Here is a 57,545-nt window from a genome sequence, read left to right as displayed (position 1 = left end):
CGCCAAGCGGTCGGATCAGGAACGGCACGGAGAACGTACCCAGCGCGGCAATCATCTGCAAGCTGGGGTCGGCATCCGGGAAGAACACCTTACCTAACGCATAAGCGACAAAGCCATAGACACCGAAATCGAACCATTCCATCGCATTACCGAGCGAGGCGGCAGTGATCGCTTTACGCAGTTTCGCGTCATCAATAATGGTGACATCGCGAAGGGTGATGGGTTTTACTTTTTTCCTTTTAAGCATTGCTTTCCTCGTAGAGTTGGCCCTGTCCACACAACAGAAATTCCAGCAGTGTGTGGACCAGGTGAGCGCCTCTTGCGCATGTCCTCTTCAAGCGTAGCAGGTTTACTTACATTGACGTTTTACGCCTATACAACCGAACCTGTTGACGCCTGCCTGGGCAGTTAATGACCTCTTTACCCTACCAGCGTTTATATTTGTGATCAACTTCACACATATTTTCCCTGTTCGTCAGTTGCCTTCAGGATTTGTCAATTATCCCTCCCCTGTACCCTTTCAGATGACTCCAGAAAAATATCCTTGCGGGGGTTATTATTTTTCCCCTAACAAAAAACAATCCACATTTCTTCACACCAAATTTACAGATTCTTTAATTATCAACCAGCAATACTAATGTTTACACGAAATATGTGATTTGGATAACTAAAACATTGTTTTATTTTCATTGAATCATCATTCCGATGATCGCATCATAAATCCGAACACCACACTTTGAGTGCTTCCGTCGAACGTTAAGCGGAAGCAACTTATTTAAATTTATTGCATGGATAACGAATTAACGGCTGTCATAAACCATCAATTCGTTGAATTAATTGAATTATTTTTTCGCCTTTTTCGCCAACCACGCGGGGTGAGATGTGAGGGTTAAACATGAAAATTAAAGCCACGATTGAACGCATTCCTGGCGGTATGATGCTGGTCCCGCTGGTGCTTGGTGCGATCCTAAATACTCTGGCGCCGAATACCGGGGCTTATTTTGGTGGTTTCACGAAAGGAATGATCACCGGTACAGTTCCGATTCTGGCGGTATGGTTCTTTTGTATTGGCGCCTCTATTAATTTACGTGCAACAGGGACGGTTTTGCGTAAATCCGGGACGCTGGTTCTCACTAAAATCGCGGTAGCCTGGGTGGTCGCAATGGTCTGCGCCCTGTTTATTCCTGAGAATGGCGTACAGACCGGTTTCTTTGCCGGATTATCCGTTCTGGCTATTGTCTCGGCGATGGACATGACCAACGGCGGGTTATATGCCAGCCTGATGAACCAGTACGGCACAAAAGAAGAATCCGGCGCTTTCGTCCTGATGTCTCTGGAATCCGGCCCGCTCATGACTATGCTGATCCTCGGTTCCGCTGGCCTGGCGACGTTTGAACCGCATCACTTTGTCGGCGCTATCCTGCCATTCCTGATCGGTTTTGCGCTGGGCAATCTGGACCACGATCTGCGTGATTTCTTCAGCAAAGCGACGCCAGTGCTGATCCCGTTCTTTGGTTTTGCGCTCGGCAATACCATCAACCTGAACGTTATCCTTGATACTGGCCTGCTGGGCATTGTGCTGGGTGTGGCTGTCATCGTCATCACCGGGATCCCGCTGATTATTGCCGACCGGGTGATTGGGGGAGGAAACGGAACCGCAGGTGTTGCCGCCTCGTCAGCCGCGGGGGCAGCCGTTGCAAACCCGGTCATTATTGCCCAGATTAACCCCGCCTTTGAACCTGTTGCCGCCTCAGCGACTGCGCTGGTTGCAGCCAGCGTGATTGTGACGGCTATTCTGGTGCCGATCATTACCGCGCTGTACGCTAAACGCTTCGGGAGTGTAGAGGCTCAGAAAGTGGAACAAAAAGCGGTAGAGTTGCATCACTAATACGCCGTAGCGAACGATACCCTCTCCTTGTGTGGAGAGGGTACGTAACAAGACCGTCAGCCAAAAATCTCTTCTACCATGGCATCCACCAGCCGTTTCGCTGAACAGAGTCTCGGCATCCCTAAGGCGACAGTTTGCCAGTTCTGCGTCACCGACCAGCTCACCGGGTGTTTATCTGCCTGACACCAGTCACCTAGCCATCCCAGCATATCTTTGTGATCAACCAGCCCCGGAGAAGCAGGCGTCGTCAGCCATTGATGATAAAAATGCCGGGTCGCGGGGGAAGCATTAATGCCCTGTGCAAGATAGTTTGCCGCCATGCTGCGCAGGTTATCTTTGAGCATCTCCGCAACATCTTCATTTGCCAGGCGACATGCATCGCCAAACGGCCCCCAGCGCAATTCCTCCAGCACGATGTAGCACCGCCCGGCGAGTGACCAGCCGTCATAATTCCCGGCTCGCCAGCGGGTAAAAATCTGTTCGCTGTGCTCGCCCGCCTGCACCGTCAGGCCGCGTTGCGTTAACGCTTTTTCTTTATAGTTTGCGCGCTGCTGAAAATGAGATGAGAGTTCGTCGTATTGCTGCATCAGCGCCGGCGACTGCGGCGCACGTGGGTTAGTCTGCTGGCGCAGCGCGGTCAGTTTATCCGTCATTCGCGTCAACGCCAGGTGCCCCGGGTCGAGCATCCCCGCCAGCTTCTCGGCCAGGCCCAGACGCAATGCCGCATTTTCGTTGAGCATTCCCGCCATCGCCCATGGCCGCAGCCGGGTGTGCGTCATGATCTCCTGAGTCAAACGCTCACGAAATTGCAGCTGTTGCGGCCCCAAAGGGGCATGACGCACCGCGTCCACCCCCTGAACCAGATCGACCATAAATTTAGGATGAATACACTCCAGCGTCCGCCCGGGACCGTCCAGTAGTTGTGTTGTCATGGTTGCTCTGCCGCGAATAGAGTTTGAATATCATCGCGTAACAGTCGGGTATCTTCCTGAATCCACGTCGCAGTAGTGATGCTTTGCTTCAGCAGCTGACTGAGCGCTCGAGTCGAATGCTCATTTTGCTGACGCACTGCGAGGCTATCACGCAAGCTTTCCTGTAACCCGGTCAGGCATAACGAAAATTCTGCAAAGAACGTTGCCATACCCGCCGTAACAGAGACATCGACCTGCGCGGCCAAAGCTTTACGGATTTGTTCACAAAACTGATCAATATGTTGCTTAAATTTGTCATGAAGCTGCCCAACATCGATAACATATCGGGTGCGCGTCTCGACGTAATCTTCCCAGCCCCAACCCGGATTGTTCAGCCAGCGGGAAACCGTTTCACGCACGCTCCCCGCGGCTGATGGCTGTCCCGCAGGGCGATTATCCATCGCGATCGCATCATTAAACAGCGCGCGGGTATTGAAATTCAGCTGGTTTGCCTGAAACGCCGGGAAGCTGATCCGTGCGCGGAACCCGGCGTGGCTCAGCTGTTCTTTAATACGCGTTTCGATAGGACGCATCGCCTCATTGAGCGAGCGTGCCAGCGTGGACTCCAGCTGATCAAAGCGCAGCGCCAGCTCCCGGCTGATTTTACTCTGCGCATCCAGCATAATCAGTTCGCAGGAAGAGCGGATTTTACTCAGGACAATCTGGGCCTGGCCTTCATCTTCCAGCACCAGCTGTTGCAGCCCTTCCTCGGCTTTGTGGCGTAAATCGCGCGAATCAATCCCCGCCAAATCAAGAATATTGCCGTTGCTGAAGACATGCTCAATCGACGTTTGCAGCCAGAGTTTTTGCTGAGCAATAGAGTAGTCGGTAGCGCACAGCGCCTGGCCGACCTCATGTTGTACTTCATCGCTGACCACATTCTGCCGGGTCTGTAGCAGTGCCATATCCTCTTCGAGGCGCGCAATGTTCAGCTCCAGCGCCTCAAAAGCCACCGTCAACCCCTGATAACGAAACTCGAGGTACTCCCTGGCGTTTTGCGCATAGTTCAACAGCTTATGGGAGGCCGAACGCAGGGCAAAGAGTGACGCGTTAGCATAGGCGGCATAAATCAGCTTACGAATAGGCTGCTCAAACAGCGAGTCTTCCCACAGCAGATCCGCCGCATGGCGAATATGTTCGGCATTGTCCAAATCAGCCGTACGCCAGCGCCGCCCCAGCGCCGCTTCGGCAAAATCCTGCACCCAACGCTGCTCCTGATGATTCGGCAGGCAGCCGTTTGCTGTCATCTCAAAACGCGCGCGGTTTGCAAGGTAGGCCCACATTGAAGAAACCGGGTAAATCTGCCCCGGTGAGATATTCCCTTTCATCAACGTGCCGGAAATCATCGCCCTGACTTGTTCTTCGTCGTCGCTGTTGCGGTCTTTCTGATCAAACTTATTGACCAGGGCGTACAACGGCACCGATTTTCCAACCGCGGAAATCGCCTGGCGAACCTCGTGATCGGAAATCGATTTAAGCTGGGTGTAATCCATCACCGCCAGCACCGCCGACGCGCGCGCCAGTTGCTCACTGAGCATTTTTTGCAGATGGGGCTGCCCGGCCTCATTCGGCCCCGGGGTATCCAGCAGGGTCAATTGCCCCAGATGGGGATCCATACCGGCAAGATGCACAAACTCCACTTCAATCACCGGAATATGTTCAATGGAGGCATATTCGGTAAACGGGAAATCAACGCCCAGCGCCTGCGATAACCTCACCAGGTCGTTCAGGTTTTTCAGGCAATGAAATATAGGTTGTGCACCCAGATGGTGTTTTTCAAACGCTTCGCCTTTTTCGATACGCTCCAGGAGCGCATTCATATCTTTATCAATTTCAAGACGACGCGTCAGTTTGCCGCGATCGGAGTTACACAGCTTTTGCTGAAGCTGCTGGATCAAGGCATCAATAGGCGCAACATGGCTGAAATGCAGCACAGGCTCTTTCTGGCCAGGGGTATGGCGAATCAGCGTGGGCAGTGCCGTCATCGGGCGATTGCGGTTCGGTAAGACCTCCGTGCCCACAATCGCATTAATGGTTGTCGACTTACCCGCTTTCATGGTTCCAACAATTGCCAATACCATTTCAAGACGGGTTATTTTCCGTAATTCATTATTCAGCATCGCCTGCTGAGCGTCGACGCCACGCGCGCTGAAATGCAAAGGCAAAACGTTGTTATTTCCACCAGATATAGCGGCAGTCGCACTATCCAGCATTGCTACTGGCATTGATTTCAACGTATCAAGATTCTGCAAAGCAAGCTGGAGCAAGCGCTCCGCTTCCTGGCTTAATTCAAAAATGGTCTGTGTGTGCATGATAAAAGCCTTTCCTTAACGCAAATTTATTACTTTTATTAAGCCACTTCGTTTTAATTATGCTGTTTCGGCTTATATGATCACGTGTGGAAAACATGGTCATTTAAATATAACTGATTGATGATAATCAGAATTATATTCTTATCATTGTATTGCGTGTAAAACTCCCCTCTTGGTCAGATAACCAAAAGATAAAAAGCGTAGTGCATTTTTAGGAAATTTCAGGATATATCCTCATTATTTACCCACCTAAAAAGAGAGGTAATTCACCGCCGCCATTTGCTGCATGGCGGTAGAGACTGTGGATAAATAACAAGTTACTGCTTAACCTTATCCGAAATGAAGGTGCGTAGCAATTTGATGTAATCAAATAATCGATATATTTAACATCAACGTTTTCCACGGTCTTAATGCAGTAAGAATCGCTTATCTGACTGACAGGAAGTGTCATTCCCGACAGAAATTTTGCATTTTTTTTATTATGGAATATCACCGACAAGATTGTGGATTTGCGCTATACTTGCCGCCTTTTTCGGCATCATGCCGTCATTTAGCTGGCACTTTCCAGCCCGTTAAGCACTTTTTTGAGGATCCCGACATGCAACTCCCACACTGCCCGAAATGCAATTCTGAATACACTTACGAAGATAATGGCATGTTCATCTGCCCGGAATGCGCCCATGAATGGAACAATGCAGAACCTTCACAGGATAGCGATACGCTGATCGTTAAAGATGCTAACGGTAATCTGCTGGCCGATGGCGACAGTGTTACCGTCGTTAAAGATCTGAAAGTGAAAGGCAGCTCTTCAATGCTGAAGATTGGCACCAAAGTGAAGAATATCCGCCTGGTTGAAGGCGACCATAATATTGACTGCAAAATTGATGGTTTTGGCCCAATGAAGCTGAAATCTGAATTCGTGAAAAAGAACTGATTTACCTGCCCGGTGGCGCTTCGCTTACCGGGCCTACTGAAACTACACTTATTGGGCTTCTCTTACCTGAGGTAAAGAATATGCCATTAAGTCCCTACATCTCTTTCGCCGGCAACTGTGCAGAGGCAAGCGCCTTCTACCAGCAGGCCGTCGGCGCAGACGTTCTCTACAAAATCACCTTCGGCGAAATGCCAAAAGACGAAAACAGTGAAGAAGGCTGTCCGTCAGGGATGAAATTCCCGGATTCCGCAATCGCTCACTCGAATGTCCGCATCGCGGGCAGCGATATCATGATGAGCGACGGGCTACCGCCTGGCAGTAAGGCGCAGTACGCCGGCTTTACCCTTGTCCTCGACACCCAGGACGTGGCGGAAGGCAAACGCTGGTTCGATAATCTGGCCGCCGGCGGCAACGTTGAAATGGCCTGGCAGGAAACCTTCTGGGCGCACGGTTTCGGTAAAGTCACCGACAAATACGGTGTGCCATGGATGATTAACGTCATCAAACAACAGTAAACCTGTGGCGGTGGGCAGTCTGCCTCCGCCTGTCATCAAATTCCGCTCAACTCTTCAACTTCCCGCAACCTGCACTTAACCCAAATGTCACATTGATACGCCAGCATGAGGCCACATTTATTCTGAGGCCTGTGCACATGCAAACTGTCATCCGCGTCGAGAAACTGAGCAAGACCTTTCATCACAATAAGGCTCTTCATGCCGTTGATCTGACCGTCCAGCAGGGCGAAATGGTGGCACTGCTGGGCCCATCCGGTTCAGGTAAATCCACCCTTCTGCGTCACCTGAGCGGCCTTATTACCTGCGATAAAACCCCTGAAAGCCACGTCGAACTGCTGGGTAACACCGTGCAGCGCGCGGGCCGTCTGGCGCGTGATATTCGCAAAAGCCGGGCGCAAACAGGCTACATCTTCCAGCAGTTCAACCTGGTGAATCGCCTGACGGTGCTGGAGAACGTCCTGATTGGCGCACTCGGCAGCACCCCGTTCTGGCGTACCTGTCTGCGCTGGTTTTCCCCTTCACAGAAACAGCAGGCGTTGCAGGCGCTGACCCGCGTCGGTATGGCCCATTTCGCCCACCAGCGCGTGTCCACCCTGTCCGGTGGCCAGCAGCAGCGCGTGGCGATTGCCCGTGCGCTGATGCAAAAAGCCAAAGTGATCCTGGCCGATGAGCCAATTGCCTCGCTCGACCCGGAATCCGCTCGCATCGTGATGGAAACCCTGCGTGACATTAACCAGAACGACGGCATCACCGTGGTGGTGACGCTGCATCAGGTGGATTACGCCCTGCGCTACTGCGAACGCATCGTCGCGCTGCGTCAGGGGCATGTGTTCTTTGATGGCGCAAGTCATCAGTTTGATAACGACCGTTTCGACCATCTCTACCGCAGCATTAATCGCGTCGATGAGAACGCGCAGGCTGCATAACCCAATCCGATCCGAGGAAAGTACATGAGCTACAAAGCCGTTGCCGCGCTGGCCTTCACCAGCATGTTCAGCATCAGCACCCTGTTAAGCCCTGCGTACGCGGAAGAACAGGAAAAAGCACTGAACTTCGGCATTATTTCGACGGAATCACAGCAGAATCTCAAACCTCAGTGGGAACCGTTCCTGAAAGATATGGAAACCAAACTGGGGATCAAAGTGAACGCCTTCTTCGCCCCGGATTACGCGGGCATCATCCAGGGGATGCGCTTTAACAAAGTGGACATCGCCTGGTACGGCAACCTCTCTGCGATGGAAGCGGTCGATCGCGCGAACGGCCAGGTGTTTGCCCAGACCGTTGCGGCAGATGGCTCCCCGGGTTACTGGAGCGTGCTGATCGTCAATAAAGACAGCCCAATCAATAACCTCAACGACATGCTCGCCAAACGCAAAGATCTGACGTTTGGTAACGGCGACCCGAACTCTACCTCTGGCTTCCTGGTTCCTGGCTATTACGTCTTCGCCAAGAACAATGCGTCTGCCAGCGACTTTAAGCGCACCGTCAATGCCAGCCACGAAACCAACGCGCTGGCTGTGGCGAACAAGCAGGTGGATGTTGCCACCAACAACACCGAAAACCTCGACAAGCTGAAGACCTCCGCGCCGGACAAGCTGAAAGAGCTGAAGGTTATCTGGAAGTCCCCGCTGATCCCGGGCGACCCCATCGTGTGGCGTAAAAACCTCTCCGAAAGCACCAAGGACAAGGTGTACGACTTCTTCATGAACTACGGCAAAACGCCGGAAGAGAAAACCGTGCTGGAACGTCTGGGCTGGGCGCCGTTCCGCGCCTCAAGCGACCTGCAACTGGTACCGATTCGCCAGCTGGCACTGTTTAAAGAGATGCAGGGCGTGAAGGACAACAAAGGTCTGAAGGACGAAGAGAAGACCAGCAAAGTGTCTGAAATTCAGGCCAAGCTGGAAGACCTGGACCGCCTGACTGCGGCGCTGAGCGCGATGACCAGCGTGAATAAAGTGGTTCAGTAACGCTTTTCTACCCCTCACCCTAACCCTCTCCCCATAGGGGAGAGGGGACTGCCCAGTGCGGTCTTTTCCCCCTCGCCCCTTTGGGGAGAGGGTCGGGGTGAGGGGACATAAACCAACGGAGTTATCATGCAAACCATCACCGTCCCGCCACCAAAGCGCAGCTGGTTCTCGCTCTTTAGCTGGGCCATTCTGCTGGCGGTGCTCGTTATCTCCTGGAAGGGCGCGGAAATGGATCCGCTGCTGCTCTTCAAAGATTCCGGCAACATGGCAACCTTCGCCGCCGACTTCTTCCCGCCGGACTTCAGCCAGTGGCAGGACTACCTCGGCGAGATGGCCATCACCCTGCAAATCGCCGTCTGGGGTACCGCCCTTGCCGTCATTCTCTCCATTCCATTTGGCCTGATGAGCGCCGAGAACATCGTGCCGTGGTGGGTGTACCAGCCGATGCGTCGCCTGATGGACGCCTGCCGCGCCATCAACGAAATGGTCTTCGCGATGCTGTTCGTGGTCGCCGTGGGACTTGGCCCGTTTGCCGGGGTAATGGCGCTGTTCATTCACACCACCGGCGTGCTCTCCAAGCTGCTTTCGGAAGCAGTTGAAGCCATCGAGCCCGGCCCGGTTGAAGGTATCCGCGCGACCGGCGCCAACAAAATCGAAGAAATTCTTTACGGCGTGCTGCCGCAGGTAATGCCGCTGCTGATCTCCTATTCCCTGTACCGCTTCGAATCCAACGTCCGCTCCGCCACCGTGGTGGGTATGGTTGGCGCAGGCGGCATTGGCGTGACGCTATGGGAAGCGATTCGCGGTTTCCAGTTCCAGCAAACCTGCGCCCTGATGGTGCTCATTATCATCACCGTCAGCCTGCTGGATTTCCTCTCTCAACGTTTGCGTAAGCACTTCATCTGAGAAGCGAGGCTTTGATTTATATGCACTTATCCAGACATCCGACCAGTTACCCTACCCGCTGGCAAGAGATTGCGGCAAAGCTCGAAGTGGAACTGCGCACCCACTACCGCTGCGGGGATTATCTGCCTGCCGAACAACAGCTTGCCGACCGTTATGAAGTGAATCGTCATACCTTACGCCGTGCCATCGATCAGCTGGTCGAGCGCGGATGGGTTCAGCGCCGTCAAGGCGTGGGCGTGCTGGTGCTGATGCGCCCGTTCGACTACCCGCTCAACGCGCAGGCCCGCTTTAGCCAGAATCTGCTCGATCAGGGCAGTCATCCCACCAGCGAAAAACTGCTGTCGGTACTGCGCCCGGCCTCCAGCCACGTGGCGGACGCGCTGGGTATTCAGGAAGGCGACAACGTGGTGCACCTGCGCACGCTGCGCCGGGTCAACGGCGTGGCGGTCTGCCAGATAGACCACTACTTCGCCGACCTGAGTCTCTGGCCAGTGCTGCAAAACTTTTCCAGCGGCTCGCTGCACGACTTCCTGCGCGATGCCACCGGTATTGCGCTTAAGCGCACCCAGACGCGCATCAGCGCCCGCCGCGCACAGGCCAAAGAGAGCAAAGTGCTGGAGATCCCCAACATGGCCCCGCTGCTTTGCGTGCGCACCCTTAACCACCGTGACGGTGAGATCAACGCAACGGAATACTCCGTCAGCCTGACCCGCGCCGACATGATTGAATTCACAATGGAGCATTGAATGCATTTTGATACCTCCACCCGCCAGCGCTGGATGCGCGTGCTCGCTCATAGTCAGCCTGTCGCGCTGTGTAGCCGCATAAATGCGCTCAGCCTGACGCCAGATTACGAAGCCATCCGCGCGCCGGAGATAGGCCTGGTGCAGATCCAGGCGCGCATGGGCGGAACCGGCGATCGCTTTTTTGCCGGAGACGCCACGCTCACCCGCGCGGTCATTCGCCTGAGTAGCGGCACGCTCGGCTACAGCTACGTGCTCGGGCGCGATAAAGCGCACGCCGAACGCTGTGCGGTCATCGACGCCCTGTTGCAGGAACAACCTCATTTCCAGTCATTAATGGAAACCCTCATTGCCCCGCTGGAAGCTGACCGTGCCGCACGCCTTGCCGCGCGTCAGGCCGAAGTGAATACCAGCCGGGTCGACTTCTTTACGCTCGTTCGCGGAGATAACGCATGACGCTTCAACCCGCTTTTACCCTGGCCGTCCAGGATGCCCAACACAGTTTTCGTCGCCTGCTGAAAGCCATGAGCGAGCCGGGCGTTATCGTGTCGCTGCATCAGCTTTCACAAGGCTGGCTGCCGCTAAACCTGGCCACCACCAGCGTGCTGCTGACCCTTGCCGATAACGACACCCCGGTGTGGCTTTCTGGGCGGATGTCGAACGACATCGCCTGCCAGAACCTGCGTTTTCACACCAATGCCACGCTGGTAGAGCAGCCGCATCAGGCGGTATTTGCCGTGGCGGATGAGCAGATAAGCCACGAGCAACTCAACGCCCTGAGCGAAGGCAGCGCCGTAGCACCGGAAACCAGCGCCACGCTGATTTTGCAGGTATCCAGCCTGAGCGGTGGTCGCATGTTACGCCTGACCGGGGCGGGGATCGCCGACGAGCGCATGGTCGCGCCACAGTTGCCGGAGTGCATCATCCATGAGCTGACCGAGCGCCCGCACCCGTTCCCGCTGGGTATCGACCTGATCCTGACCTGTGGTGAACGCCTGCTGGCAATACCGAGAACCACCCATGTGGAGGTCTGCTGATGTACGTTGCCGTTAAAGGGGGCGAAAAGGCGATAGCCGCCGCCCATGCGTTGCAGGAGCACAGACGACGGGGTGATGAGCAGCTTCCCGAGCTGAGCGTTGCCCAGATAGAACACCAGCTGAATCTGGCCGTCGACCGGGTAATGACCGAAGGCGGTATTGCAGACCGCGAACTGGCCGCGCTGGCGCTCAAGCAGGCCAGCGGTGATAACATCGAAGCCATCTTCCTGCTGCGCGCCTACCGCACCACCCTTGCAAGACTGGCGGTAAGCGAGCCCATTAATTCAGCCGACATGCGCTTAGAGCGCCGTATCTCTGCGGTGTACAAAGATATCCCCGGCGGCCAGCTGCTTGGCCCGACCTACGATTACACCCACCGTCTGCTGGATTTCACGCTGCTGGCAAACGGCGAAACGCCCTCCCTGAACACAGCCGAGCCGCAGCAGGATGCCTCTCCGCACGTGTTTAGCCTGCTCGCACGTCAGGGGCTGGCAAAAGCCGAAGAAGACTCCGGCAGCACGCCAGACGACATCACCCGCACGCCCCCGGTTTACCCCTGCTCACGCTCATCGCGCCTGCAACAGCTGATGCGCGGCGACGAAGGTTATCTGCTGGCGCTCGCCTACTCTACCCAGCGCGGTTACGGGCGTAACCACCCGTTTGCCGCGGAGATCCGCAGCGGCTATATCGATGTGGAAATTGTGCCGGAAGAGCTGGGTTTTGCGGTGAACGTCGGCGAATTGCTGATGACCGAATGCGAAATGGTCAACGGTTTTGTGGCGCCAGAAGACGACGAGCCGCACTTCACGCGCGGCTACGGCCTGGTGTATGGCATGAGCGAACGCAAGGCGATGGCCATGGCGCTGGTCGACCGCGCGTTGCAGGCCCCCGACTACGGTGAACATATTTCCGGCCCGGCACAGGACGAGGAATTCGTGCTGGCTCATGCCGATAACGTGGAGGCCGCAGGCTTTGTCTCGCACCTCAAACTGCCGCACTACGTTGATTTCCAGGCCGAACTGGAACTGCTGAAACGCCTGCAACGGGAGCGATCACATGGCTAAATTAAATGGCTACAACTTCGCGTATCTGGATGAGCAAACCAAACGCATGATCCGCCGCGCCATTTTAAAAGCCGTGGCGATCCCGGGGTATCAGGTGCCGTTTGGCGGCCGCGAAATGCCGATGCCCTATGGCTGGGGTACCGGTGGTATTCAGATCACGGCCAGCGTGATTGGTGAAGCCGACGTGCTGAAAGTCATCGACCAGGGCGCGGACGACACCACTAACGCCGTGTCGATTCGTCACTTCTTTAAGCGCGTAACAGGCGTAAACACCACCGAGCGCACGGAAGACGCAACGCTTATTCAGACCCGTCACCGCATTCCCGAAACACCGCTCACCGAAGATCAGATCCTGATTTTCCAGGTTCCTATCCCGGAGCCGCTGCGTTTTATCGAGCCGCGCGAAACGGAAACCCGCACCATGCACGCCCTGGAAGAGTACGGCATCATGCAGGTGAAGCTGTATGAAGATATCGCCCGCTTCGGCCATATCGCCACCACCTACGCCTACCCGGTCAAGGTCAATGGTCGCTACGTGATGGACCCGTCGCCAATCCCGAAATTCGATAACCCAAAAATGGACATGATGCCTGCGCTCCAGCTGTTCGGCGCGGGGCGCGAGAAGCGCATCTACGCCGTGCCGCCTTACACCCGGGTGGAAAGCCTCGATTTCGACGATCACCCGTTTACGGTGCAGGAGTGGGATGAGCCGTGCGCCATCTGCGGGTCAAAACACAGCTATCTGGATGAAGTGGTGCTGGATGACACCGGCAAACGGATGTTTGTCTGTTCAGACACCGATTTCTGCCGCCAACAGAGCGAGGCGAAAGGCCAATGAAACCGCTGCTTTCGGTCAACAATCTGACCCACCTTTATGCGCCTGGCAAAGGCTTCAGCGATGTCTCTTTTGAGCTATGGCCGGGGGAAGTGCTCGGGATTGTCGGCGAGTCCGGCTCGGGCAAAACCACCCTGCTGAAGTCTATCTCTGCGCGCCTGACGCCACAGAATGGCGACATTATCTATGAAGGCCAATCGCTTTACGGGATGAGCGAAGCTGAACGCCGCCGCCTGCTGCGCACCGAATGGGGCGTGGTGCATCAACACCCAATGGATGGCCTGCGCCGCCAGGTATCAGCGGGCGGAAACATCGGTGAGCGGCTGATGGCAACCGGCGCGCGCCACTACGGCAATATCCGCGCCACTGCGCAGCACTGGCTGGAAGAAGTTGAAATCCCGGCTTCGCGTATCGACGACCTGCCGACAACATTTTCCGGCGGGATGCAGCAACGTCTGCAAATCGCCCGCAACCTGGTCACACACCCGAAGCTGGTATTTATGGATGAGCCAACCGGGGGGCTGGACGTTTCTGTGCAGGCTCGCCTGCTCGACCTGCTGCGCGGCCTGGTGGTAGAGCTGAACCTTGCCGTGGTGATTGTTACCCACGATCTGGGTGTTGCACGCCTGCTGGCCGACCGCCTGCTGGTGATGAAACAGGGTCAGGTGGTGGAAAGTGGATTAACCGACCGCGTGCTGGACGATCCGCACCATCCGTACACCCAGCTGCTGGTGTCGTCTGTTTTGCAGAACTGATGTTGCTGTTGCCGGGTGGCGCTGCGCTTACCCGGCCTACAAACACCGCACCTGTAGGCCGGGTAAGGCGAAGCCGCCACCCGGCAAGAAAACGCCACGAGGCCAAAATGATTCACGTTGAAAATGTCAGTAAAACCTTTGTGCTCCACCAGCAAAACGGCGTGCACCTGCCTGTCCTGCAAAATGCCTCTCTGGAGGTCAGCAATGGCGAATGTGTGGTGCTGCACGGCCACTCCGGCAGCGGTAAATCCACCCTGCTGCGCTCGCTTTATGCCAACTATCTGCCGGATGAAGGCCACATTCACATCCGCCACAATGACGAGTGGGTGGATCTGGTGCAAGCCCCGGCACGCAAGGTGCTGGAAGTCCGCCGTTCAACGATCGGCTGGGTAAGTCAGTTTCTGCGGGTGATCCCCAGGATCTCCGCGCTGGACGTGGTGATGCAGCCGCTGCTGGATCTGGGCGTGCCGCGTGAAACCTGCGCCGCCAAAGCCGCGAGCCTGCTGACGCGCCTCAACGTGCCGGAACGCCTGTGGCATCTCGCCCCTTCGACTTTTTCCGGTGGTGAACAGCAGCGCGTGAACATTGCGCGCGGGTTTATCGTCGATTACCCGATTTTACTGCTTGATGAACCTACCGCCTCGCTGGACACCAAGAACAGCGCAGCCGTGGTTGAACTGATCGAACAGGCCAAAGCACGCGGCGCGGCGATCGTGGGGATCTTCCACGACGAAACCGTGCGTTCGCGCGTGGCAGACAGACTGCACCCGATGGGGACCAACGCATGATCGTTAATAACGTAAAGCTGGTGCTGGAAAATGAAGTGGTTGGCGGCTCAATTGAAATCCAGGACGGGGTGATCCGCGCGTTTGCTGAAACCCAGAGCCGCGCGCCTGAAGCGATGGACGGTGAAGGTGGCTGGCTGCTGCCGGGGCTTATCGAACTGCATACCGATAATCTGGATAAATTCTTTACCCCACGGCCAAAGGTTGACTGGCCCGCCCATTCGGCAATGAGCAGCCACGATGCGCTGATGGTCGCCAGCGGGATCACGACCGTGCTGGACGCGGTAGCAATTGGTGACGTGCGCGACGGCGGCGATCGCCTGGAGAATCTGGAAAAGATGATCAACGCCGTGGAAGAGACGCAAAAACGCGGCCTGAACCGTGCCGAGCATCGTCTACATCTGCGTTGCGAACTGCCGCATCACACCACCTTACCGCTGTTTGAGAAGCTGGTCGGGCGCGAGCCCGTCACCCTGGTGTCGCTGATGGATCACTCGCCGGGGCAGCGCCAGTTTGCCAATATCGAAAAATATCGCGAGTACTACCAGGGAAAATACTCCCTCACTAATGACGAGATGGCGCGTTACGAGGAAGAACAGCTCGCGCTGGCTGCCCGCTGGTCGCAACCTAACCGCCTTTCCATTGCAGCCATGTGCCGTGACCGTAATATTGCGCTGGCCAGCCACGATGATGCCACGCATGAGCATGTGGCGGAGTCTCATCAGCTTGGCAGCGTAATCGCCGAATTCCCGACCACATTCGATGCCGCAGAGGCCTCGCGCAGGCATGGTATGAACGTGCTGATGGGCGCGCCAAACATCGTGCGTGGGGGTTCCCACTCCGGCAACGTGGCCGCCAGCAAACTGGCCTCGCTCGGCCTGCTGGATATCCTCTCTTCTGATTACTACCCCGCCAGCCTGCTGGATGCGGCGTTCCGGGTGGCGGATGACGAAAGCAACACCTTCACCCTGTCGCAGGCGATCCGTCTGGTGACGAAGAACCCGGCCGACGCGCTGCATCTTCAGGATCGCGGTGTGATTGGTGAAGGTAAACGTGCGGATCTGGTGCTGGCGCATCGTAAGGGCGAGCACATCCATATCGACCATGTATGGCGTCAGGGAAAACGGGTGTTCTGATGGGAAGATTAATCTGGTTAATGGGGCCTTCGGGCTCCGGTAAAGACAGCCTGCTGTCGGCGTTACGCCAGCGGGAACATTCGCAGCTGCTGGTCGCGCATCGTTACATTACCCGCGCGGCGAACGCCGGAAGTGAGAACCATATCTCGCTGAGCGAGCAGGAGTTTTTTACCCGTGCCGGGCAGAATTTACTGGCGCTGAGCTGGCACGCTAACGGCTTTTACTATGGCGTTGGCGTGGAGATAGATTTGTGGCTCCACGCCGGGTTTGACGTGCTGGTGAACGGTTCGCGTGCACACCTGACTCAGGCCCGCGCCAGATACGAATCCGCGCTGCTTCCGGTGTGCTTACAGGTATCGCCAGATATTCTGCGAAGCCGGCTGCAAAACCGTGGGCGCGAAAACGCACGGGAGATAGACCTGCGGCTGGAGCGGGCGGCGCGCTATACCCCATCGCAATGTCATATCCTCAACAACGACGGAAGTTTGTTACAGTCAGTGGATAATTTCCTCTCACTTATCCGTCAAAAGGAAAAACAACATGCCTGAGTGCCAGCTTCGCCCTGCCACGCCTGATGATGCCTCTGCCGTCTACGGCCTGATTTGCGAGTTGAAACAAGGCGAGTTCGACCATCAGGCGTTTCACGCGGGGTTTCTCGCCAATCTTCAGGACCGCAACATGCACTATCAGCTGGCAGTGCTCGACGGAACGATTATCGGTATGATTGGGCTGCATATGCAGTTTCATCTGCACCACGCCAGATGGATTGGTGAGATCCAGGAGCTGGTGGTGATGCCCCAGGCGCGAAGCCTGGGAATTGGCAGCCAGCTGCTGGCGTGGGCGGAAGACTACGCTCGCCAGGCGGGTGCTGAGTTGACCGAGTTATCCACCAGTGTGAAGCGCACAAATGCGCACCGCTTTTACGTTCGTGAAGGGTATACCCAGAGCCATTTCCGGTTCACTAAACCGCTGTAGAGGTGCGTTATGAGTCTGACAATCACGCTGACGGGTACAGGTGGGGCACAGCTGGTGCCGGTGTTTGGTTGTGACTGCGCGGCCTGTCGCCGGGCGCGTTTGCAGGATGAACACCGCCGCCGCCCCTGTAGCGCGGTGGTCAAATTCAATGACGCGGTAACGCTGCTGGATGCGGGGATCCCGCACCTGATGGACGACTGGCCAGCTGGCAGCTTCCAGCAGTTTTTACTCACTCACTATCATATGGATCACGTCCAGGGCTTGTTCCCGCTGCGCTGGGGGGTGGGAGCCACCATTCCGGTGTATGGCCCGCCGGATGAAGAAGGCTGCGACGATCTTTTCAAACACCCTGGGCTGCTCGATTTTAGCCGCACCGTTGCGCCGTTCGTAGTATTTGAACTTCAGGGGTTGCGGGTCACCCCGCTGCCGCTCAATCACTCAAAACTGACCTTCGGCTATCTGCTGGAAAGCGCGCACAGCCGCGTGGCGTGGCTGTCGGATACCGCCGGGTTACCGGATAAAACGGTGAAGTTTCTGCTCAACAACCAGCCGCAGGTCATCATCATCGACTGTAGCCACGCGCCGCGTGAAGAAACGCCACGTAATCACAGTGATTTAAATACAGTGATCGCCCTGAATGAGGTGATTGGTTGTCCACAGGTGATACTGACGCACATCAGCCACCAGTTCGACGTATGGATGATGGATAACCCCCTGCCGGACGGGGTTGAGGCAGGGTATGACGGAATGGTATTGGTGCTGGATTAAGGCTTTCTCCCTCTCCCTGTGGGAGAGGGCCGGGGTGAGGGCACCAGACCGCACCCAATCAACGATCGTAATCTTCTTCTAATCGCCGCTCATCATCTTCCAGGCGACGTCTGTCGTCATCAAGCTGGCGCTGACGTTCATCCAGACGGCGACGCTGATCCTCAAGCTGCCTGCGACGGTCGTCATACTGTCGGCTATCCGTGGAACGACGGCTGTCATAACGCTCGTCGTCATCACTGCTGCGATCGCTGCTACTGCTGCTGGGGTTATAGGCGTCATTAATCGCCTTTTGAATGTTGCCAATGGCATCATCAACGATATCGGCGTGAGCCAGTTGGCTGGTCAGGGACAGCAGACCCAATAACAGAGCAGTAGAGTAACGTTTCATAAAGCCAGTCTCGCAGGGGGGCTGGCTTTACTGTATTGAACGGCAGGAGCAGGAGGTAGCGGAGGAATCTCAATTCTTCCCGCGTTCAATAGCCGTAATCGCCTCTACCCGTGTCTGATGTCGCCCGCCTTCAAACGCCGCATCAAGCCAGGCATCGACAATCATTTTTGCCAACTCCAGTCCAACCACGCGCGAGCCAAATGCCAGCACGTTGGTGTTGTTATGCTGGCGGGAAAGCTGCGCGGAATAAGGCTCGCTACAGACCACTGCACGAATGCCGGGAAATTTATTGGCAGTGATAGAGATCCCAACGCCAGTCCCGCAGATCAAAATACCGCTTTCAACCTCCCCGTTGATAATGGCCTGGGCAACAGCGCTGGCATAATGCGGGTAATCCGTTCGCTCTTGTGACCACGTCCCCTTATCCACCACCTCTACACCACGGGCGTTCAGGTGGGCCATGATCTCTTCTTTCAGGATAAAACCAACGTGATCGCAGCCAAATGCAATCCTTCTCATGATATGCCTCGCTATGGGTTAACTTTACGAACTCGATGAGTTTTGTGATTTAGACCGGTTTGTTGTGCAATAAAACCCCAAAACCATCGAGTTCTGTCCGTGTTCTACACCCCTGATTTTCACATTTCAATAGCGAATCTGAAGCCTCTCGCCTTCTCCTGTGTAAAGCGATTCAAAGCAAAACAATACAACAATATGATTTTAAACGAATTAATAAAACAGCGTTACGCAGAAACTTCACAAACAATAAAACTTTATGAATTTATAATTATTGTGAAGTAACCAGCATATTTCCCCGCGCGGATGTGGTGATATAGTGTCGTCTTCATTTTTAAGGACAAAAGAGAGCGATGAGCCAGTCAGAATTTGAAAAAGAGTTACCCAATGGCATCGGCCTTGCGCCTTACCTGCGTATGAAGCAGGAAGGAATGACGGATAACGAAAGCCGTATCGTCGACTGGCTGCTTCAGCCAGGCAATATGAGCGGTGCATCGGCTATCAAAGATGTGGCCGAAACGCTGTTGGTATCTGAAGCCATGATTGTGAAAGTGGCAAAGCTGCTGGGCTTTAGCGGTTTTCGCAACCTGCGCGCGGCGCTGATCGACTACTTTTCGCAATCCGAACAGGTGCTGCCTGCCGAGCTCGCTTTCGATGAAGCGCCACAGGATGTGGTCAATAAAGTGTTTAACATTACGCTGCGCACCATTATGGAAGGCCAGTCGATTGTTAATGTGGATGAAATTCACCGCGCGGCGCGTTTCTTTGCTCAGGCAAACCAGCGCGATCTGTACGGCGTCGGCGGCTCCAACGCCATTTGTGCCGACATCCAGCACAAGTTTTTACGCATCGGCGTGCGCTGTCAGTCCTACCAGGACGCGCACATCATGATGATGTCCGCATCGCTGCTGAAAGAAGGTGACGTGGTACTGGTTGTCTCCCACTCCGGGCGTACCAGCGATGTGAAAGCCGCAGTCGAGTTAGCGAAAAAAAATGGGGCAAAAATTATTTGTATTACCCATAGCTACCATTCACCGATTGCGAAACTTGCCGATTATATTATTTGTTCGCCAGCACCAGAGACGCCTTTATTAGGGCGAAACGCCTCCGCGCGTATATTACAACTCACATTATTAGATGCGTTATTTGTTTCCGTAGCACAACAGAATATTGAACAGGCCACACTAAACATGCAAAAAACGGGCGCAATTGTGGATTTCTTTTCCCCGGGTGCGCTGAAGTAAATAAAAATGTTGATCCCATTTAAAAACGGGATCAACAAAAATATACCCTACATTGAGAACACTGCTATGAATAAATATCTGAAATATTTCAGCGGCGCCGCTATGGGCTTAATGTTATCCACCAGCGCGTTTGCTGCCGCCGATTACGCGGTGGTGTTAAAAACACTCTCCAATCCATTCTGGGTGGATATGAAGAAAGGGATTGAAGATGAAGCCAAAACCCTTGGCGTCAGTGTCGATATTTTTGCCTCCCCTTCTGAAGGTGATTTCCAGTCTCAGTTGCAGCTTTTTGAAGACCTGAGTAATAAAAATTATAAAGGCATTGCCTTTGCCCCTCTCTCGTCCGTGAATCTGGTGATGCCCGTGGCCCGCGCCTGGCAAAAGGGTATTTATCTGGTGAACCTCGATGAAAAAATAGATATGGATAACCTGAAAAAAGCCGGTGGTAACGTCGAAGGTTTCGTCACCACAGATAACGTGGCCGTAGGCGCAAAAGGCGCCGGCTTTATTATCGATAAGCTCGGTGCGCAGGGGGGAGAAGTCGCTATTATTGAAGGGAAAGCCGGTAACGCATCAGGCGAAGCACGCCGCAACGGCGCGACGGAAGCCTTCAAAAAAGCAAGTCAAATCAAGCTGGTTGCCAGCCAGCCTGCCGACTGGGATCGCATTAAAGCCCTGGATGTAGCGACAAACGTTCTGCAACGAAACCCGAATCTGAAAGCGTTCTACTGCGCAAACGATACCATGGCCATGGGCGTGGCACAGGCCGTGGCGAATGCCGGTAAAACAGGTCAGGTGCTGGTCGTTGGCACAGACGGTATCCCGGAAGCCCGCAAAATGGTGGATGCCGGACAGATGACCGCCACCGTGGCGCAAAACCCGGCGGATATTGGGGCAACCGGCCTGAAGCTGATGGTCGATGCCGCAAAGACCGGGAAGGTGATCCCGCTGGAAAAAGCGCCTGAATTCAAGCTGGTGGATTCAATTCTGGTGACGAAATAATAAAGCCCTCACCCCAGCCCTCTCCCACGGGGAGAGGGTGAACAGAGAAGGAAGTAAACATGGTCACGCCATATATATCCATGGCGGGGATCGGCAAATCCTTTGGTCCGGTTCACGCATTAAAATCGGTTGATTTAACTATATATCCCCACGAGATCCACGCGTTATTAGGGGAGAATGGTGCCGGTAAATCAACCTTAATGAAAGTATTGTCGGGAATACATGAACCGACCAAAGGCACGATTACTATTAATGAAACCCATTACGACAAACTCGATCATAAACTGGCTGCACAGCTGGGCATCGGCATTATTTATCAGGAACTCAGCGTCATTGATGAATTAACCGTGCTGGAGAATTTATATATCGGCCGTCATCTGACGAAAAAAGTCTGTGGCATCAATCTTATCGACTGGAAAGAAATGCGTATTCGTGGCGCGATGATGTTATTACGCATCGGGCTAAAAGTGGATTTAGATGAGAAAGTGGCGAATTTATCCATCAGCCACAAACAAATGCTGGAAATTGCCAAAACCTTAATGCTCGATGCCAAAGTGATCATTATGGATGAACCGACCTCTTCGTTAACCAATAAAGAAGTCGATTATCTGTTCCTGATCATGAATCAACTGCGCAAAGAAGGCACGGCCATTGTCTATATCTCGCATAAGCTGGCGGAAATTCGCCGCATTTGCGACCGCTACACGGTCATGAAAGACGGCAGCAGCGTGTGCAGTGGCATGGTAAGCGACGTCTCCAACGACGATATCGTGCGCCTGATGGTGGGCCGCGAGCTGCAAAACCGCTTTAACGCCATGAAAGAGAGCACCGGCAACGTCGAGCGCGACACGGTCTTTGAGGTGAAAAACGTCACCAGTCGCGACAAGAAAAAAGTGCGCGATATTTCGTTCAGCGTGAATCGCGGTGAAATCCTCGGCTTTGCCGGGCTGGTCGGCTCTGGGCGTACCGAGTTGATGAACTGCCTGTTCGGTGTGGATAAACGTGCAAGCGGTGAAATCCGCCTTAATGGCAAAACCATCTCCCCACGCTCGCCGCTGGACGCACTGAAAAAAGGGATGGCTTACATCACCGAAAGCCGCCGGGATAACGGCTTTTTCCCCAACTTCTCTATCGCCCAGAACATGGCCATCAGCCACAGCCTGAAGAGCGGTGGCTACAAAGGGGCAATGGGTCTGTTTCGCGAAAGCGAGGAGCGTAAAACCGCCGAAGCACAGCGGCAGCTGCTGGCGCTGAAATGCCATAACGTTGAGCAAAACATTACCGAGCTCTCCGGCGGTAACCAGCAGAAGGTGCTGATTTCCAAATGGCTGTGCTGCAACCCGGACGTCATTATTTTTGACGAACCCACCCGCGGAATCGACGTCGGCGCAAAAGCCGAAATCTACAAGGTGATGCGCGGGCTGGCCGACGAAGGAAAGGTCATCCTGATGGTGTCATCTGAATTACCTGAAATTATCGCCGTCTGCGACCGCATCGCCGTGTTCTGCGAAGGGCGACTCACGCAAATCCTGACCAATCGCGACAACATCAGCGAAGAGGAGATCATGGCATGGGCATTACCACAAGAGTGAAAAGCGATATGGCCGAGAAAAAGCCGTTTAACTTCGCGTTGTTCTGGGACAAATACGGCACCTTTTTCATCCTCGCGATTATCGTGGCCATCTTTGGCACGCTGTCGACGGAATATTTCCTGACCACCAACAACATCACCCAGATTTTTGTCCAGAGTTCGGTGACGGTGCTGATTGGGATGGGTGAGTTTTTTGCCATCCTGGTCGCGGGCATCGACCTGTCCGTGGGTGCCATTCTGGCGCTGTCCGGCATGGTGACCGCCAAGCTGATGCTGGCTGGCGTCGACCCGTTCCTCGCGGCGCTGATTGGCGGCGTGCTGGTCGGCGGTGCGCTGGGGGCGATTAACGGCTGTCTGGTGAACTGGACCGGACTGCATCCGTTCATTATCACCCTCGGCACTAACGCCATTTTCCGTGGCATTACGCTGGTGATTTCCGATGCTAACTCGGTGTACGGCTTCTCGTTCGACTTCGTGAACTTCTTTGCCGCCAGCGTGTTAGGTATCCCGGTGCCGGTTATCTTCTCGCTGATTGTGGCGGTGATCCTGTGGTTCCTCACCACCCGAATGCGGCTCGGACGCAACATCTACGCCCTGGGCGGTAATAAGAATTCAGCGTTTTACTCCGGTATCGATGTGAAGTTTCACATCCTGGTGGTGTTCATTATCTCCGGCGTGTGTGCCGGACTTGCGGGCGTTGTCTCAACCGCGCGCCTGGGCGCTGCTGAACCGCTGGCCGGGATGGGGTTTGAAACCTATGCCATCGCCAGTGCCATTATCGGCGGCACCAGCTTCTTCGGCGGCAAGGGTCGCATTTTCTCGGTCGTGATTGGCGGTCTTATCATCGGCACCATCAATAACGGACTCAACATCTTACAAGTACAAACCTATTACCAGCTGGTGGTGATGGGCGGGTTGATTATCGCCGCTGTCGCCCTCGATAGACTGATCAGTAAGTAAGGAATTCACTATGAAAATTTCACCCTCCCTGATGTGTATGGATCTGCTGAAATTCAAAGAACAGATCGAATTCATTGACCAGCACGCGGACTACTTCCATATCGACATCATGGATGGCCATTTTGTGCCTAACCTGACGCTGTCACCGTTTTTTGTCAGCCAGGTGAAGAAGCTCGCCACCAAACCGCTGGATTGTCACCTGATGGTGACCCGCCCGCAGGATTACATCAGCCAGCTGGCACAAGCCGGGGCCGATTTCATCACCCTGCACCCGGAAACCATCAACGGCCAGGCGTTTCGTCTGATTGACGAAATCCGCCGTCACGGCATGAAAGTGGGCCTGATCCTCAACCCGGAAACCCCGGTTGAGGCAATGAAATACTATATTCATAAGGCGGACAAAATTACCGTGATGACCGTAGATCCAGGCTTTGCCGGACAGCCATTTATCCCGGAAATGCTGGACAAAATCGCCGAACTGAAGGCCTGGCGCGAGCGCGAAGGGCTGAGCTACGAAATTGAGATCGACGGCTCCTGTAACCAGGGCACCTATCACAAACTGATGGCCGCAGGCGCAGATGTGTTTATCGTCGGCACCTCGGGTCTGTTTAACCACGCTGAGAATATCGGCGATGCATGGCAGCTGATGGCCGGGCAGATCCTGTCGGCACGAAACGAGGTCGTTCCTCATGCAAAAACAGCCTGATGTCGTAGCCGGAGTGGATATGGGAGCAACCCATATCCGATTTTGCCTGCTGGCAGGCGATGGCACCGTGCTGCACTGCGAAAAACAGCGCACGGCGGATGTCATTCGCCCCGGTGTGGTGGATGGCGTGGCAGAGTTGATTAGTACGCAGCTTCGGCACTATCAGGTTTGCTGCCGGGGCCTGGTGATGGGGTTCCCGGCTCTGGTTGGCAAAGACAAACGCACCATTATCTCAACGCCAAACTTACCACTTCAGGCAAATGCGTTGCTCGACCTGGCCGGGAAACTGGAAGCGGCCCTGGGCTGTCCGGTGGAGTTTTCCCGCGACGTTAACCTGCAACTCTCGTATGACGTGGTGCAACACAACTTACAGCAGCAACAAGTTCTGGCGGCTTATCTCGGGACGGGAATGGGGTTTGCCGTGTGGCTTAATGGCGCCCCCTGGACGGGTGCGCACGGCGTGGCGGGTGAACTCGGCCATATTCCGCAGGGTGATATGTCGCGCCAGTGCGGCTGCGGTAACGCCGGGTGTCTGGAAACTGTCTGTTCAGGTATTGCCCTGAAACAGTGGTATGAGCAAGAGCCGCGCGGGTACGCCATTGGCGATATCTTTACCGCCGCTCGCGATGAACCCTTTGTTCAGCAGCTGCTCGACCATGCAGCACGCGCCATTGCCACCAGCGTGAATCTGTTCGACCCGGACGCGGTGATCCTCGGCGGTGGAGTGATGGATATGGCCGATTTTCCGCGCGAGGTGTTGATAAGCGGTATTAAACGTCATCTGCGCCGTCCTCTGCCTTATGAAGCCGTGCGGTTTATTACCGCCTCATCATCGGCATTTAACGGGGCGCAGGGGGCAGCCGCTCTCGCACGCAGCCAGTTTATGCCGTCACCTTACGTAGCGCCTGCGCCAGCTGTACACGGGTAAAAGGTTTGCGTAATAACGCCACGTCCGGCAGCTGCGGGTTATGCGCCGGACGGAGATCCTGGCCGCTCATCAGCAGCACCGGTAGCTGCGGGAACTGGGTTCGCACCTGGTTAATCACCTCTGCACCGCTTAAGCCGCCTGGCAACATTAAATCACTGATAAACATGCCAATATCTGGCGAAGCATTCAGCATGTCCAGCGCCTGCTCGCCGCTTTCCGCTTCAAGCGTCAGGTAACCTAGCTGGTGAAGCTGCTCGCACAGGGTCTGGCGAACATCACTCTCATCTTCCAGCACCAGCACCAGCCGATCGCTGTCTGCCGCGGTGGCCGCTGCCAGCGTCTCATCCCGGGGAACGGGCGCAAGCGTTGAACGCGGCAACTGTAGCCGCACCGTGGTCCCCTGTCCCGGCGCGCTTTCTATCTCCACGCGCCCCCCGGACTGGCGCACAAATCCGTAAACCATCGACAGCCCCAACCCACTACCGCTGCCGGTCTGCTTGGTGGTGAAAAACGGCTCGAAGACCTGGGATTTCACCTCCTGCGACATCCCGCAGCCATGATCGATAACCTCCAGCGCCACCATGTCCTGCCTGCGTCCGTCGCTGCGGGTGACGCGCTGGTTCCAGGTGCGAACCTTAATCACCCCAGATTGCCCTTCCATAGCATCACGGGCGTTCATCACCAGGTTGATAATGGCGTTTTCCAGCTGGCTGACGTCAATCCACGCCGGCCAGGCCGGGGACTGCGCTTCGATATCCAGCGTGATGGTGGCGGGCAGCGAGTGACACATCAGTTCGCCGAGGTTTTCCAGCAGCGGTTTCATCTCAACCGCGTGGGGATTCAGGGACTGTTTGCGGGAAAATGCCAGCAAACGCTGGGTCAGCAATGCCCCGCGTTCGGCCGCCTTGAGCGCCCGGTTGATACGCAACGCATCCGGCGAGGCGGGATCGGTTAATTCCAGGCTGCCGATAATCACCGCCAGCAGGTTGTTAAAGTCATGCGCCAGCCCGCCCGTCAGCTGCCCGACGGCCTTCATCTTCTGGCTGTGCAGCAGCGCCTCCTCCAGCCCCTGACGCTCTATGCGGTCTATCTCCATCTGCGAGGTTTTTTGTTTCAGCAGCCGGGTGGTGTGCTCAAGCGATGCCGTGTTGCGGGCAAAAACGTTAAACGCGCGCGCCAGCTCCCCCAGCTCATCGCGCCGTTGCAGTGCGGGAACCGAGACATCCTGCTCCCCGTGGGCAAGGCGCGACATTGCTCTGGAAATCGCCGTCAGGTTAGTTCCAAGATTGCGGTAGATATACCAGCAGGCGCAGCCGGTGATAATCAGCGCCAGCAGAGCAAACACGCTGATAAAGACGCTGATGGAGCGCAACTCCTGATGGCTCTGGGCGGTACGCAGGGTGGAGGCTTGCGCGACCTGCTCAACGTACTGATTGATGTCGCTGTTTAAAATAGCCACCAGCGCCTTGATGTGAAACATATACCAGCTGATAGACAAATCGCTCTCTTCCAGCTGGTTAGACAACGGGCCGAGCTTGCGCAGTTCGTTGACAAAGTCGGGCAGTACCATGTTCACCACCGGCTGTGTGGCACTGCGGGGTAAGGTTGCCGTTACCGCATCCAGTTGTTGAACCGTGGCGCGCGGCGAAGGTGTTTCGATGGCGGCGATGATAAGCCGGTCCATTTCCATAAGCTGCTGCGCATCCGGCACATTGCTGTCGAAGCGGCGGTTAATGTCCTGCAAATGGCGCAGGTAGCTTTGGCTCTGGTAGAGCGAGCTGAGCAGCGCATTACGCTCCAGATGCCGGCGCTGCCCGCGCTCCAGCATCCCCGTCACGCTCTGCTGTAATTCATTGCTCCTGCGAATAATTCGCGCCACCAGCGCCGGCTCCTGCTGGGCCAGTGGCGCATCGGCAAGTTGCTCCAGCGAATGACGCAGTGCCATTTGCGTTTGCTTCAGCCTGTCGGCTTCACCTTTGTATTCCAGCGCCCCCACCACCTGAGAGAGCCGCACTGCCGCCGTGGCCACATTCGCCGTATCGCGCGCAAGGTTCATGCTGCCGGTCATGTCATCCAGCGTTTGCTGCTGCACCTGCTCCTGGATCTGGCTGGCATGGCGAAAGCCAAGCACCGCCACGCCGCTGACCATTAACGTCACCGCTACCACCAGCAGATTAAAAATCAGCAGGCGTCCGCGGGCACTGGCGAAGAACGGGGGACGGCGTGATGGCATCTGTTTAGGCTCCTTTGCGGTCTGATGCCCTCACCCTGGCCCTCTCCCACGGGGAGAGGGAAAAGAAAAATGTGACGGCGATTAGCTATTCATAACTATGACAAATATGAACAGCTTCTGACATTTTGCATTTACGAACCTGTGATGAAGTGCGGATATCGACATTTGCAGGAGATCCGCCATGAGCAGAACCCCGGTATTAGAGATGCGCAACATTGCCAAGACATTTGGCAATTTCCACGCGCTCAAGGGTGTGGATTTGACGGTTTTCCCCGGTGAGATCCACGCGTTAATGGGTGAAAACGGCGCGGGTAAAAGCACGCTGATGAAGATCCTCGCCGGAGCCTACACCGCCACCAGCGGCGAGATCCTGATCGACGGCCAGCCGTTCCATATCAAAGGTCCAAAAGATGCGCTGGCCGCAGGCATAACCTTGATTTATCAGGAGATGCAGCTTGCTCCCAACCTGACCGTTGCCGAAAACATCTTTCTTGGCAGCGAACTGTCGCGCGGCGGGCTGGTGCAGCGTAAAGAGATGGCCGCCCAGGCTCAGGCCGTTATTGACCGCCTGGGTGCACACTTCAAAGCGACTGACCTGGTGATGAGACTCACCATCGCCGAACAGCAGCAGGTGGAGATCGCCCGCGCCCTGCACCGCAACAGCCGCATTCTGGTAATGGATGAACCCACCGCCGCCCTCTCCTCGCGCGAAACCCATCGCCTGTTTGAGCTGATTTTGCGCCTGCGTGATGAAGGGATGGCGATTATCTATATCAGCCACCGTATGGCGGAAGTGTACGAGCTCTCCGACCGCGTCAGCGTTCTGCGTGACGGGCAGTACGTCGGCAGCCTGACACGCGACAAACTCAATGCGTCTGAGCTGGTCAGGATGATGGTCGGCCGCCCGTTAAGCGACCTGTTCAACAAAGAGCGCGATATCCCGCTCGGCAGCCCGCGTCTTAACGTGCATCACCTGACCGACGGCAAAAAAGTACAGCCCTGTAGCGTTCAGGTGCGTTCCGGCGAAATTGTTGGCCTGGCCGGGTTGGTTGGCGCCGGGCGTTCCGAGCTGGCACAGCTGATTTTTGGCGTGCGCAAAGCCACAGGCGGAATGATCGAAGTGGACGGCGAACCGGTGGTGATCCACTCCCCACGCGCCGCCATTGATAACGGCATTGGTTTTCTGACCGAAAACCGCAAGGAGCAAGGTCTGTTCCTGGAGCTGGCGGCGCAGGAGAACATCACCATGGCGACGCTTGAACGCGACGCCACCTTCGGCATGTTGAATCGTAAAAAAGCCCAGTCCATCTCCGATGATGCCATCGCCCTGCTCAATATTCGCGTTCCCCACTCCCAGGTGCGGGCGGGTGGATTGTCCGGTGGGAATCAGCAAAAGCTGCTGATCTCACGCTGGGTGGCAATAGGCCCGCGCATTCTGATTCTGGATGAGCCAACGCGCGGCGTGGACGTGGGCGCGAAAAGCGAAATCTACCGCATCATGAACCAGATGGCGCGCAAAGGGGTGGCCATTTTAATGATCTCCAGCGAGCTGCCGGAAGTGGTGGGCATGAGTGACCGGGTCTATGTGATGCGCGAAGGCAGCATTGCGGGCGAGCTGCACGGGCACGACATCACCCAGGAAAACATTATGACGCTGGCTACCGGCGTGAACGACTCTCATCATCAGGCGGTGTAATCATGACCAATTCAACCAATCCGCAACAGGTGGCGAAATCCGCCTCCGCCAAGAAAATGCTGATGAGCGATCTGATGCAAACGGTCGGGATTTTGCCGATATTAATTCTGATTGTGGCGGTATTTGGCGTTATCGCGCCTAACTTCTTCACCGAAAGTAACCTGCTCAACATTACCCGTCAGGCCTCTATCAACATTGTGCTGGCGGCGGGGATGACCTTCATCATTTTAACCGGCGGGATTGACCTCTCCGTGGGGTCGATTCTGGGCACCACGGCGGTGGCAGCCATGGTGGTGTCGCTGATCCCTGAGTTCGCCATGCTGTCGATTCCGGCGGCGCTGATGCTGGGTATGGTGCTGGGATTATTCAACGGTGCGCTGGTGGCCTTTGCCGGGCTACCGCCGTTTATCGTCACCCTCGGCACCTACACGGCCCTGCGCGGCGCGGCCTATCTGCTGGCAGACGGTACAACGGTGATCAACTCAAACATCAACTTTGAGTGGATCGGCAATAACTATCTCGGCCCCGTGCCGTGGCTGGTGGTGATCGCGCTGGCCGTTATCGCGATTTGCTGGTTCATCCTGCGCCGGACCACGCTGGGCGTTCATATCTACGCGGTGGGCGGCAACATGCAGGCGGCACGCTTAACCGGTATCAAGGTATGGCTGGTACTGCTGTTTGTGTATGGCATGAGCGGGCTGCTTTCGGGCTTAGGCGGGGTGATGAGCGCGTCGCGCCTTTACAGCGCCAACGGCAACTTAGGCATGGGCTATGAGCTGGACGCGATTGCCGCGGTGATCCTCGGCGGCACCAGTTTTGTCGGCGGGATCGGCACGATCACCGGCACGCTGGTGGGCGCATTGATTATCGCGACGCTTAACAACGGCATGACGCTGATGGGCGTCTCCTATTTCTGGCAACTGGTGATCAAAGGGGCGGTGATCATCATTGCGGTGCTGATCGACAAATACCGTACCCGACACCATCAAAGTGCATAACAACAAAACCCTACGAGTGAGGAATACAGCATGAGATTGAAGCCCTTAGTGACCGCGCTCTGTGCTGGCGCACTGCTTGCCGCAGCTCCGTTTGCGCAGGCGAAAGACCTGAAATCCATCGGCGTCACGGTGGGTGACCTGGCTAACCCGTTCTTCGTGCAGATCACCAAAGGTGCCGAGCTGGAAGCGCGTAAGCTGGCCGGTGATAACGTCAAAGTGACGCTGGTATCCAGCGGTTACGATCTGGGTCAACAGGTGGCGCAGATTGATAACTTTATCGCCGCAAAAGTTGACATGATCATCCTCAACGCGGCGGATTCTAAAGGGATCGGCCCGGCGGTAAAACGCGCGAAAGATGCCGGGATCGTCGTGGTGGCGGTTGACGTGGCGGCGGAAGGGGCTGATGCAACGATCACTTCCGATAACACCCAGGCGGGGGAAATGGCCTGTAAGTACATTACCGATCGCCTCAAAGGCAAAGGCAATGTGGTGATCATCAACGGACCACCGGTTTCTGCGGTACAAAACCGTGTGGAAGGCTGCCAGACCGAGTTTAAGCGCCACCCGGATATCAAAGTGCTGTCGGACAACCAGAACGCCAAAGGCAGCCGTGAAGGCGGGCTGGAGGTGATGACCTCCCTGCTGGCCGCCAATCCGAAGATCGACGGCGTGTTCGCGATTAACGATCCAACGGCGATCGGTGCCGATCTGGCGGCAAAACAGGCCCAACGCAGTGAGTTCTTTATCGTCGGCGTTGACGGATCGCCGGATGGTGAAGAGGCGCTGAAACGGGAAAATTCTCTGTTTGTGGCGACCCCGGCACAAGATCCACAGGTGATGGCGGCAAAAGCGGTAGAAATCGGCTATGACATTCTACAGGGCAAACCTGCGCCGAAAGAGCCTGTGCTGATCCCGGTGACGATGATCGATAAAAAGAACGTCGGTACGTATAAGGGATGGACGGTTAAGTAACGGTTGGGCGGCCTGATGCCCTCACCCTAACCCTCTCCCACCGGGAGAGGGAACTGTTTTCAAGGAGTCCCCATGAAACGCTCCGAAATCAATGAAATCCTCGGCCATACGCGGCAGTTCTTTTCCATGCACGATGTTCACCTGCCGCCCTTTGCCAGCTTCCAGCCAACCCAATGGCAGCAGCTTGATCAGGGTGCATGGCGTGAAGTGTTCGACCTCAAGCTCGGCTGGGACGTCACCGCGTTTGGCGGTAACAATTTTGCCGCCCAGGGGTTAACGCTGTTTACGCTACGCAACGGCTCCCCCAACGGTATGCCTTATGAAAAATGCTATGCCGAAAAAATCATGCACGTGCGTGACGGCCAGGTCACTCCCATGCATTTTCACTGGCGTAAACGCGAGGACATCATTAATCGCGGCGGTGGCAATCTGATTATTGAGTTATGGAACGCCGGGGCACATGAAGAAACCGAAAATACCGACGTTACCGTGACCATCGATGGCTGCCTTCAGACCCACGCGCCGGGCAGCCAGCTGCGTCTGGCACCAGGGGAAAGCATCTGCCTGACGCCCGGCCTGTACCACAGCTTCTGGGGCGAGCGCGGTTTTGGTGATGTGCTGGTCGGCGAAGTGTCGTCGGTCAATGACGATGAACACGACAATCACTTTTTACAGCCGGTCGCCCGCTACAACAATATCGAAGAAGACGAACCGGCGGTGCTGGTGCTGTGCAACGAATACAACCTGTTTCGGATTTAAGGAGTGAATGATGCCATTAATTTCTCTTGCCGACGGTCTTGAGCACGCCAGGGAACACCATTATGCGCTGGGTGCATTTAACGTTCTCGACTCCCACTTCCTGCGTGCGCTGTTTGCCGCGGCAAAGCAGGAGCGTTCGCCTTTTATCATCAACATCGCAGAAGTGCATTTTAAATATGTGTCGCTGGACTCGCTTGTCGAAGCGGTCAAATTCGAGGCCGCACGGCACGATATCCCCGTGGTGCTTAATCTCGACCACGGACTGCACTTTGACGCGGTTGTGCGTGCCTTGCGCTTAGGATTCAGCTCGGTGATGTTCGATGGTTCCACCCTGAGCTACGAAGAAAATATTCGCCAGACCCGGGAAGTGGTGAAGATGTGTCATGCGGCGGGGGTTTCCGTTGAAGCCGAACTGGGTGCTGTGGGCGGCGATGAAGGCGGCGCGCTGTATGGCCATGCGGATGAAGCCTTCTTTACCGATCCACACCTGGCGCGGGAATTTGTCGATTTGACCGGCATCGACGCGCTGGCGGTCGCGATCGGCAATGCGCACGGCAAATACAAAGGCGAGCCCAAACTCGATTTCCCGCGTCTGGATGCCATTCGCCAGCAAACCGGTCTGCCGCTGGTATTGCACGGCGGCTCTGGCATTAGCGATGCCGACTTCCGCCGCGCCATTGAGCTGGGGATCCACAAAATCAATTTCTACACCGGCATGTCGCAGGCGGCACTGGCGTCGGTGGAACACCGGATGTCACACCGTCAGCCACTGTATGACGAATTTGCCGAGCTGCTGTTGGGCATAGAAGAGGCCATTACCGACACGGTGGCCGAACAGATGCGCATCTTCGGTAGCGCGGGGCGGGCATAATGGAACGTAAAGGGATCATCGCCGCAGGTAATATGCTGGTGGATCATGTTCACCAGATAGTGCAATGGCCGGAGCGCGGCTGGCTGGCGGAAATTACCCACAGCGAGCGCTCAACCGGCGGTGCGCCGTTGAACGTTTTGCTGACGCTGGCAAAAATGCATGTCGGCCTGCCGCTACAGGCGGTGGGGCTGATTGGCGAAGATGGCGACGGGGATTACATTCTGGCGATGCTCGACCAGTATCACGTCAACCGTCAGCGGGTACAGCGCACCACCTTTGCCCCAACCTCGATGTCGCAGGTGATGACCGACCCCAGCGGACAACGCACCTTCTTTCACTCGCCTGGGGCAAACCGCCTGTTGGATCTCCCCGCTTTCGACCGGCTTGATGGCACGATGAAAATCTTCCATCTGGGGTATTTGCTGTTGCTCGACAGCCTGGATATGCCGGACGATGAATTTGGCACGCGCAGCGCGCGGCTGCTGGCTCAGATGCGCGACCAGGGATATGAAACCTCGCTCGACCTCGTCTCCCGTAAGGGCGACCCGCGCTATCAGCCGCTGGTGCTCCCTGCTCTGCGCCATCTCGACTATCTGGTCATTAACGAACTGGAAGCCGGCGAGTTTAGCGGTCTGGAGATGCGCGACAGTAACGATGCCCCGGATATCGCCCACATTGCAGAAGCGGCTGCGCAATTACTGGCAGCTGGCGTCAGGCAGCGCGTGGTGATCCACTGTCCGGAAGGTGCCTGGGGTGAAACACCGGGTGAAGCAGGGAGCTGGATCCCGTCATGGATGCTGGAACAAGAAGAGATCATTGGCAGCGTGGGCGCAGGCGATGCGTTTTGCGCGGGCTTTTTATATGGCTGTCATGAATCGCTGCCGCTGGCAGAGAGTATTTATCTGGCCCACGCCTGCGCCCGGGCAAGCCTGCTGGCCGCCAACGCCATTGATGGCGCGAAGACGCTGGCAGAGTTGCAGATGTTTATCAAAGAGAACCGTTAAGCGGCTTTTTCGTTGTGGGAAACATCGGTGGCAAACACATAACCCAGCCCGCGAATGGTTTTAATCAGCGCTGGCTGATGCGGGTTGGCCTCGATTTTACGCCGCAGACGCATAATCAACACGTCGATAGTGCGATCGAACACCTCGGCGCTTTCGCTGTGGGTAAGCTCCAGAAGCTGCTCGCGGCTCAGTACCCGGCGGGCGTTTTGCGTCAGCGCCAGCAGCAGGCCGTACTCACCCTGCGTTAACGACACGGTATTGCGCTGCGGATCGCTCAGTTCACAACGGGTGGTATCCAGCGTCCAGCCATTGAAGGCGATCCCCGGTGCACGCGGAGCAGCGGCTTCAGTTGCCAGCACGCCAGTGCGGCGCAGTACGGCTTTAACGCGGGCCACCACCACACGCGGGTTAAACGGCTTACCGATATAATCGTCGGCCCCCATCTCCAGGCCAACCACCACATCGGACTCACTGCCAAGCCCCGTCAGCATGATAACGGGCAGCTCCGGGCGCAATTTCTGTAGCTGCAATAACACCTGCAAGCCGTTGATATCCGGCAACATCATATCCAGCAATACCAGCGCAATGTTGGGTTCCTGCTGCGCCAGGCTCAGGGCATCCTGGCCATTATGACAAACCAACACCGTAAAGACGTGCTCGTTAAGCACGTCCTGTAGCAGTTCGCACACTGCGGTATCGTCATCAACCACCAGAATCGCCGGTTTCATCGCATCTTCCATCAGAGCAGTAGAGTTAAGTCTGATCCATTCTGCAATCGGCTCCAGCCAATTCCATTTTTTCGTGATGGAATTTCAATCCAGGTCACATCCCCTGCCCCTTCGACACGTCAATTTTGACGATTGCCTGTTTTTCGTCAGCGTTTTGTCCAGAAATAGGCCGTAAAGTCTGGGTATACCCACAATAAAAACATGGCATAGAAGCTGCATAATAGGTGCAAAGAACTGTTTAACTGGAGCAAAAGCGATGAAAAAAGTCGTCACGGTTTGCCCTTATTGTGCCTCAGGTTGCAAGATCCACCTGGTGGTCGATAACGGTAAAATCGTACGGGCGGAGGCGGCACAGGGGAAAACCAACCAGGGCACGCTGTGCCTGAAAGGCTACTACGGCTGGGATTTTATTAACGATACCCAGATCCTGACCCCGCGCCTGAAAACCCCAATGATCCGCCGCGAACGCGGTGGCAAGCTGGAATCCGTCTCCTGGAGCGAAGCGCTGGATTACGTCGCCACGCGCCTGAGCGCCATCAAAGCCAAGTATGGCCCGGATGCGATTCAGACTACCGGCTCATCACGCGGGACCGGTAATGAAACCAACTATGTAATGCAAAAATTCGCGCGCGCCGTTATTGGTACCAATAACGTCGACTGCTGCGCTCGCGTCTGACACGGCCCATCGGTTGCAGGTCTGCACCAGTCGGTCGGTAACGGCGCAATGAGTAATGCGATCAACGAGATAGATAACACCGATCTCGTGTTTATTTTTGGCTATAACCCGGCAGATTCTCACCCTATCGTTGCAAATCACGTGATTAATGCAAAACGCAACGGGGCGAAAATCATCGTCTGCGATCCGCGCAAAATTGAAACTGCGCGCATTGCGGATATGCACATCGCACTGAAAAACGGCTCGAACATTGCGCTGTTGAATGCGATGGGCCACGTCATTATTGAGGAGAATCTGTACGACCAGGCGTTTGTCGCCACCCGTACAGAAGGCTTTGAAGAGTATAAGAAAATTGTCGAAGGCTATACGCCAGAATCGGTTGAAGCGATAACCGGCGTTAGCGCACAGGAGATCCGCCAGGCAGCACGGATGTACGCGGCAGCAAAAACCGCCGCTATTCTGTGGGGGATGGGTGTAACCCAGTTCTATCAGGGCGTGGAAACCGTGCGTTCCCTGACGAGCCTCGCCATGCTGACCGGCAACCTTGGTAAACCGCATGTCGGCGTGAACCCGGTACGTGGTCAAAATAACGTACAGGGTGCGTGTGATATGGGCGCGCTGCCGGATACCTATCCGGGCTATCAGTACGTTAAGTTCCCGGAAAACCGCGCGAAGTTTGCGAAGGCCTGGGGCGTGGAGAGTTTGCCTGAGCATACTGGCTATCGCATCAGCGAGCTGCCGCACCGCGCGGCGCATGGCGAAGTGCGTGCGGCTTACATCATGGGTGAAGATCCGCTCCAGACCGACGCTGAGCTTTCTGCGGTGCGTAAAGGGTTTGAGGATCTGGAGCTGGTGATTGTCCAGGATATCTTTATGACCAAAACCGCAGCGGCGGCAGATGTGATTTTACCGTCAACGTCATGGGGCGAGCATGAAGGTGTCTATACGGCAGCAGACCGTGGCTTCCAGCGCTTCTTTAAAGCGGTAGAGCCGAAGTGGGATCTGAAAACCGACTGGCAGATCATCAGCGAAATCGCGACCCGTATGGGTTATCCGATGCACTACAACAACACCCAGGAAATCTGGGACGAGTTGCGTCATCTGTGCCCGGACTTCTACGGGGCCACCTATGACAAAATGGGTGAACTGGGGTATATCCAGTGGCCATGCCGCGATGAGTCAGAAGCCGATCAGGGGACGTCGTATCTCTTCCAGGAGAAATTCGACACCCCGAACGGACTGGCACAGTTCTTCACCTGCGACTGGGTCGCGCCAATCGATAAACTCACCGACGAGTATCCGATGGTGCTCTCCACCGTACGTGAAGTGGGTCACTACTCCTGTCGTTCGATGACCGGCAACTGTGCTGCTCTGGCCGCTCTGGCGGATGAACCAGGCTATGCACAGATCAACACCGCCGATGCTGAACGCCTTGGCATTGAGGATGAGGCGCTGGTGTGGGTGAACTCACGCAAAGGCCGCATCATCACCCGCGCGCAGGTCAGTGACCGACCCAACAAAGGGGCGGTCTATATGACCTACCAGTGGTGGATCGGTGCTTGTAACGAACTGGTGACGGAGAACTTAAGCCCGATAACCAAAACTCCGGAGTATAAATACTGCGCCGTGCGCGTAGAGCCGATTGTCGATCAACATGCTGCCGAACAGTATGTCATCGACGAATATAACAAGCTGAAAGCCCGTCTGCGTGAAAGTGCAATGGGGTGAAGCCGTTAATTAATCGGTGAATAACAGGGGTGATATATTCACCCCTTTTATATTTCAAATATATATATTTATTTTATCAATATTCATTGCGGAATGCGTTTCGCAGAAATAATGTAATTAACGCAAAAAAGAATTACTTCTTTGCATTTTATTTCAGAGAGATAAGATGTGCGGCGGGTGCTTAAGACTTTCTGTCTTAAGCATTGTTGAGGGACAGAAAGTGGAAAGCCCCGGGAAATCTTCATTTACCCGAGGCTACCCCCTCAACTAACCAACAAGTTGAGGGTAGCCTCTTATTCTTTTTTACACAAGGAGTAAAAGGCATGACGCCATTAAAAACTGTGTTAGGCATTGTCTTTATTATCTGCCTGACCATCGTGATTTTTACCTTTATTAATCGCGGAAGGTTGTGCGAGCTGACAATAAAGAGTGAACATCAGGAGGTGGCGGCGAAATTAGCCTGCCTCGCAGGCTAACCTCATCGGGCGGAACATCTGTTCCGCCCGGCTTGTCGGATGCTGAGGTCTTAATGCACCCGTTTTTTTATTTTGTGCGCACGATTATACTGCGCGGCATGTACCCAGATGATAACGATCCATGAAACCACTTTTTCTGTTGTTGTTCCTTATTACGTCATTCGCTTACGCAGATGAAATTGGCAATCAATACAAAGAGCAAGCCGAGGCCGGTGATGCCCATGCCCAGTATTATCTGGCCGATACTTACTTCAGTTCTGGCGATAGCAAGCAGGCCACGTTCTGGGCAGAGAAAGCGGCAAAAGGCGGGGATATCGATGCGATGGCGTTACTGTCCCAAATCCAGTTTACCCAGGGTGATTACGCTCATGCCAAAGCGCTGGCCCAGCAGGCCACCATTGCGGGCAGTAAGCGCGGTGCGATTATGCTGGCGCGCGTGCTGGTGAACACTCAGGCGGGTAAAACCGATTACCCACAGGCCATCAAATTGCTGCAAACGGCCACCGAAGATATTGATAGCGACTCCGCAGTCGACGCCCAACTGCTGCTGGGGCTGATTTATGCCAACGGTGTTGAAGTGGCCCAGGACGATGCAAAAGCGGCATCCTGGTTCAAACGCAGTTCGTCTTTGTCGCGCACCGGATATGCCGAATACTGGGCGGGAATGCTGTTCCAGCAGGGCGAAAAAGGCTTTATCACGCCGAATAAACAGAAGGCGCTGTACTGGTTAAACCTGAGTTGTTCCGAAGGGTTTGATACGGGATGTGAAGAGTTTGATGCGTTGAGCGGGGAGTAAAATCCCCTCACCCTAGCCCTCTCCCCAAAGGGGAGAGGGAAGAATACGTTACATTACTGATCGGCCGTCTTATCAAAACGACCCAGCACTTCACGTTCATACGCCAGCGCTTTTTTGCGGTCGAATTTGTGTTCCCACTTAGCGATAACCAGCACCGCCAGCGCGTTACCCACCACATTCAGCGCCGTACGCGCCATGTCGAGGATACGGTCAACACCGGCAATAAAGGCCAGGCCTTCCAGCGGAATACCGACGCTGCCCAGCGTTGCCAGCAGCACCACAAATGAAACGCCCGGCACGCCTGCGATACCTTTTGAGGTCACCATCAGGGTCAGTACCAGTACGATTTCCTGCCACAGCGAGAGATCGATACCGTACAGCTGGGCAATAAAGATGGCGGCAATACTTTGGTACAGCGTTGAGCCATCCAGGTTGAAGGAGTAACCGGTCGGCACCACGAAGCTGGTAATAGACGCTGGCGCACCGTAGGCCTCCATCTTCTCGATAATACGTGGCAGCACGCTTTCAGAGCTGGCGGTAGAGTACGCCAGAATCAGCTCGTCCTTCAGAATGCGGATCAGGATCCAGATACTCAGCCCACAAATGCGCGCCACAATTCCGAGCACCACCAGCGCGAAGAACAGGATCGCGAAGTGCACCAGGATAACCAGCTTCGCCAGCGGCCACAGGGAAGCAAAACCGAAGTTCGCCACCGTGACGGCGATGAGGGCAAACACCCCTACCGGCGCGTAACGCATCACCATGTGGGTGACTTTGAACATGGTTTCAGAGATAGAGCGGAATACCGTCACCAGCGGTTCACGGTGCGTTGCTGGCAGGGAAGAGAGCCCCAGGCCAAACAGCACAGAGAAGAAGATGATCGGCAGCATTTCGCCTTTCGCCATTGATGCCACAATGTTGGTCGGCACCAGCGACAGAATAGTCCCCATCAGCCCGTGCGCATGGCTTTGCACATCCGCGGTCGTACTCTGGTATTTCGAAATATCCACGGTCGCCAGCTGCGACATGTCGATCCCGGAACCTGGCTGGAACACGTTCGCCATGGTGATACCCAGGATAATGGCTATCGTCGTGATCACTTCGAAATAAATGATGGTCTTCGCGCCGATACGGCCTAACTGTTTTGCATCGCCCACGCCCGCAATACCAACCACCAGCGTAGAGATAACAATAGGGACCACAATCATCTTGATCAGATGAATAAAAATATCACCTGCCGGAGAGAGCAGGTTCGCAATCAGCCACTCGCGGCTGTCGCTATGATAATGGAGGTAACTCCCCAGCAGGATACCCAGCACAAGGGCTAGCAAGATTTGCCAGGCCAGGCTGACTTTAACGTTTTTCATAGAAACAGACTTCCTCAATGAAGCATCCAGTTCACCAAAACTGCATGAATATGGAAACATACTGAAAGGGTATGAATTGTGTTGCGTTGGTTTATGGGATTTTTTAACGCGGCGTATGAGTATCATTTGTACGGCATCCTGCGCAAGCCTTAAAGAACGAGGCTTTTCACTACAAAAAGGTGCTATGACGCTAATTTGTAATAATTCTTATAAATAACCTTTTGTTATAAAAACGCTTTTTTCCGCACAAATGTGAATAATCCTTCAACTAAATTATTTCCCTTCAAAGTTTCATTCGCTCATTTTTCACACTATTCAAACAATGCGTGATCTGCCGCCCAAATAATAAACAAAGCTTGTAAAGCCCCTACAATTAACGTTTTTGCGACATATTATTAACATCTTACAAGGAGAAAAAAAGCCATGAGCCAAATCCATAAACACGACATTCCCGCAAACATTGCGGACCGTTGCCTGATCAACCCGGAGCAGTACCACGAGAAGTATCAGCAATCCGTCTCCAGCCCGGATATCTTCTGGGGTGAACAGGGTCATATTCTTGACTGGATCAAACCTTATCAGAAGGTGAAAAACACCTCCTTTGCGCCAGGTAACGTCTCCATTAAATGGTATGAAGATGGCACGCTGAACCTGGCGGCGAACTGCCTGGATCGCCATCTTGCCGAACGTGGGAATGAGACGGCTATCATCTGGGAAGGCGACGACGCTTCTCAGAGCAAACACATTACCTATAAAGAGTTGCACCGTGACGTGTGCCGCTTTGCCAACGTGCTGCTGGAGCAGGGCATTAAAAAAGGCGACGTCGTGGCGATTTATATGCCAATGGTGCCGGAAGCGGCGGTGGCCATGCTGGCGTGCGCGCGCATCGGCGCTATTCACTCCGTCATCTTCGGCGGCTTCTCGCCAGAAGCGGTTGCCGGTCGTATTGTCGATTCAAATTCTAAACTGGTGATCACCGCCGATGAAGGCGTGCGCGCCGGTCGCGGTATTCCGCTGAAGAAAAACGTCGACGAAGCGCTGAAAAACCCGAACGTGAAAAGCGTCAGCAACGTTGTGGTGCTCAAGCGTACCGGCGGCAAGATCGACTGGAAAGAGGGTCGCGACCTGTGGTGGAGCGATCTGATTGAAAACGCAAGCGACCAGCACCAGCCAGAAGAGATGAACGCGGAAGACCCGCTGTTTATCCTTTATACCTCTGGCTCCACCGGCAAACCAAAAGGCGTGCTGCATACCACTGGCGGCTATCTGGTTTATGCGGCAACCACCTTCAAATATGTGTTCGACTACCACCCGGGTGACATCTACTGGTGTACCGCCGATGTGGGTTGGGTCACCGGGCACAGCTACCTGCTTTACGGCCCGCTGGCCTGCGGCGCGACCACCCTGATGTTTGAAGGCGTACCGAACTGGCCGACCCCGGCGCGTATGTGCCAGGTGGTCGACAAACACAAGGTCAACATCCTCTATACCGCGCCAACGGCGATCCGCGCGCTGATGGCGGAAGGCGACAAAGCCATCGAAGGCACTGACCGCTCTTCCCTGCGCATTCTTGGTTCCGTGGGCGAGCCCATCAACCCGGAAGCCTGGGAGTGGTACTGGAAGAAAATCGGTAACGAGAAATGCCCGGTGATGGACACCTGGTGGCAGACCGAAACGGGCGGCTTCATGATCACCCCGATGCCGGGTGCGACCCAGCTGAAAGCAGGTTCTGCAACCAACCCATTCTTCGGCGTACAACCTGCACTGGTGGATAACGAAGGCCATCCGCTGGAAGGGGCAACCGAAGGTAACCTGGTCATCACCGACTCCTGGCCTGGCCAGGCGCGTACCCTGTTCGGCGATCACGAGCGCTTCGAGCAGACCTATTTCTCCACCTTTAAAAACATGTACTTCAGCGGCGACGGCGCGCGTCGTGATGAAGACGGTTACTACTGGATAACCGGACGTGTGGACGATGTGCTGAACGTTTCCGGCCACCGTCTGGGTACGGCGGAGATTGAATCTGCGCTGGTGTCGCATCCGAAGATTGCCGAAGCCGCCGTGGTGGGTATCCCGCATAACATTAAGGGCCAGGCGATTTACGCGTACGTTACGCTGAACCACGGTGAAGAGCCGTCGCCAGAGCTGTATGCCGAGGTACGCAACTGGGTACGTAAAGAGATTGGCCCGCTTGCCACACCGGATGTTCTGCACTGGACGGACTCCCTGCCGAAAACCCGCTCCGGCAAAATTATGCGCCGTATTCTGCGCAAAATCGCGGCAGGTGACACCAGTAACCTCGGTGATACTTCAACGCTCGCCGATCCAGGCGTGGTGGAAAAACTGCTCGAAGAGAAGCAGGCCATCGCAATGCCTTCGTAACCCCTCACCCTACCCCTCTCCCCATAGGGGAGAGGGAATAAAAACAACCCTCCCCAAAGGATTTCGCGTTGCAGGAAGGCGGCAAGCGAGAACATCCCCAGGAGCATAGTTCACTATGTGACTGGGGTGGTCGAGTGCGGCCAACGCACCTGCGGCGCGAAAGACGAAGGGGAACCTCTGGAGACTCTGTGATGAATGACCATATTTGTCAGCAGATAGAGAATAGTGCGCACTACAGGGAGCTCGTCGATAAACGGCAACGGTTTGCCTTCTTTCTTTCCATCATCATGCTGATTATTTACGTCGGCTTTATTCTGCTTATCGCCTTTGCCCCGCACTGGCTCGGCACCCCGCTGCATGAAGGGACCAGCGTCACGCGCGGGATCCCTATTGGCATTGGCGTGATTGTCATTTCGTTTGTGTTGACCGGCGTGTATGTCTGGCGCGCGAACGGCGAGTTTGATCGTCTTAATAAAGCAGTCCTGCGTGAGGTAAAAGCATCATGAAGCGAGTCCTGACGGCGCTTGCCGCCACACTTCCCTTTGCGGCAAACGCAGCCGATGCCATTACCGGCGAAGTCCAACGCCAGCCAACTAACTGGCAGGCGATCATCATGTTCCTGATTTTCGTGCTGTTGACGCTCTATATCACGTACTGGGCGTCGAAACGCGTACGCTCGCGTAATGATTACTACACCGCGGGCGGCAACATTACCGGCTTCCAGAACGGGCTGGCGATTGCCGGTGACTTTATGTCTGCCGCATCGTTCCTCGGGATCTCGGCGCTGGTTTACACCTCCGGTTATGACGGCCTGATTTACTCCCTCGGCTTCCTCGTGGGCTGGCCAATCATTCTGTTCCTGATTGCCGAACGCTTGCGTAACCTCGGGCGTTTCACCTTTGCTGATGTGGCATCGTATCGCCTGAAACAAGGCCCGATTCGTATTCTCTCTGCCTGCGGATCGCTGGTGGTTGTGGCGCTGTATCTGATTGCCCAGATGGTGGGTGCAGGCAAGCTTATCGAACTGCTGTTCGGCCTGAACTACCACGTTGCGGTAGTGCTGGTCGGTGTGCTGATGGTGATGTACGTGCTGTTCGGCGGGATGCTTGCGACCACCTGGGTACAAATCATCAAAGCCGTGCTGCTGCTGTTCGGCGCAAGCTTTATGGCCTTTATGGTCATGAAGCACGTTGGTTTCAGCTTCAATAACCTGTTTACCGAAGCGATGGCGGTGCACCCGAAAGGGGAAGCGATCATGAGCCCGGGTGGGCTGGTGAAAGACCCGATATCGGCGCTCTCTCTCGGCCTGGGTCTGATGTTTGGTACCGCGGGTTTACCGCATATCCTGATGCGTTTCTTCACGGTGTCAGATGCGCGTGAAGCGCGTAAGAGCGTCTTCTATGCCACCGGTTTTATGGGTTACTTCTACATCCTGACCTTTATCATCGGTTTTGGTGCCATCATGCTGGTAGGGGCCAACCCGGCGTTTAAAGATGCTGCGGGCGCGCTGATTGGCGGTAACAACATGGCGGCGGTGCATCTGGCCGACGCGGTGGGCGGTAACCTGTTCCTCGGCTTTATCTCTGCCGTGGCCTTTGCCACCATCCTTGCGGTGGTTGCCGGGCTGACGCTGGCCGGTGCGTCGGCGGTTTCGCATGACCTGTATGCCAACGTCTTCCGTAAAGGGGCCAGCGAGCGCGATGAGCTGAAAGTCTCCAAAATCACGGTGCTGGTGCTGGGTGTTGTGGCTATCCTGCTGGGCATTTTGTTCGAGAAACAGAACATCGCCTTTATGGTGGGGCTGGCCTTCTCGATTGCAGCAAGCTGCAACTTCCCGATTATCCTGCTCTCTATGTACTGGTCAAAACTGACCACCCGTGGTGCGATGATTGGTGGCTGGCTGGGTCTGCTGACGGCGGTGATCCTGATGATCCTCGGCCCGACGATTTGGGTGCAGATCCTCGGTCACGAGAAAGCCATCTTCCCGTATGAGTACCCGGCGCTGTTCTCTATCGCCGTGGCGTTTATCGGTATCTGGGTCTTCTCCGCAACCGATAACACAGCGGAGGGGAACCTGGAACGCGAAAAATTCCGCGCCCAGTTTATCCGTTCGCAAACCGGCCTGGGCGTCGAACAAGGCCGCGCGCACTAACCTGCTCTTCCTCCCCGGCCATCCGGCCGGGGAGTTTAAAACATCACCCACGCCACCAGCGGCGCAATCAGCACCATCACCACGCCCGACAGCATCATCACCAGGCTTGCAACCACGCCCTCCTGCTGACCCAGTTCGTAAGAACGTGCGGTTCCTGCACCGTGAGAAGCCGCGCCAAACCCGGCCCCTTTTGCCATCCCTTCGCGGATAGACAAGCGCAGAAACAGCATATCGCCTACCGCCATGCCGAAGACTCCGGTGACGACGACAAACAGCGCCACCAGATCCGGCTGCCCGCCGAGCGGTTTGGCCGCCGCCAGTGCAAACGGCGTGGTCACCGACCGCACGGCCAGGCTGCGCTGAATTTCATCCGACAGGGTAAACAACCGCGCCAGCCAGACCGAGCTGCACACCGCCACCACCGTGGCGGTAATCACGCCCGCACTCAGCGACATCCAGTGGCGTTTGATAATCGCCAGGTTGTCGTACACCGGCACCGCAAAAGCGATAGTCGCCGGACCGAGCAGCCACAGCAGCCAGTGGGATTCACCAATGTAGTTCTGCCAGGAGATGTGCCCGAACACCAGCATCAGTACCAGCAGGATCGGCGTGAACACCAGCGGCATCAGCGGCAGGGCGTGAAAGCGGCGATACAGACGCTTGTTGGCAAAGTAGATAACCAGGGTGGCAATCAGGCACAGCACGCTTATCTGAAAGTTAGTCATGCTTCTGCCTGCTGATTTCAAAGCGATAGACTTTATCCACCACCCAGGCCGTTGCGCCCAGCACCATCAGCGTGCTCAGGGCGATCACAGCAAAAATGCGCCAGCCGTCGACCATCAGTAGTTGCGCGTAGTTCACTACCGCCACCACCGCCGGGACAAAGAACAGCAGCATTTCTGCCAGCAACCAGCGTGCGCCGGCGCGGACCCAGTTGAGGGGAACAACGCGGCAAAGAATGAGCGTCAGCATCAGCACCATCCCGACCAGATTGGCAGGCAGAGGCAGGTGTAACCAGCTGACAAGATATTCCGCGAAAACAAACAGCGCGGCATAGAGCAGTACCTGAACCGGTACCTGAAGTCGTTGCACAACGGCAGGCGTAACACGACTTAACGCCACGGCCATGGGTGATTTCCTCAAAAATGCGATGAAGCGCCAGTATAGTGACCACACGTAATGGACTGAAATGAATTAAAATCATCAAATACATAGTTTCGAGGAATAATCATGGACATAAGAACGCTGCGCTATTTTGTCGAAGTGGTTCGCCAGCAGAGTTTTACCCGCGCAGCGGAGAAGTTATTTGTCACCCAACCTACCATCAGCAAGATGCTGAAAAACCTCGAAGATGAACTGAATTGTACGCTGCTTATTCGCGACGGCCGCAAGCTGCTGCTGACCGATACCGGCCGCGTGGTGTTTGAACGCGGGCTGGCTATCCTGGCGGAGTTTCGCCAGCTAGAAGCGGAGCTTGGTGATATTAACCATCTGACCAAAGGGCTGCTGCGTCTGGGCATCCCGCCCATGGTGGGGATGATGATGGCCGGGCCCATCAGCCTGTTCCGCCAGCGCTACCCTGGCGTAGAGCTGAAAATTTCCGAATTCGGCGGCTTAACCGTGCAGCAGGCTGTCACCAACGGTGAGCTGGACGTGGCGATGACTGCGCTTCCCGTTGAGGAAGAGAGCGGGCTGGCCACCCTGCCGCTCTTTAGTCATCCGCTGTGCGTGCTGGTGCCACGCTCCGGCGACTGGCTGAAGATAGATTCGGTAAAACCCGAACTGCTGGGCGAGCACCCGCTGCTTATCTACAACGAAGATTTTGCCCTTAGCCGTCAGTTGATGGCGCTGTTTAACCAGCACAACGTGAAACCGCGCATTGCGGTGCGAAGCGGTCAGTGGGACTTTCTGGCGGCCATGGTTCAGGCAGGCGTGGGGATTGCGATTTTACCGCAGCCTATCTGCGAGCGGCTGGATAAAAACACCCTGCGCTGGATCCCGCTGGAGAGCGATTTGCACTGGCAGCTAGGAATGATTTGGCGCGAAGGGGTTTATTTGTCGCACAGCGCGCAGGCGTGGCTGAAGTGTTGTGAGGGGTTTTGGGTCCAGTCTGAATAGTGCCCCTTCCCCCTCTCCCTGTGGGAGAGGGCTGGGGTGAGGGCATCAGCCCGCACAGACTACTGATTTTCTATCAACAACGCTTCCAGCAGATCCAGATCGTGCAGCAGTTTTTGCAGCGTCTCATTACTTATCTGACGCGTGGCGCGCAGGTGATACAGCTCGGCACGCTCTGAACGCAACGCCGCCAGGCGGAAGCGGCGCTCCAGGTTCTCTTCCTGAAGCGAACTCTCCACATCATTTCGCCCGTCGGCACGGCGGCGCAGGTTCCCGATAACGCGTGAACTCACTTCCGTCAGCAGTTGGTTGTCGATGTTCTCTTCGGCATCTGACGCCAGTCGTTCTTCCATTTTCTGGATCGCGACAATCGCCACTTCTGCCGTTGCCGCGCGGGCAATACGCTCCTCTTTATGCTGCTGAGTCGAATCGCCGGTGTCGATATGCTGGAGCAGGATTGGCAGCATGACCACGCCGACAAACAGCGAGAACAGAATCACGCCCGCCGCCAGGAACACCAGCTCGTAACGGGCCGGGAAGACATCACCCGTCGGCAACAGCAGCGGAATGGAGAGCACACCGGCAAGGGTGATCGCCCCACGCACCCCGGCGAAGGAAGCAATCAGCAGCTCGCGCGTGGTCCAGGAGCCAAACTCCATCGGTTTTTTCGTCAGGAAGCGCACGCTGAATTTCTTCATCGTCCACAGCCAGCCAAAACGAACCAGCATCAGCGCAAGGTAGATAAGCACGATATCGGTGAACAGCATCCAGGTTTCAACGTTAGGGTCGGCTTCTGCCGCCACCAGTGAAGATTCCAGAATGCCCGGCAGTTGCAGGCCTAACAGTAGGAACACCATGCCGTTAAACACGAACTCCAGCATCGCCCAGGTACTGTTTGCACGCAGACGCATCGCCAGCGGCGCACGGCGCATGACGCCCGCACGGGTGATGGTCATCCCTGCCGCAACTGCCGCGAGGATGCCCGACACGCCAATATGTTCAGCAATCAGGTAAGAAGCGAACGGCAGCAGGAACAGCAGCACGATCTGCGTGGCAGGTTCATCACCGCCCCAGCGGCTGAGAAAGCCCAGTGAACGGCCATACAGCCAGCTCACCACGAAGCCTGCCAGGATACCGCCAATCGCCACCTTAAAGAATTCCAGGGTCGCGCCACCCACGGTGAAGACCATCGTCCCCATCGCGACGGCCACGGCAAACTTCAGGGCAACCAGGCCGGAAGCGTCGTTCATCAGCGCCTCACCCTGCAAGATGCCCATAATTTTCTTCGGAATACGGCCTTCACCGACAATGCCGGAAAGCGCCACGGCATCGGTGGGCGATAGCACCGCCGCCAGCGCAAAGGCCGGGATCAGCGGGATACCCGGCACCGCCCAGTAAATCAGGAACCCTATCCCCACCACGGTTACTACCACCAGCGCCAGCGCCAGGCCGAAGATCTCTCGCCCGTGCTCCAGGAATTCGCGCGTCGGGGTTTTCCAGCCATCAGCAAACAGCAGCGGCGGGATAAACAGTACGAGGAACAATTCCGGGTCGAACTCGACGTGTAAACCAAAGGTCGGCCATGCCAGCAGCGCACCAATGGCAATTTGCATTAATGGCAGGGGTAACTGAAACGGCAGTACGCGAGTGACAACCCCGGATAGCGAGACCACAAGGGTCATGATGAGTATTGTGAAGAAGATTTCCATGCGTTCCCTGTTTGCGATGATTCTTGTGTACAACGGAAGGCGTCGTGCCTCTATTCTATCTTCCAGAGAGTAACGCAATTGGCAACGATGTGTGTTCCGAAAATAAAAACGGGCGGCCAAAGCCACCCGTTTTCGCATAAATCGATAACTTAAATCGCCCAGCCACCCGCGTAGAACGCGACCAGTGCAATGGCGATGACCACAGTACCGATGTTCAGCTTACGCCACTCACCGGATACCAGGCGGCCAATCACCAGCGATGCGAAACCGATCATGATGCCGGTAACGATGTTACAGGTCAGCACGATGAACACCGCAGTAATCAGGCCTGACATGGCATCAACGAAATCTGCGAAATCGATTTTAGCCACGTTGCTCAGCATCAGCAGGCCGACATACATCAGCGCCGGAGCCGTTGCATACGCAGGTACCAGGTAAGAAAGCGGGGAGAGGAACAGGATCAGCAGGAACAACACGCCAACGGTGATGGCTGTCAGGCCGGTTTTACCGCCTGCCGCCGTGCCCGCTGCGGACTCGATGTACACCGCTGCTGGCGCTGCACCTACCAGGCCTGAGAAAACGCTGCTCAGGGAGTCGGTGGTCAGTGCTTTACCGCCGTCGATAATCTGGCCGTCTTTGTCCAGCAGATTCGCCTGGCCTGCTACCGCACGGATAGTACCGGTGGCATCAAACACCGCCGTCATCACCAGCGCCAGTACGCTTGGCAGGATCACCGGGTTCAGCGCACCAACGATATCCAGGCTACCAATCAGGGAGTTGCCTTTGTCATCGCTCAGGGATGGCATGGCGAAGATACCGGAGAAATGAACGTTCGGATCGAAAATCAGGCCAACAACGGAAACACCGATAATGGTCAGCAGGATACCGCCCGGAACTTTCAGTTTTTCCAGACCGATAATCACCGCAAGGCCAATCAGAGACATGATAACAGGGAAGCTGGCGAAGTGACCCAGGGCAACCGGCAGGCCGTCCAGTGGGTTTTTGATAACCAGGCCAACACCGTTAGCCGCGATCAGCAGCAGGAACAGGCCGATACCAATACCGGTACCGTGCGCCACACCTTGCGGCAGGTTGCGCAAAATCCAGCTACGAATGCCGGTTGCGGAGATAACCGTAAACAGGACACCCATCAGGAACACGGCGCCGAGCGCAACAGGCACGCTGATGTGCTGACCCAGTACCAGGCTGAATGCGGTAAATGCGGTCAGAGAGATAGCGCAGCCGATGGCCAGTGGCAGGTTCGCCCACAGGCCCATCACGATGGAACCCACACCGGCCACGAGGCAGGTGGCAACAAAAACCGCCGCAGGCGGGAAGCCCGCTTTACCGAGCATCCCCGGCACAACGATGACGGAATAAACCATCGCCAGAAACGTTGTCAGACCGGCAACGACTTCCTGGCGCACGGTGCTGCCGCGTGCAGAAATTTTAAACATGGCGTCAAGTGAACCGCCAGTACGCGCAGATGGCGTAGACATAGAAAACATCCCCTGAGAGTTTTTATAGAAAGTCCGTAAACGTGGTGGAGACTCCACTGCCAGCAAAACGTCAAATCCTTGTGCTACGTTTGTGACGAATAGGGGCGTCACAAAAAAAGCAAACGTTTAGCTCCGCGCTTACAAAACGGGTGGTCAAATTAAGGCAAACGATTATCTAGCCTAATCACCGCCCTTTTCAACTTAACTTTCTCGTTTTTCGCTAAAATTAGCTTATGACGCTGAAGAATTAACCAGAGTATGCGCAAACGTTATCGTCTATGCGCAATTTAGTAACATTTCAGCCTTCGCCTGGAATATCGAACGGCCCGCCTTGTTCGAGAGTACGTTGCCATCCTGGGCGCATTTCCACCCTTTTCTTCCAGGCATGAATATGTGGCAGGTTTTCAACGCCACCTCGCGCAAGCAGCGCAAAAACCGGAAAACTCATCTGAATATCAGCCATGCTGAAGTGCTCACCGGCAAACCAGCTGTTTTCGCTAAGATAAGATTCGATATAGCGCGCGTGGGTTTCCAGCTGTCGATTGAGCCAGGCCTTTTGTACCCCTTGCCCCAGCACCTTCCCCAGTGCCCGCAGTCCAAACGGGATAGGTGGTTTTCCCAGGCTTGCAAAAACCAGCTTCATCAACAGCAGCGGCATAAGCGAACCTTCTGCGTAGTGCAGCCAGAAACGGTATTGCACTTTATGCGCCGGATCCCGCGGCTTAAGCTGAAACTCTGCGTCATAGGTTTCCTGGAGATATTCCAGAATGGCACCCGACTCCGCCAGGATCAGTCCGTTATCTTCAATCACCGGGGATTTACCCAGCGGATGCACTTTTCGCAGCGCCGCAGGTGCCAGCATGTTCTTTTCGCGCTGGTAGTGAACTATCTGATAAGGCAAAGAAAGTTCTTCCAGCGCCCAAATCACACGCTGTGAACGCGACTGATTAAGATGGTGTACGGTGAGCATCATGTTCTCCTGTGATTCATACTGATTAACTATAGAAAATTGAATAACACCGCGAAAATAATTTGGCTAAAAAGCGAACTCCCGCACTGGCGAAAATCAGCTCCTTGCATAGAATTAAAGTGTCAGCACAATCCGGAACCTCCCCAACTTGCTCGACATGAGGGGTGCTGATGTCGGGGGAAACCCTCCCGTGAACCAGCGGGATAGAGTGAAAGACAAAGACCGGGAAAAACTAAAGCGCCCTTTATGTGGCGCTTTAGTTCTTTATAGGGTGCGGTGTTTTTGCCGGGTGGCGGCTGCGCCTTACCCGGCCTACATTCACTGCGTTACTGGCGAACTGCCCAAATATCCTCAATCCTCTTCCAACAACCGTGCCCCTGTCCCCTGCTCGCCGAGCTTATCGCCCGGGTTACGCAATGGACAATCGCTGCGTGATAAACATCCGCAGCCAATACACCCGTCCAGTTCATCACGCAATGCCACCAGGGTATGAATGCGTCTGTCCAGTTCGTCACGCCACTGGGAGGAAAGCTCCTTCCACTCTTTTGCGCTCAGTGTGTGCCCTTCCGGCAGAACGCCAAACGCATCGCCGATGGTGGCCAGGGGAATTCCGATTCGTTGCGCAATTTTGATAATAGCCACGTAACGGAGCACATCGCGCGTGTAGCGACGCTGGTTCCCGCCGTTACGAATACTTTTAATTAACCCTTTGCTTTCATAGAAGTGGAGCGCCGATACCGCCACACCGCTTCGCTTTGCTACTTCACCAGGGGTTAAGAGCGCTTTGATGCGCGGTAATCTCTTTTCCATAAAACCTCTTTACCTCAAGTTAACTTGAGGAATTATACTCCCCCGCAGAGAAAACGACGAATCAACAGAGATAGTTGTATCTACAGAGGGGCAACCTTATGTCGCATCAGCAAATTATTCAGACACTTATTGAATGGATTGATGAACATATCGACCAACCGTTGAACATTGATGTGGTCGCTAAGAAGTCGGGCTATTCGAAATGGTATTTACAGAGAATGTTCCGCACAGTCATGCATCAAACGCTGGGCGATTACATTCGTCAGCGCAGACTACTGCTGGCAGCGCAGGCGTTACGCTCTACGCAACGGCCTATTTTTGATATCGCCATGGATCTGGGTTATGTATCGCAACAGACCTTCTCCCGCGTGTTCCGTCGCGAGTTCGACCGCACGCCGAGCGATTATCGCCATCAGTTGAATTAATGCGTTTAGCGTAAAGGCTGCTGCTGCCAGGTCATAAATTCCTGCGGCGGCATCGCTTTCGCGAAGTGCCATCCCTGACAGTACTGTACACCACGCTTTAACAGCCAGCTCACCTGCTCTGCCGTTTCCACCCCTTCCGCGATGGTTTTTAAGCGCAGGCTTTGTGCCATTTCGATAATGTGCTCAGCGATCAAGTGGCTGGTACTGTTGGTTGTCAGCGTGTCGACGAAAGATTTATCAATCTTGAGGATATCGACGTTCAGGGAATAGAGGTTATGCAGGTTCGAGTAGCCTGTACCGAAGTCATCGATAGCCACTTCATAACCCGCCTGGCGGAACGCCTGGATAACCGGCGTCGTTTTAGGGACATCGATAAAGCCGCGCTCCGTCACTTCAATTTTGATCTGCTGTGCGCGAACCGAGTGGAAGCGGGCCTTATCCGAGATCAGGGCGATCAGGCGCGAAGAGTGGAAATCCGCAGCCGATAAGTTGATCGAAATATAAAGATGAGGATTTGCAGCCAGGAAATTACCCAGATCGCTAAAGACCTCTTCAACGACGTAATCGGTAATGCGTTCGATCATCCCTTCTTTTTCGGCCAGTGGAATAAAATCCGCAGGGCTCATCACTATCTGACCGTTAAACCCAGGCCATCTCAGCAGGGCTTCAGCACCCACGCAGCGGTTATTTTTAATATCAATAATGGGTTGATAATGAACGCACAACTGGCGCTTATTCAGCGCCCGGTGCAACAAGCGCCCTGGTGAATTGAGCTCACGATGAGTACGTGACCACACCAGCAGTATAATAATGCTGCAAATCATCCCCAGCGGCAGCGTCAGAGTTGCCTGATGATAGAGCGTTTCATAAAAACGTTTGTTCGATGTCGAAACGATGGCGGCAATAGGGCGTTTTTCGGAATTTACAATTGTGTAGAAACGCTCATCTTTTTGAAATGTCGATTCCTTATGTCGAATCATCGAATTTAATAATGAAACGTTGGCCTGCGCACTGACTGAAAAAAATGCATTGGTAACGGTGTCATATACTCCCCACGACAGCGAATGATCGTTTGACATCACCTCGCTGTAAGAAAGTGGATTAACCACAACGACATAATTCCCACGCTGCATATACGTCATTTTATAACCGGTAAAAAATGGCGTATCGCGATAATAATAGATAGCGACGTCAGGCTTACGTTTGTAATTGGCGGGAGATATTAAGTAAGGGTGTTCAGGCGTAAGAACTGTCGAACAAAGAAAATTCTGACCTTCGGCATAAATTAAATCAGCGACGAACAAACGACCACGCACAACGTTCAACATATATTGACGATGTGTTGGCGTACACAATTTGCCCCGATATTTTTCGGCGTCATCACGCGCCAGGTCAACTTGTTGAATTACAAGTTCTGTTTTATCTAACGCCAGCTCGGCAAATGTTCGTAATTGGGCACTTGTTTCTGTTACGGCTCTTAGCTGGGCAAACCATAGCGCAAGCATCACCGGTAGCAGAACTACCATGATGATCCCTACCACCCTTAGCATCTTGCGCCGTGCGCTACGATTCATTTCCCGCCCTATATCCCTGCATTTTGCACGCCTGTAGTAATGAAGGCCGGATGCTTTGATAAACAGGTGATTACGTTGCATGAATCATGCGAAGTTAGCAACTGACTTTTAGTATTAAAAATCTTAATTTTCGTTATGCCGATAATATTCTCCCGTAAGCCAAACTGAAAGTATTCGTTCCGTTTCTATTAAGGAACATAATTATCCAGTCTGAGCGGGAGGTTTTAAGATAACACAACAGAGGATCGGTGATTAAGCTAAACTATTGGCAGCATGAAAAAAGAACACGTTGAACATGAAATTTTATGCCATTTGGCGATAAGTCATCCCTGATTCGATTTATAAATAATCAGAAGCCAGCACTGTTTTCCCTCTTCCGGTACGCTTCGCATCATATAATGCTTTATCTGCTCGCGTGAGTAATGCCGAGGTATCGCGTTGACCCAGACCCACTTCAACCACACCGGCACTAAAAGCAAGCTCCAGCTTTCTGTCGCCGACCAGCAGGGGTTTTGCCTTCAATATGTGACGTAACTGGTTGGAGAGTCGTGTTGCGGCATCGCCGTCTGTTCGCGCCAGCAACAATAAAAATTCTTCACCGCCCACTCGCCCCAGAGCCGATCCGGCCGGGCTGATTTCCCGTAGTCGATCGCAAAAATGGATCAGTGCGGCATCGCCAACCAGATGCCCCCATTCATCGTTGATTTGCTTAAAATAATCCAGGTCGAACATCAGAACGCAAAATTGGCTGTCGGCATCCTGTCGCGAATTCGCCGCCAGCGCCGATTTAAGCTTCTGCAAAATTGCTGAGCGGTTAAAACAGCCGGTGAGATCGTCAGTGGTAGCCTTAACCGCCAGTTGCTGCTCTGCTTTTTTCCGCTCGGTAATGTCCAGACCAATATTCAGAATCGAGTTGTCGGGTAACAAGATATTAGACCACAGAATGGTCAGTTGCATCCCGTCTCTGCGCAGAGGATGCCATTCATACATGTCTTTTAGGGGAGAAACATGCACAGACTCCCGCACCCGTCGGCGCTCTTCAGGATCAGGATAGAAAAGTACCAGCGGATCGGAATGCGCAGCGACCTCCGCCATACTCCAGCCAAACACTTTTTCACACTCTGCATTCCACAATACACAACGGTTATGTTTGTCGAAGGAGTTCATGAGCACCGGGGCTCGCTCGAACAAGGTTTTATACTGCGTGACTACCCGCTGCATTTCTTGCGCCGTTTTTTCTCGCGCAATAATTTCTTCAAAATAGTCTTTTAGCTTCTCAACCAGCACCACCACGATATTTTTAAGGATCGGGAGAGAATTGAGTCGTTCATCAAACGCTAAAAAGAAATAGCCGCTACAGTGCCAGTCGTGTGAAGAGAGTTTGCATAAAACACCGCTTTGTAATTGCGTGTAGCCTGGGTGCTGAGGGGGAAAAAGTGCGCGGCCGATATGCTCTTTCCAGTACACCACCCGCCATGACCGGTTATGGCGTTGCAGCGTGGTACTGGCAAGAAAATCAGTTACTTCAAAAGAGTGACAGGTGACGTCACCTGCGCACACCACCCGTTGCAATCCGTCATCGTCATCAACGCTGACCCAGGCAAGTGTTGAACCTAAAACCCGGTTAATGGTGTCCAGCATTTCCGATAAAGAGCACTGAGAATTAAGCAGTGGCATAAGCTTAGCCAGTGCGTGCAGCGCCTGCATACTGTCATTAACAATATCGCATCGTTTTTCTTTCATCATTTGTTCGCAGGTCATTAAATGATAGACCGACCGCAACATATATTCAGATTAAAAAAACATTAATTATTGAATAAACATTCAGAATAATTAAATAACACTCTGTGTGTAATGAAAATGATACGCATCAGAAAAAAACCAGAAAATTCAAAAACCTGAATTATTAGCTACGAGTACATTTATTTGTCCACTCAAGCATAATCTATAGGGTTTATGCTGTAAACGTTATACAACTTTTGAAATATTGCAGAGGTTTGGCTATCTCAATGAATTCATTACAAAGAGTGGGGAAAGCCCACCATTAGCCTGCAAAGATATATTTTCATTTGCGTTCAAAAGCATATCTCGTGTCTATGTCTGCAACTATTTTCATCATCCTGACACTGGCGAATAAAACAGCAAGTGTGATATAGTTCACACATATTATGTAACTCAAAACGCTGTTTCAGTCGTTCGTCTGCTTTTCGAGGATAGGTTTATGGCAACCATTACCACCAGCATGGTTCTCCTGCGCTGGCCGTTGTTCAGTGCGGTTTTGATGTTTTTAGCCAGCACCCTGAATATTCAATTTCGTAAATCTGACTACGCTGGCCTGGCGGTGATCAGCACCGTGCTGGGACTGGGCGCGGCATGTTGGTTTGCAACGGGCTTGCTTGGCATCACCCTGCTGGATATCGCAACCATCTGGGAAAATGTGAAAGTCGTCATGGTTGAAGCAATGAGCCACACTCCGCCGGACTGGCCGATGGTGATTACCTGACAGAGTCATTCCTGCGGGTACTGATGGGCACAATAAAAAACCTCGCATTTGCGAGGTTTTTTATGCCTGACAGAAATCAGAACGGGATATCGTCGTCGAAGTCCATTGGCGGTTCATTAGATGGCGCCGGCGCAGACTGCTGCTGCGGACGAGACTGTGCACCGCCGCTGAACTGGTTGCCGCCCTGTGGCTGCTGAGGCTGACCCCAACCGCCCTGCTGCTGGCCGCCACCTGCTGGTGCGCCACCGCCCTGACGGCCACCCAACATCTGCATGGTGCCGCCGACGTTTACCACGATTTCGGTCGTGTATTTTTCAGCGCCGGACTGATCGGTCCATTTACGGGTACGCAGCTGGCCTTCGATGTAAACCTGAGAACCTTTACGCAGGTACTCACCCGCCACTTCAGCCAGTTTGCCGAACAGCACAACACGGTGCCATTCGGTCTGTTCTTTCATTTCACCGGTCGCTTTATCACGCCAGGATTCGGAAGTAGCCAGCGTAATGTTGGCAACTGCGCCACCACTCGGCATATAGCGTACTTCCGGGTCCTGGCCCAGATTACCGACGAGAATCACCTTGTTTACGCCTCTGCTGGCCATGTTCGTGTCTCCTGAATACGTTTCTTAATAGTGTAAACGCGCGAGTGTACCATTTCCATACGCCACTTTGATAGTTGCGTAGCACGTTCCAGACTTCTCTCGCGAACTGAACATTGTTACACAGCGAATCAGAAAATGCATTCCAATACTGTATATTCAAACAGGTCAATTTGTGTCATAATTAGCCGTTTCTGACAGCCGGTTGTCCTTCAAACAAACCAGGCAAACAGTGTTCCTACCGGGAAAGGTGAATGGATAAGATCGAAGTTCGGGGCGCCCGCACCCACAATCTCAAGAATATCAACCTCATTATCCCTCGCGACAAGCTCATCGTCGTGACCGGGCTTTCGGGGTCTGGCAAATCCTCACTGGCTTTCGACACTTTATACGCCGAAGGACAGCGTCGTTACGTTGAATCGCTCTCTGCCTATGCCCGGCAGTTCCTGTCGTTAATGGAAAAACCGGACGTTGACCATATTGAAGGGTTGTCACCTGCTATCTCTATTGAGCAGAAATCGACTTCACATAACCCGCGTTCAACGGTGGGTACGATTACCGAAATTCATGACTACCTGCGCCTGCTGTTTGCACGCGTAGGTGAGCCGCGCTGCCCGGATCACGACGTGCCGCTGGCCGCGCAAACCGTGAGCCAGATGGTCGATAACGTGTTGGCACAGCCGGAAGGCAAACGCCTGATGCTGCTCGCGCCAATCATTAAAGAGCGTAAAGGCGAGCACACCAAAACGCTGGAAAACCTGGCAAGCCAGGGCTACATCCGTGCACGTATCGACGGTGAAGTGTGTGACCTGTCTGATCCACCGAAGCTAGAATTACAGAAGAAACACACCATCGAAGTGGTGATTGACCGCTTCAAAGTGCGCGAGGATCTGGCGACACGTCTGGCCGAATCCTTTGAAACAGCGCTAGAACTCTCTGGCGGCACCGCCGTGGTGTCCGACATGGACGACCCGAAAGCCGAAGAGCTGCTCTTCTCAGCGAACTTTGCCTGCCCGATTTGCGGCTACAGTATGCGCGAGCTTGAACCACGCCTGTTCTCGTTCAACAACCCCGCGGGGGCATGTCCGACATGCGACGGGCTGGGCGTTCAGCAGTATTTCGATCCAGACCGTGTGATTCAGAACCCGGAACTGTCGCTGGCTGGCGGAGCGATTCGCGGCTGGGACAAGCGTAACTTCTACTATTTCCAGATGCTCAAGTCGTTGGCTGAGCACTATAAATTCGATGTCGAAGCCCCGTGGGCTAGCCTGAGCGCAAACGTGCACAAAGTGATCCTGTTCGGTTCCGGTAAAGACAATATCGAATTCAAATACATGAACGATCGTGGCGATACCTCCGTGCGCCGTCACCCGTTTGAAGGCGTGTTGCACAACATGGAGCGCCGTTACAAAGAGACGGAATCCAGCGCAGTGCGCGAAGAGCTGGCGAAATTTATCAGCAACCGCTCCTGCGCCACCTGCGATGGCACGCGCCTTCGTCGCGAAGCGCGTCATGTGTTTGTCGAAAATACCGCGCTGCCGACCATCTCAGACATGAGCATCGGCCACGCGATGGACT

Annotated in this window: 56 protein-coding genes (2 of these 56 only partly in view); 39 read left to right on the top strand and 17 right to left on the bottom strand. The window is 54.7% G+C overall.

Going from position 1 to position 57,545, the window contains the following annotated elements; all coding sequences use genetic code 11:
• Positions 1-247, bottom strand: the beginning of a protein-coding gene (gene proP, locus F3J30_RS19760; RefSeq protein WP_166718300.1) for a glycine betaine/L-proline transporter ProP. The gene continues 1,256 nt to the left of window position 1, outside the view; the window shows 247 of its 1,503 coding nt (coding positions 1-247); it begins with the start codon at positions 245-247; its stop codon lies beyond the left edge, outside the window.
• 648 nt (positions 248-895) lie between these two features.
• Here proP and kdgT point away from each other — a divergent pair.
• Positions 896-1,888, top strand: a complete 993-nt coding sequence (gene kdgT / locus F3J30_RS19755; protein WP_014068578.1) for a 2-keto-3-deoxygluconate transporter — start codon at positions 896-898, stop codon at positions 1,886-1,888.
• A 56-nt stretch (positions 1,889-1,944) separates the two neighbouring features.
• On the opposite strand, the gene F3J30_RS19750 is transcribed toward kdgT, so the two are convergent.
• Entirely contained in the window at positions 1,945-2,820 is an 876-nt protein-coding gene (locus F3J30_RS19750; protein ID WP_166718299.1) for a diguanylate cyclase regulator RdcB family protein, read from the bottom strand.
• Entirely contained in the window at positions 2,817-5,171 is a 2,355-nt protein-coding gene (gene crfC, locus F3J30_RS19745) for a clamp-binding protein CrfC (RefSeq protein ID WP_166718298.1), read from the bottom strand. The genes F3J30_RS19750 and crfC overlap by 4 nt, the downstream gene beginning before the upstream one ends.
• A 598-nt stretch (positions 5,172-5,769) precedes the next feature.
• Between crfC and F3J30_RS19740 the strand changes: the two genes are divergently transcribed.
• The 16 genes from F3J30_RS19740 (at position 5,770) to phnP (ending at position 17,591) form a co-directional block, all read left to right on the top strand.
• Positions 5,770-6,105 carry a zinc ribbon domain-containing protein YjdM gene (locus F3J30_RS19740; RefSeq protein WP_166718297.1) on the top strand — a complete coding sequence of 112 codons (336 nt, stop codon included), beginning with the start codon at positions 5,770-5,772 and terminating at the stop codon, positions 6,103-6,105.
• A gap of 80 nt (positions 6,106-6,185) precedes the next feature.
• Positions 6,186-6,620 carry a VOC family metalloprotein YjdN gene (yjdN, locus tag F3J30_RS19735; RefSeq protein WP_014068574.1) on the top strand — a complete coding sequence of 145 codons (435 nt, stop codon included), beginning with the start codon at positions 6,186-6,188 and terminating at the stop codon, positions 6,618-6,620.
• A gap of 137 nt (positions 6,621-6,757) precedes the next feature.
• Positions 6,758-7,546 (top strand): phosphonate ABC transporter ATP-binding protein, encoded by a 789-nt coding sequence (gene phnC / locus F3J30_RS19730; protein WP_014068573.1) that lies wholly within the window; start codon positions 6,758-6,760, stop codon positions 7,544-7,546.
• A gap of 24 nt (positions 7,547-7,570) precedes the next feature.
• Positions 7,571-8,587: a phosphonate ABC transporter substrate-binding protein gene (gene phnD, locus F3J30_RS19725; protein ID WP_166718296.1), complete on the top strand. Its 1,017-nt coding sequence runs from the start codon at positions 7,571-7,573 to the stop codon at positions 8,585-8,587.
• Between the two features lie 126 nt (positions 8,588-8,713).
• Complete coding sequence (phnE, locus tag F3J30_RS19720; protein ID WP_014068571.1) at positions 8,714-9,493, top strand: phosphonate ABC transporter, permease protein PhnE; 780 nt, start codon at positions 8,714-8,716, stop codon at positions 9,491-9,493.
• A gap of 20 nt (positions 9,494-9,513) precedes the next feature.
• Positions 9,514-10,239 (top strand): phosphonate metabolism transcriptional regulator PhnF, encoded by a 726-nt coding sequence (gene phnF, locus F3J30_RS19715; protein WP_014068570.1) that lies wholly within the window; start codon positions 9,514-9,516, stop codon positions 10,237-10,239.
• Complete coding sequence (phnG, locus tag F3J30_RS19710) at positions 10,240-10,692, top strand: phosphonate C-P lyase system protein PhnG (RefSeq protein WP_166718295.1); 453 nt, start codon at positions 10,240-10,242, stop codon at positions 10,690-10,692.
• Complete coding sequence (gene phnH / locus F3J30_RS19705) at positions 10,689-11,273, top strand: phosphonate C-P lyase system protein PhnH (RefSeq protein WP_134708629.1); 585 nt, start codon at positions 10,689-10,691, stop codon at positions 11,271-11,273. The genes phnG and phnH overlap by 4 nt, the downstream gene beginning before the upstream one ends.
• Positions 11,273-12,337, top strand: a complete 1,065-nt coding sequence (locus F3J30_RS19700; RefSeq protein WP_166718294.1) for a carbon-phosphorus lyase complex subunit PhnI — start codon at positions 11,273-11,275, stop codon at positions 12,335-12,337. The genes phnH and F3J30_RS19700 overlap by 1 nt, the downstream gene beginning before the upstream one ends.
• On the top strand, positions 12,330-13,175 hold the full coding sequence (gene phnJ, locus F3J30_RS19695) for an alpha-D-ribose 1-methylphosphonate 5-phosphate C-P-lyase PhnJ (protein ID WP_166718293.1): 846 nt from the start codon (positions 12,330-12,332) through the stop codon (positions 13,173-13,175). Before F3J30_RS19700 ends, phnJ begins: the two co-directional genes overlap by 8 nt.
• Positions 13,172-13,927, top strand: a complete 756-nt coding sequence (gene phnK, locus F3J30_RS19690; protein WP_166718292.1) for a phosphonate C-P lyase system protein PhnK — start codon at positions 13,172-13,174, stop codon at positions 13,925-13,927. Before phnJ ends, phnK begins: the two co-directional genes overlap by 4 nt.
• Positions 13,928-14,034: 107 nt before the next feature.
• Entirely contained in the window at positions 14,035-14,715 is a 681-nt protein-coding gene (gene phnL, locus F3J30_RS19685; RefSeq protein WP_166718291.1) for a phosphonate C-P lyase system protein PhnL, read from the top strand.
• A complete protein-coding gene (phnM, locus tag F3J30_RS19680; RefSeq protein ID WP_166718290.1) occupies positions 14,712-15,848 on the top strand; it encodes an alpha-D-ribose 1-methylphosphonate 5-triphosphate diphosphatase in 1,137 nt (378 codons plus the stop codon). Before phnL ends, phnM begins: the two co-directional genes overlap by 4 nt.
• Positions 15,845-16,396: a ribose 1,5-bisphosphokinase gene (gene phnN / locus F3J30_RS19675; RefSeq protein WP_041162175.1), complete on the top strand. Its 552-nt coding sequence runs from the start codon at positions 15,845-15,847 to the stop codon at positions 16,394-16,396. The genes phnM and phnN overlap by 4 nt, the downstream gene beginning before the upstream one ends.
• Positions 16,389-16,823 (top strand): aminoalkylphosphonate N-acetyltransferase, encoded by a 435-nt coding sequence (gene phnO, locus F3J30_RS19670; RefSeq protein ID WP_166718289.1) that lies wholly within the window; start codon positions 16,389-16,391, stop codon positions 16,821-16,823. Before phnN ends, phnO begins: the two co-directional genes overlap by 8 nt.
• A gap of 9 nt (positions 16,824-16,832) precedes the next feature.
• Positions 16,833-17,591 (top strand): phosphonate metabolism protein PhnP, encoded by a 759-nt coding sequence (phnP, locus tag F3J30_RS19665; RefSeq protein WP_014068560.1) that lies wholly within the window; start codon positions 16,833-16,835, stop codon positions 17,589-17,591.
• Positions 17,592-17,649: 58 nt separating this feature from the next.
• Here the strand turns inward: phnP and yjdP are convergent, their stop codons facing one another.
• Positions 17,650-17,979: a DDRRRQL repeat protein YjdP gene (yjdP, locus tag F3J30_RS19660; protein ID WP_166718288.1), complete on the bottom strand. Its 330-nt coding sequence runs from the start codon at positions 17,977-17,979 to the stop codon at positions 17,650-17,652.
• Between the two features lie 69 nt (positions 17,980-18,048).
• The gene (gene rpiB, locus F3J30_RS19655; RefSeq protein WP_166718287.1) at positions 18,049-18,498 is read right to left on the bottom strand and encodes a bifunctional allose-6-phosphate isomerase/ribose-5-phosphate isomerase RpiB; all 450 of its coding nucleotides are present in this window, start codon (positions 18,496-18,498) and stop codon (positions 18,049-18,051) included.
• Between the two features lie 350 nt (positions 18,499-18,848).
• On the opposite strand from rpiB, the gene alsR reads away from it, so the two are divergent.
• From alsR to alsK, 6 genes are all read left to right on the top strand, one after another.
• Complete coding sequence (gene alsR / locus F3J30_RS19650; protein ID WP_014068557.1) at positions 18,849-19,739, top strand: D-allose utilization transcriptional regulator AlsR; 891 nt, start codon at positions 18,849-18,851, stop codon at positions 19,737-19,739.
• 66 nt (positions 19,740-19,805) lie between these two features.
• Complete coding sequence (gene alsB / locus F3J30_RS19645) at positions 19,806-20,741, top strand: D-allose transporter substrate-binding protein (RefSeq protein WP_014068556.1); 936 nt, start codon at positions 19,806-19,808, stop codon at positions 20,739-20,741.
• Between the two features lie 59 nt (positions 20,742-20,800).
• Positions 20,801-22,333, top strand: coding sequence for a D-allose ABC transporter ATP-binding protein AlsA (gene alsA, locus F3J30_RS19640; RefSeq protein ID WP_166718286.1), 1,533 nt, complete (start codon positions 20,801-20,803; stop codon positions 22,331-22,333).
• A complete protein-coding gene (gene alsC, locus F3J30_RS19635; RefSeq protein WP_014068554.1) occupies positions 22,312-23,292 on the top strand; it encodes a D-allose ABC transporter permease in 981 nt (326 codons plus the stop codon). Before alsA ends, alsC begins: the two co-directional genes overlap by 22 nt.
• A 10-nt stretch (positions 23,293-23,302) precedes the next feature.
• Entirely contained in the window at positions 23,303-23,998 is a 696-nt protein-coding gene (gene alsE / locus F3J30_RS19630) for a D-allulose 6-phosphate 3-epimerase (RefSeq protein WP_166718285.1), read from the top strand.
• Positions 23,982-24,926 carry an allose kinase gene (gene alsK / locus F3J30_RS19625; RefSeq protein WP_166718284.1) on the top strand — a complete coding sequence of 315 codons (945 nt, stop codon included), beginning with the start codon at positions 23,982-23,984 and terminating at the stop codon, positions 24,924-24,926. The genes alsE and alsK overlap by 17 nt, the downstream gene beginning before the upstream one ends.
• Here the strand turns inward: alsK and F3J30_RS19620 are convergent.
• Positions 24,880-27,159: an ATP-binding protein gene (locus F3J30_RS19620; protein WP_166718283.1), complete on the bottom strand. Its 2,280-nt coding sequence runs from the start codon at positions 27,157-27,159 to the stop codon at positions 24,880-24,882. The two genes, alsK and F3J30_RS19620, sit on opposite strands and share 47 nt — an antisense overlap.
• A 181-nt stretch (positions 27,160-27,340) precedes the next feature.
• Between F3J30_RS19620 and F3J30_RS19615 the strand changes: the two genes are divergently transcribed.
• From F3J30_RS19615 to F3J30_RS19590, 6 genes are all read left to right on the top strand, one after another.
• Complete coding sequence (locus F3J30_RS19615) at positions 27,341-28,855, top strand: sugar ABC transporter ATP-binding protein (protein WP_166718282.1); 1,515 nt, start codon at positions 27,341-27,343, stop codon at positions 28,853-28,855.
• A 2-nt stretch (positions 28,856-28,857) separates the two neighbouring features.
• Positions 28,858-29,853 (top strand): ribose ABC transporter permease, encoded by a 996-nt coding sequence (locus F3J30_RS19610; RefSeq protein ID WP_166718281.1) that lies wholly within the window; start codon positions 28,858-28,860, stop codon positions 29,851-29,853.
• Positions 29,854-29,883: 30 nt separating this feature from the next.
• A complete protein-coding gene (locus tag F3J30_RS19605; protein WP_166718280.1) occupies positions 29,884-30,825 on the top strand; it encodes an ABC transporter substrate-binding protein in 942 nt (313 codons plus the stop codon).
• A gap of 72 nt (positions 30,826-30,897) precedes the next feature.
• Positions 30,898-31,584: a D-lyxose/D-mannose family sugar isomerase gene (locus tag F3J30_RS19600; protein ID WP_166718279.1), complete on the top strand. Its 687-nt coding sequence runs from the start codon at positions 30,898-30,900 to the stop codon at positions 31,582-31,584.
• A gap of 10 nt (positions 31,585-31,594) precedes the next feature.
• Complete coding sequence (locus F3J30_RS19595; protein ID WP_166718352.1) at positions 31,595-32,455, top strand: ketose 1,6-bisphosphate aldolase; 861 nt, start codon at positions 31,595-31,597, stop codon at positions 32,453-32,455.
• A complete protein-coding gene (locus F3J30_RS19590) occupies positions 32,452-33,459 on the top strand; it encodes a carbohydrate kinase family protein (RefSeq protein ID WP_166718351.1) in 1,008 nt (335 codons plus the stop codon). Before F3J30_RS19595 ends, F3J30_RS19590 begins: the two co-directional genes overlap by 4 nt.
• On the opposite strand, the gene F3J30_RS19585 is transcribed toward F3J30_RS19590, so the two are convergent.
• Positions 33,456-34,187 (bottom strand): response regulator transcription factor, encoded by a 732-nt coding sequence (locus F3J30_RS19585; RefSeq protein WP_014068544.1) that lies wholly within the window; start codon positions 34,185-34,187, stop codon positions 33,456-33,458. The genes F3J30_RS19590 and F3J30_RS19585 overlap by 4 nt on opposite strands.
• Positions 34,188-34,443: 256 nt before the next feature.
• Here F3J30_RS19585 and F3J30_RS19580 point away from each other — a divergent pair, with 256 nt between their 5' ends.
• The 3 genes from F3J30_RS19580 (at position 34,444) to F3J30_RS19570 (ending at position 37,863) form a co-directional block, all read left to right on the top strand.
• Positions 34,444-36,591: a formate dehydrogenase H subunit alpha, selenocysteine-containing gene (locus F3J30_RS19580; RefSeq protein WP_014068543.1), complete on the top strand. Its 2,148-nt coding sequence runs from the start codon at positions 34,444-34,446 to the stop codon at positions 36,589-36,591.
• Positions 36,592-36,914: 323 nt separating this feature from the next.
• On the top strand, positions 36,915-37,067 hold the full coding sequence (locus F3J30_RS19575) for a Hok/Gef family protein (protein ID WP_166718278.1): 153 nt from the start codon (positions 36,915-36,917) through the stop codon (positions 37,065-37,067).
• 121 nt (positions 37,068-37,188) lie between these two features.
• Entirely contained in the window at positions 37,189-37,863 is a 675-nt protein-coding gene (locus tag F3J30_RS19570) for a tetratricopeptide repeat protein (protein WP_166718277.1), read from the top strand.
• A 53-nt stretch (positions 37,864-37,916) separates the two neighbouring features.
• On the opposite strand, the gene gltP is transcribed toward F3J30_RS19570, so the two are convergent.
• Complete coding sequence (gltP, locus tag F3J30_RS19565) at positions 37,917-39,230, bottom strand: glutamate/aspartate:proton symporter GltP (protein WP_041161982.1); 1,314 nt, start codon at positions 39,228-39,230, stop codon at positions 37,917-37,919.
• Positions 39,231-39,653: 423 nt separating this feature from the next.
• On the opposite strand from gltP, the gene acs reads away from it, so the two are divergent.
• From acs to actP, 3 genes are all read left to right on the top strand, one after another.
• Positions 39,654-41,612 (top strand): acetate--CoA ligase, encoded by a 1,959-nt coding sequence (gene acs / locus F3J30_RS19560; protein ID WP_166718276.1) that lies wholly within the window; start codon positions 39,654-39,656, stop codon positions 41,610-41,612.
• Positions 41,613-41,803: 191 nt separating this feature from the next.
• Positions 41,804-42,118, top strand: a complete 315-nt coding sequence (locus tag F3J30_RS19555) for a DUF485 domain-containing protein (protein ID WP_014068538.1) — start codon at positions 41,804-41,806, stop codon at positions 42,116-42,118.
• Positions 42,115-43,764 carry a cation/acetate symporter ActP gene (gene actP, locus F3J30_RS19550; protein ID WP_166718275.1) on the top strand — a complete coding sequence of 550 codons (1,650 nt, stop codon included), beginning with the start codon at positions 42,115-42,117 and terminating at the stop codon, positions 43,762-43,764. The genes F3J30_RS19555 and actP overlap by 4 nt, the downstream gene beginning before the upstream one ends.
• 35 nt (positions 43,765-43,799) lie before the next feature.
• Here the strand turns inward: actP and F3J30_RS19545 are convergent, their stop codons facing one another.
• Positions 43,800-44,489, bottom strand: a complete 690-nt coding sequence (locus F3J30_RS19545; protein ID WP_014068536.1) for an LrgB family protein — start codon at positions 44,487-44,489, stop codon at positions 43,800-43,802.
• A complete protein-coding gene (locus F3J30_RS19540) occupies positions 44,482-44,892 on the bottom strand; it encodes a CidA/LrgA family protein (RefSeq protein WP_166718274.1) in 411 nt (136 codons plus the stop codon). The genes F3J30_RS19545 and F3J30_RS19540 overlap by 8 nt, the downstream gene beginning before the upstream one ends.
• A 102-nt stretch (positions 44,893-44,994) precedes the next feature.
• Between F3J30_RS19540 and F3J30_RS19535 the strand changes: the two genes are divergently transcribed.
• Positions 44,995-45,882, top strand: a complete 888-nt coding sequence (locus tag F3J30_RS19535) for a LysR family transcriptional regulator (RefSeq protein ID WP_014068534.1) — start codon at positions 44,995-44,997, stop codon at positions 45,880-45,882.
• Between the two features lie 59 nt (positions 45,883-45,941).
• Here F3J30_RS19535 and F3J30_RS19530 read toward each other — a convergent pair whose 3' ends face one another.
• From F3J30_RS19530 to soxR, 4 genes are all read right to left on the bottom strand, one after another.
• Positions 45,942-47,588 carry a Na+/H+ antiporter gene (locus F3J30_RS19530; protein ID WP_014068533.1) on the bottom strand — a complete coding sequence of 549 codons (1,647 nt, stop codon included), beginning with the start codon at positions 47,586-47,588 and terminating at the stop codon, positions 45,942-45,944.
• Positions 47,589-47,737: 149 nt separating this feature from the next.
• Complete coding sequence (gene ghxP / locus F3J30_RS19525) at positions 47,738-49,087, bottom strand: guanine/hypoxanthine transporter GhxP (RefSeq protein WP_014068532.1); 1,350 nt, start codon at positions 49,085-49,087, stop codon at positions 47,738-47,740.
• A 298-nt stretch (positions 49,088-49,385) separates the two neighbouring features.
• Positions 49,386-50,057, bottom strand: a complete 672-nt coding sequence (locus F3J30_RS19520; protein WP_014068531.1) for a glutathione S-transferase — start codon at positions 50,055-50,057, stop codon at positions 49,386-49,388.
• 351 nt (positions 50,058-50,408) lie between these two features.
• Entirely contained in the window at positions 50,409-50,867 is a 459-nt protein-coding gene (gene soxR, locus F3J30_RS19515; RefSeq protein ID WP_014068530.1) for a redox-sensitive transcriptional activator SoxR, read from the bottom strand.
• Positions 50,868-50,965: 98 nt separating this feature from the next.
• Between soxR and soxS the strand changes: the two genes are divergently transcribed.
• The gene (soxS, locus tag F3J30_RS19510; RefSeq protein ID WP_003860277.1) at positions 50,966-51,292 is read left to right on the top strand and encodes a superoxide response transcriptional regulator SoxS; all 327 of its coding nucleotides are present in this window, start codon (positions 50,966-50,968) and stop codon (positions 51,290-51,292) included.
• 5 nt (positions 51,293-51,297) lie between these two features.
• Here the strand turns inward: soxS and F3J30_RS19505 are convergent, their stop codons facing one another.
• Both F3J30_RS19505 and F3J30_RS19500 read right to left on the bottom strand, forming a co-directional pair.
• Complete coding sequence (locus F3J30_RS19505; RefSeq protein WP_014068529.1) at positions 51,298-52,866, bottom strand: EAL domain-containing protein; 1,569 nt, start codon at positions 52,864-52,866, stop codon at positions 51,298-51,300.
• 339 nt (positions 52,867-53,205) lie between these two features.
• Entirely contained in the window at positions 53,206-54,609 is a 1,404-nt protein-coding gene (locus tag F3J30_RS19500) for a sensor domain-containing diguanylate cyclase (protein WP_166718350.1), read from the bottom strand.
• A 478-nt stretch (positions 54,610-55,087) separates the two neighbouring features.
• On the opposite strand from F3J30_RS19500, the gene F3J30_RS19495 reads away from it, so the two are divergent.
• The gene (locus F3J30_RS19495) at positions 55,088-55,369 is read left to right on the top strand and encodes a YjcB family protein (RefSeq protein WP_014068527.1); all 282 of its coding nucleotides are present in this window, start codon (positions 55,088-55,090) and stop codon (positions 55,367-55,369) included.
• A gap of 76 nt (positions 55,370-55,445) precedes the next feature.
• On the opposite strand, the gene ssb1 is transcribed toward F3J30_RS19495, so the two are convergent.
• A complete protein-coding gene (gene ssb1, locus F3J30_RS19490; protein WP_014068526.1) occupies positions 55,446-55,970 on the bottom strand; it encodes a single-stranded DNA-binding protein SSB1 in 525 nt (174 codons plus the stop codon).
• A gap of 251 nt (positions 55,971-56,221) precedes the next feature.
• Between ssb1 and uvrA the strand changes: the two genes are divergently transcribed.
• Positions 56,222-57,545 carry the beginning of an excinuclease ABC subunit UvrA gene (uvrA, locus tag F3J30_RS19485; RefSeq protein ID WP_166718273.1) on the top strand. Its footprint extends 1,499 nt past the window's final position, so only the first 1,324 of its 2,823 coding nucleotides appear in the window; it begins with the start codon at positions 56,222-56,224; its stop codon lies beyond the right edge, outside the window.

Source organism: Enterobacter sp. Tr-810, assembly GCF_011752765.1.
Classification (GTDB): domain Bacteria; phylum Pseudomonadota; class Gammaproteobacteria; order Enterobacterales; family Enterobacteriaceae; genus Enterobacter; species Enterobacter soli.
Note: the sequence above shows the minus strand (reverse complement) of the source record. Positions and strands in the feature narration are given on the sequence as shown.

Coding starts and splice junctions, on each gene's coding strand:
- kdgT (WP_014068578.1), top strand. CDS start 896: ATGAAAATTAAAGCCACGATTGAACGCATTCCTGGCGGTATGATGCTG.
- F3J30_RS19750 (WP_166718299.1), bottom strand. CDS start 2,820: ATGACAACACAACTACTGGACGGTCCCGGGCGGACGCTGGAGTGTATT.
- crfC (WP_166718298.1), bottom strand. CDS start 5,171: ATGCACACACAGACCATTTTTGAATTAAGCCAGGAAGCGGAGCGCTTG.
- F3J30_RS19740 (WP_166718297.1), top strand. CDS start 5,770: ATGCAACTCCCACACTGCCCGAAATGCAATTCTGAATACACTTACGAA.
- yjdN (WP_014068574.1), top strand. CDS start 6,186: ATGCCATTAAGTCCCTACATCTCTTTCGCCGGCAACTGTGCAGAGGCA.
- phnC (WP_014068573.1), top strand. CDS start 6,758: ATGCAAACTGTCATCCGCGTCGAGAAACTGAGCAAGACCTTTCATCAC.
- phnD (WP_166718296.1), top strand. CDS start 7,571: ATGAGCTACAAAGCCGTTGCCGCGCTGGCCTTCACCAGCATGTTCAGC.
- phnE (WP_014068571.1), top strand. CDS start 8,714: ATGCAAACCATCACCGTCCCGCCACCAAAGCGCAGCTGGTTCTCGCTC.
- phnF (WP_014068570.1), top strand. CDS start 9,514: ATGCACTTATCCAGACATCCGACCAGTTACCCTACCCGCTGGCAAGAG.
- phnG (WP_166718295.1), top strand. CDS start 10,240: ATGCATTTTGATACCTCCACCCGCCAGCGCTGGATGCGCGTGCTCGCT.
- phnH (WP_134708629.1), top strand. CDS start 10,689: ATGACGCTTCAACCCGCTTTTACCCTGGCCGTCCAGGATGCCCAACAC.
- F3J30_RS19700 (WP_166718294.1), top strand. CDS start 11,273: ATGTACGTTGCCGTTAAAGGGGGCGAAAAGGCGATAGCCGCCGCCCAT.
- phnJ (WP_166718293.1), top strand. CDS start 12,330: ATGGCTAAATTAAATGGCTACAACTTCGCGTATCTGGATGAGCAAACC.
- phnK (WP_166718292.1), top strand. CDS start 13,172: ATGAAACCGCTGCTTTCGGTCAACAATCTGACCCACCTTTATGCGCCT.
- phnL (WP_166718291.1), top strand. CDS start 14,035: ATGATTCACGTTGAAAATGTCAGTAAAACCTTTGTGCTCCACCAGCAA.
- phnM (WP_166718290.1), top strand. CDS start 14,712: ATGATCGTTAATAACGTAAAGCTGGTGCTGGAAAATGAAGTGGTTGGC.
- phnO (WP_166718289.1), top strand. CDS start 16,389: ATGCCTGAGTGCCAGCTTCGCCCTGCCACGCCTGATGATGCCTCTGCC.
- phnP (WP_014068560.1), top strand. CDS start 16,833: ATGAGTCTGACAATCACGCTGACGGGTACAGGTGGGGCACAGCTGGTG.
- yjdP (WP_166718288.1), bottom strand. CDS start 17,979: ATGAAACGTTACTCTACTGCTCTGTTATTGGGTCTGCTGTCCCTGACC.
- rpiB (WP_166718287.1), bottom strand. CDS start 18,498: ATGAGAAGGATTGCATTTGGCTGCGATCACGTTGGTTTTATCCTGAAA.
- alsR (WP_014068557.1), top strand. CDS start 18,849: ATGAGCCAGTCAGAATTTGAAAAAGAGTTACCCAATGGCATCGGCCTT.
- alsB (WP_014068556.1), top strand. CDS start 19,806: ATGAATAAATATCTGAAATATTTCAGCGGCGCCGCTATGGGCTTAATG.
- alsA (WP_166718286.1), top strand. CDS start 20,801: ATGGTCACGCCATATATATCCATGGCGGGGATCGGCAAATCCTTTGGT.
- alsC (WP_014068554.1), top strand. CDS start 22,312: ATGGGCATTACCACAAGAGTGAAAAGCGATATGGCCGAGAAAAAGCCG.
- alsE (WP_166718285.1), top strand. CDS start 23,303: ATGAAAATTTCACCCTCCCTGATGTGTATGGATCTGCTGAAATTCAAA.
- alsK (WP_166718284.1), top strand. CDS start 23,982: ATGCAAAAACAGCCTGATGTCGTAGCCGGAGTGGATATGGGAGCAACC.
- F3J30_RS19620 (WP_166718283.1), bottom strand. CDS start 27,159: ATGCCATCACGCCGTCCCCCGTTCTTCGCCAGTGCCCGCGGACGCCTG.
- F3J30_RS19615 (WP_166718282.1), top strand. CDS start 27,341: ATGAGCAGAACCCCGGTATTAGAGATGCGCAACATTGCCAAGACATTT.
- F3J30_RS19610 (WP_166718281.1), top strand. CDS start 28,858: ATGACCAATTCAACCAATCCGCAACAGGTGGCGAAATCCGCCTCCGCC.
- F3J30_RS19605 (WP_166718280.1), top strand. CDS start 29,884: ATGAGATTGAAGCCCTTAGTGACCGCGCTCTGTGCTGGCGCACTGCTT.
- F3J30_RS19600 (WP_166718279.1), top strand. CDS start 30,898: ATGAAACGCTCCGAAATCAATGAAATCCTCGGCCATACGCGGCAGTTC.
- F3J30_RS19595 (WP_166718352.1), top strand. CDS start 31,595: ATGCCATTAATTTCTCTTGCCGACGGTCTTGAGCACGCCAGGGAACAC.
- F3J30_RS19585 (WP_014068544.1), bottom strand. CDS start 34,187: ATGAAACCGGCGATTCTGGTGGTTGATGACGATACCGCAGTGTGCGAA.
- F3J30_RS19575 (WP_166718278.1), top strand. CDS start 36,915: ATGACGCCATTAAAAACTGTGTTAGGCATTGTCTTTATTATCTGCCTG.
- F3J30_RS19570 (WP_166718277.1), top strand. CDS start 37,189: ATGAAACCACTTTTTCTGTTGTTGTTCCTTATTACGTCATTCGCTTAC.
- gltP (WP_041161982.1), bottom strand. CDS start 39,230: ATGAAAAACGTTAAAGTCAGCCTGGCCTGGCAAATCTTGCTAGCCCTT.
- acs (WP_166718276.1), top strand. CDS start 39,654: ATGAGCCAAATCCATAAACACGACATTCCCGCAAACATTGCGGACCGT.
- F3J30_RS19555 (WP_014068538.1), top strand. CDS start 41,804: ATGAATGACCATATTTGTCAGCAGATAGAGAATAGTGCGCACTACAGG.
- actP (WP_166718275.1), top strand. CDS start 42,115: ATGAAGCGAGTCCTGACGGCGCTTGCCGCCACACTTCCCTTTGCGGCA.
- F3J30_RS19545 (WP_014068536.1), bottom strand. CDS start 44,489: ATGACTAACTTTCAGATAAGCGTGCTGTGCCTGATTGCCACCCTGGTT.
- F3J30_RS19540 (WP_166718274.1), bottom strand. CDS start 44,892: ATGGCCGTGGCGTTAAGTCGTGTTACGCCTGCCGTTGTGCAACGACTT.
- F3J30_RS19535 (WP_014068534.1), top strand. CDS start 44,995: ATGGACATAAGAACGCTGCGCTATTTTGTCGAAGTGGTTCGCCAGCAG.
- F3J30_RS19530 (WP_014068533.1), bottom strand. CDS start 47,588: ATGGAAATCTTCTTCACAATACTCATCATGACCCTTGTGGTCTCGCTA.
- ghxP (WP_014068532.1), bottom strand. CDS start 49,087: ATGTCTACGCCATCTGCGCGTACTGGCGGTTCACTTGACGCCATGTTT.
- F3J30_RS19520 (WP_014068531.1), bottom strand. CDS start 50,057: ATGCTCACCGTACACCATCTTAATCAGTCGCGTTCACAGCGTGTGATT.
- soxR (WP_014068530.1), bottom strand. CDS start 50,867: ATGGAAAAGAGATTACCGCGCATCAAAGCGCTCTTAACCCCTGGTGAA.
- soxS (WP_003860277.1), top strand. CDS start 50,966: ATGTCGCATCAGCAAATTATTCAGACACTTATTGAATGGATTGATGAA.
- F3J30_RS19505 (WP_014068529.1), bottom strand. CDS start 52,866: ATGAATCGTAGCGCACGGCGCAAGATGCTAAGGGTGGTAGGGATCATC.
- F3J30_RS19500 (WP_166718350.1), bottom strand. CDS start 54,609: ATGAAAGAAAAACGATGCGATATTGTTAATGACAGTATGCAGGCGCTG.
- F3J30_RS19495 (WP_014068527.1), top strand. CDS start 55,088: ATGGCAACCATTACCACCAGCATGGTTCTCCTGCGCTGGCCGTTGTTC.
- ssb1 (WP_014068526.1), bottom strand. CDS start 55,970: ATGGCCAGCAGAGGCGTAAACAAGGTGATTCTCGTCGGTAATCTGGGC.